At 62.4% G+C, this 52,668-nt stretch carries 68 protein-coding genes and 2 tRNA genes (1 of these 70 cut by a window edge); 45 read left to right on the top strand and 25 right to left on the bottom strand.

The genetic code is table 11. The features are described from left to right. Window positions 1-59: 59 nt before the first annotated feature. Window positions 60-521, bottom strand: coding sequence for a GDP-mannose mannosyl hydrolase (locus Har1131_RS15330; protein ID WP_014039475.1), 462 nt, complete (start codon window positions 519-521; stop codon window positions 60-62). A 96-nt stretch (window positions 522-617) separates the two neighbouring features. Between Har1131_RS15330 and Har1131_RS15325 the strand changes: the two genes are divergently transcribed. From Har1131_RS15325 to Har1131_RS15225, 24 genes are all read left to right on the top strand, one after another. After that, window positions 618-690 (top strand) — tRNA-Pro (locus Har1131_RS15325). A gap of 171 nt (window positions 691-861) precedes the next feature. Next, window positions 862-1,416: an SWIM zinc finger family protein gene (locus Har1131_RS15320; protein ID WP_004964360.1), complete on the top strand. Its 555-nt coding sequence runs from the start codon at window positions 862-864 to the stop codon at window positions 1,414-1,416. A gap of 139 nt (window positions 1,417-1,555) precedes the next feature. Continuing rightward, window positions 1,556-2,008, top strand: coding sequence for a hypothetical protein (locus tag Har1131_RS15315; protein ID WP_064287520.1), 453 nt, complete (start codon window positions 1,556-1,558; stop codon window positions 2,006-2,008). A gap of 70 nt (window positions 2,009-2,078) precedes the next feature. Continuing rightward, the gene (locus Har1131_RS22720) at window positions 2,079-2,231 is read left to right on the top strand and encodes a ribbon-helix-helix domain-containing protein (RefSeq protein WP_080510029.1); all 153 of its coding nucleotides are present in this window, start codon (window positions 2,079-2,081) and stop codon (window positions 2,229-2,231) included. 71 nt (window positions 2,232-2,302) lie between these two features. Further along, window positions 2,303-3,460, top strand: a complete 1,158-nt coding sequence (locus Har1131_RS15305) for a hypothetical protein (RefSeq protein WP_151147160.1) — start codon at window positions 2,303-2,305, stop codon at window positions 3,458-3,460. A gap of 2 nt (window positions 3,461-3,462) precedes the next feature. Beyond that, complete coding sequence (locus tag Har1131_RS15300) at window positions 3,463-3,894, top strand: hypothetical protein (RefSeq protein ID WP_151147157.1); 432 nt, start codon at window positions 3,463-3,465, stop codon at window positions 3,892-3,894. Window positions 3,895-3,900: 6 nt separating this feature from the next. Continuing rightward, window positions 3,901-4,521: a hypothetical protein gene (locus Har1131_RS15295; RefSeq protein ID WP_058992728.1), complete on the top strand. Its 621-nt coding sequence runs from the start codon at window positions 3,901-3,903 to the stop codon at window positions 4,519-4,521. A gap of 95 nt (window positions 4,522-4,616) precedes the next feature. Next, window positions 4,617-4,772: a hypothetical protein gene (locus tag Har1131_RS21860; RefSeq protein WP_155120719.1), complete on the top strand. Its 156-nt coding sequence runs from the start codon at window positions 4,617-4,619 to the stop codon at window positions 4,770-4,772. A gap of 3 nt (window positions 4,773-4,775) precedes the next feature. Continuing rightward, a complete protein-coding gene (locus Har1131_RS15290) occupies window positions 4,776-5,090 on the top strand; it encodes a hypothetical protein (protein WP_058992725.1) in 315 nt (104 codons plus the stop codon). Beyond that, window positions 5,090-5,551 (top strand): hypothetical protein, encoded by a 462-nt coding sequence (locus Har1131_RS15285; RefSeq protein WP_058992723.1) that lies wholly within the window; start codon window positions 5,090-5,092, stop codon window positions 5,549-5,551. The genes Har1131_RS15290 and Har1131_RS15285 overlap by 1 nt, the downstream gene beginning before the upstream one ends. 3 nt (window positions 5,552-5,554) lie before the next feature. After that, a complete protein-coding gene (locus Har1131_RS15280) occupies window positions 5,555-6,358 on the top strand; it encodes a hypothetical protein (RefSeq protein ID WP_058992721.1) in 804 nt (267 codons plus the stop codon). A gap of 218 nt (window positions 6,359-6,576) precedes the next feature. Next, window positions 6,577-7,044 carry a hypothetical protein gene (locus Har1131_RS15275; protein ID WP_121511241.1) on the top strand — a complete coding sequence of 156 codons (468 nt, stop codon included), beginning with the start codon at window positions 6,577-6,579 and terminating at the stop codon, window positions 7,042-7,044. A 1-nt stretch (window position 7,045) separates the two neighbouring features. After that, the gene (locus Har1131_RS15270; RefSeq protein ID WP_151147155.1) at window positions 7,046-7,933 is read left to right on the top strand and encodes a hypothetical protein; all 888 of its coding nucleotides are present in this window, start codon (window positions 7,046-7,048) and stop codon (window positions 7,931-7,933) included. 364 nt (window positions 7,934-8,297) lie between these two features. Further along, on the top strand, window positions 8,298-8,585 hold the full coding sequence (locus Har1131_RS15265) for a hypothetical protein (RefSeq protein WP_121511239.1): 288 nt from the start codon (window positions 8,298-8,300) through the stop codon (window positions 8,583-8,585). Next, complete coding sequence (locus Har1131_RS15260) at window positions 8,585-9,100, top strand: hypothetical protein (protein ID WP_121511238.1); 516 nt, start codon at window positions 8,585-8,587, stop codon at window positions 9,098-9,100. The genes Har1131_RS15265 and Har1131_RS15260 overlap by 1 nt, the downstream gene beginning before the upstream one ends. Next, window positions 9,101-9,721: a hypothetical protein gene (locus Har1131_RS15255; RefSeq protein ID WP_151147152.1), complete on the top strand. Its 621-nt coding sequence runs from the start codon at window positions 9,101-9,103 to the stop codon at window positions 9,719-9,721. It begins immediately after the preceding gene. Then, on the top strand, window positions 9,718-9,846 hold the full coding sequence (locus tag Har1131_RS22565; protein ID WP_255359460.1) for a hypothetical protein: 129 nt from the start codon (window positions 9,718-9,720) through the stop codon (window positions 9,844-9,846). Before Har1131_RS15255 ends, Har1131_RS22565 begins: the two co-directional genes overlap by 4 nt. Further along, entirely contained in the window at window positions 9,839-10,126 is a 288-nt protein-coding gene (locus Har1131_RS15250; protein ID WP_064287529.1) for a hypothetical protein, read from the top strand. Before Har1131_RS22565 ends, Har1131_RS15250 begins: the two co-directional genes overlap by 8 nt. After that, on the top strand, window positions 10,119-10,295 hold the full coding sequence (locus Har1131_RS21855) for a hypothetical protein (RefSeq protein ID WP_191907484.1): 177 nt from the start codon (window positions 10,119-10,121) through the stop codon (window positions 10,293-10,295). The genes Har1131_RS15250 and Har1131_RS21855 overlap by 8 nt, the downstream gene beginning before the upstream one ends. Continuing rightward, a complete protein-coding gene (locus Har1131_RS15245; protein WP_151147149.1) occupies window positions 10,292-10,744 on the top strand; it encodes a hypothetical protein in 453 nt (150 codons plus the stop codon). The genes Har1131_RS21855 and Har1131_RS15245 overlap by 4 nt, the downstream gene beginning before the upstream one ends. A 679-nt stretch (window positions 10,745-11,423) precedes the next feature. After that, window positions 11,424-12,209, top strand: coding sequence for a hypothetical protein (locus tag Har1131_RS15240; RefSeq protein ID WP_151147146.1), 786 nt, complete (start codon window positions 11,424-11,426; stop codon window positions 12,207-12,209). Window positions 12,210-12,355: 146 nt separating this feature from the next. Further along, entirely contained in the window at window positions 12,356-13,012 is a 657-nt protein-coding gene (locus Har1131_RS15235) for a site-specific integrase (protein WP_121303816.1), read from the top strand. A gap of 51 nt (window positions 13,013-13,063) precedes the next feature. Continuing rightward, window positions 13,064-13,279 carry an antitoxin VapB family protein gene (locus Har1131_RS15230; protein WP_151147143.1) on the top strand — a complete coding sequence of 72 codons (216 nt, stop codon included), beginning with the start codon at window positions 13,064-13,066 and terminating at the stop codon, window positions 13,277-13,279. Next, window positions 13,280-13,681 (top strand): type II toxin-antitoxin system VapC family toxin, encoded by a 402-nt coding sequence (locus tag Har1131_RS15225; RefSeq protein WP_151147140.1) that lies wholly within the window; start codon window positions 13,280-13,282, stop codon window positions 13,679-13,681. 1,185 nt (window positions 13,682-14,866) lie between these two features. Here the strand turns inward: Har1131_RS15225 and Har1131_RS15205 are convergent. Next, a complete protein-coding gene (locus tag Har1131_RS15205) occupies window positions 14,867-15,184 on the bottom strand; it encodes a MarR family transcriptional regulator (RefSeq protein ID WP_151147134.1) in 318 nt (105 codons plus the stop codon). A gap of 112 nt (window positions 15,185-15,296) precedes the next feature. Here Har1131_RS15205 and Har1131_RS15200 point away from each other — a divergent pair, with 112 nt between their 5' ends. The 4 genes from Har1131_RS15200 to Har1131_RS15185 all read left to right on the top strand — a co-directional run bounded on the left by Har1131_RS15200 (window position 15,297) and on the right by Har1131_RS15185 (window position 17,203). Beyond that, window positions 15,297-15,503, top strand: a complete 207-nt coding sequence (locus tag Har1131_RS15200) for a ribbon-helix-helix domain-containing protein (protein WP_225308127.1) — start codon at window positions 15,297-15,299, stop codon at window positions 15,501-15,503. Between the two features lie 83 nt (window positions 15,504-15,586). After that, window positions 15,587-15,913 carry a hypothetical protein gene (locus Har1131_RS15195; RefSeq protein ID WP_151147131.1) on the top strand — a complete coding sequence of 109 codons (327 nt, stop codon included), beginning with the start codon at window positions 15,587-15,589 and terminating at the stop codon, window positions 15,911-15,913. Further along, window positions 15,906-16,136, top strand: a complete 231-nt coding sequence (locus tag Har1131_RS15190) for a hypothetical protein (RefSeq protein WP_129756010.1) — start codon at window positions 15,906-15,908, stop codon at window positions 16,134-16,136. The genes Har1131_RS15195 and Har1131_RS15190 overlap by 8 nt, the downstream gene beginning before the upstream one ends. Further along, window positions 16,133-17,203 (top strand): tyrosine-type recombinase/integrase, encoded by a 1,071-nt coding sequence (locus Har1131_RS15185; RefSeq protein ID WP_151147128.1) that lies wholly within the window; start codon window positions 16,133-16,135, stop codon window positions 17,201-17,203. The genes Har1131_RS15190 and Har1131_RS15185 overlap by 4 nt, the downstream gene beginning before the upstream one ends. Before the next feature lie 280 nt (window positions 17,204-17,483). On the opposite strand, the gene Har1131_RS15180 is transcribed toward Har1131_RS15185, so the two are convergent. Beyond that, entirely contained in the window at window positions 17,484-19,004 is a 1,521-nt protein-coding gene (locus Har1131_RS15180; RefSeq protein ID WP_014039476.1) for a hypothetical protein, read from the bottom strand. A 122-nt stretch (window positions 19,005-19,126) separates the two neighbouring features. Here Har1131_RS15180 and trmY point away from each other — a divergent pair, with 122 nt between their 5' ends. Together trmY and Har1131_RS15170 are read left to right on the top strand one after the other, a co-directional pair. Further along, complete coding sequence (gene trmY, locus Har1131_RS15175) at window positions 19,127-19,723, top strand: tRNA (pseudouridine(54)-N(1))-methyltransferase TrmY (protein WP_014039477.1); 597 nt, start codon at window positions 19,127-19,129, stop codon at window positions 19,721-19,723. Between the two features lie 127 nt (window positions 19,724-19,850). Beyond that, a complete protein-coding gene (locus tag Har1131_RS15170; RefSeq protein WP_191907483.1) occupies window positions 19,851-21,962 on the top strand; it encodes a hypothetical protein in 2,112 nt (703 codons plus the stop codon). A gap of 15 nt (window positions 21,963-21,977) precedes the next feature. Here the strand turns inward: Har1131_RS15170 and Har1131_RS22560 are convergent, their stop codons facing one another. Continuing rightward, window positions 21,978-22,103 carry a hypothetical protein gene (locus Har1131_RS22560; RefSeq protein WP_023843119.1) on the bottom strand — a complete coding sequence of 42 codons (126 nt, stop codon included), beginning with the start codon at window positions 22,101-22,103 and terminating at the stop codon, window positions 21,978-21,980. A 94-nt stretch (window positions 22,104-22,197) separates the two neighbouring features. On the opposite strand from Har1131_RS22560, the gene Har1131_RS15165 reads away from it, so the two are divergent. The 3 genes from Har1131_RS15165 (at window position 22,198) to tgtA (ending at window position 24,629) form a co-directional block, all read left to right on the top strand. After that, window positions 22,198-22,743, top strand: coding sequence for an NUDIX hydrolase (locus tag Har1131_RS15165; protein WP_064287544.1), 546 nt, complete (start codon window positions 22,198-22,200; stop codon window positions 22,741-22,743). A gap of 44 nt (window positions 22,744-22,787) precedes the next feature. Then, a complete protein-coding gene (locus Har1131_RS15160) occupies window positions 22,788-23,045 on the top strand; it encodes a hypothetical protein (protein ID WP_014039480.1) in 258 nt (85 codons plus the stop codon). A gap of 111 nt (window positions 23,046-23,156) precedes the next feature. Beyond that, complete coding sequence (tgtA, locus tag Har1131_RS15155) at window positions 23,157-24,629, top strand: tRNA guanosine(15) transglycosylase TgtA (protein WP_151147125.1); 1,473 nt, start codon at window positions 23,157-23,159, stop codon at window positions 24,627-24,629. Window positions 24,630-24,656: 27 nt separating this feature from the next. On the opposite strand, the gene Har1131_RS15150 is transcribed toward tgtA, so the two are convergent. Together Har1131_RS15150 and Har1131_RS15145 are read right to left on the bottom strand one after the other, a co-directional pair. After that, window positions 24,657-25,532 carry an NAD(P)-dependent oxidoreductase gene (locus Har1131_RS15150; RefSeq protein WP_014039482.1) on the bottom strand — a complete coding sequence of 292 codons (876 nt, stop codon included), beginning with the start codon at window positions 25,530-25,532 and terminating at the stop codon, window positions 24,657-24,659. A gap of 75 nt (window positions 25,533-25,607) precedes the next feature. Continuing rightward, window positions 25,608-26,753: an alginate lyase family protein gene (locus Har1131_RS15145; protein WP_174878662.1), complete on the bottom strand. Its 1,146-nt coding sequence runs from the start codon at window positions 26,751-26,753 to the stop codon at window positions 25,608-25,610. A 372-nt stretch (window positions 26,754-27,125) separates the two neighbouring features. On the opposite strand from Har1131_RS15145, the gene arcS reads away from it, so the two are divergent. The 3 genes from arcS (at window position 27,126) to Har1131_RS15130 (ending at window position 30,498) form a co-directional block, all read left to right on the top strand. Further along, complete coding sequence (gene arcS, locus Har1131_RS15140) at window positions 27,126-28,913, top strand: archaeosine synthase subunit alpha (protein WP_014039484.1); 1,788 nt, start codon at window positions 27,126-27,128, stop codon at window positions 28,911-28,913. 62 nt (window positions 28,914-28,975) lie between these two features. Then, complete coding sequence (locus tag Har1131_RS15135; RefSeq protein WP_014039485.1) at window positions 28,976-29,383, top strand: VanZ family protein; 408 nt, start codon at window positions 28,976-28,978, stop codon at window positions 29,381-29,383. A 38-nt stretch (window positions 29,384-29,421) separates the two neighbouring features. Further along, window positions 29,422-30,498: an archaeosine biosynthesis radical SAM protein RaSEA gene (locus tag Har1131_RS15130; RefSeq protein ID WP_064287548.1), complete on the top strand. Its 1,077-nt coding sequence runs from the start codon at window positions 29,422-29,424 to the stop codon at window positions 30,496-30,498. A gap of 271 nt (window positions 30,499-30,769) precedes the next feature. Here the strand turns inward: Har1131_RS15130 and Har1131_RS15125 are convergent, their stop codons facing one another. Continuing rightward, a complete protein-coding gene (locus Har1131_RS15125) occupies window positions 30,770-31,498 on the bottom strand; it encodes a TOBE domain-containing protein (protein WP_064287549.1) in 729 nt (242 codons plus the stop codon). Between the two features lie 119 nt (window positions 31,499-31,617). On the opposite strand from Har1131_RS15125, the gene Har1131_RS15120 reads away from it, so the two are divergent. From Har1131_RS15120 to Har1131_RS15110, 3 genes are read left to right on the top strand one after another with little or no spacing between them, the layout of a single operon-like run. Continuing rightward, window positions 31,618-32,661, top strand: a complete 1,044-nt coding sequence (locus Har1131_RS15120; protein ID WP_014039488.1) for a substrate-binding domain-containing protein — start codon at window positions 31,618-31,620, stop codon at window positions 32,659-32,661. 5 nt (window positions 32,662-32,666) lie between these two features. Continuing rightward, window positions 32,667-33,371 (top strand): ABC transporter permease, encoded by a 705-nt coding sequence (locus Har1131_RS15115; protein ID WP_014039489.1) that lies wholly within the window; start codon window positions 32,667-32,669, stop codon window positions 33,369-33,371. Next, window positions 33,368-34,183, top strand: a complete 816-nt coding sequence (locus Har1131_RS15110) for a phosphate ABC transporter ATP-binding protein (RefSeq protein WP_014039490.1) — start codon at window positions 33,368-33,370, stop codon at window positions 34,181-34,183. Before Har1131_RS15115 ends, Har1131_RS15110 begins: the two co-directional genes overlap by 4 nt. 195 nt (window positions 34,184-34,378) lie before the next feature. Here the strand turns inward: Har1131_RS15110 and purQ are convergent, their stop codons facing one another. From purQ to Har1131_RS15095, 3 genes are read right to left on the bottom strand one after another with little or no spacing between them, the layout of a single operon-like run. Next, window positions 34,379-35,056 (bottom strand): phosphoribosylformylglycinamidine synthase I, encoded by a 678-nt coding sequence (purQ, locus tag Har1131_RS15105; protein ID WP_151147120.1) that lies wholly within the window; start codon window positions 35,054-35,056, stop codon window positions 34,379-34,381. Window positions 35,057-35,111: 55 nt separating this feature from the next. Then, the gene (purS, locus tag Har1131_RS15100; RefSeq protein ID WP_014039492.1) at window positions 35,112-35,366 is read right to left on the bottom strand and encodes a phosphoribosylformylglycinamidine synthase subunit PurS; all 255 of its coding nucleotides are present in this window, start codon (window positions 35,364-35,366) and stop codon (window positions 35,112-35,114) included. Window positions 35,367-35,417: 51 nt separating this feature from the next. Then, the gene (locus Har1131_RS15095; RefSeq protein ID WP_023843121.1) at window positions 35,418-35,810 is read right to left on the bottom strand and encodes a GAF domain-containing protein; all 393 of its coding nucleotides are present in this window, start codon (window positions 35,808-35,810) and stop codon (window positions 35,418-35,420) included. 145 nt (window positions 35,811-35,955) lie between these two features. Between Har1131_RS15095 and Har1131_RS15090 the strand changes: the two genes are divergently transcribed. Continuing rightward, window positions 35,956-36,939, top strand: a complete 984-nt coding sequence (locus Har1131_RS15090) for a formyltetrahydrofolate deformylase (protein ID WP_014039494.1) — start codon at window positions 35,956-35,958, stop codon at window positions 36,937-36,939. A 24-nt stretch (window positions 36,940-36,963) separates the two neighbouring features. Here Har1131_RS15090 and Har1131_RS15085 read toward each other — a convergent pair whose 3' ends face one another. Beyond that, the gene (locus Har1131_RS15085; protein ID WP_151147117.1) at window positions 36,964-37,998 is read right to left on the bottom strand and encodes a phosphoribosylaminoimidazolesuccinocarboxamide synthase; all 1,035 of its coding nucleotides are present in this window, start codon (window positions 37,996-37,998) and stop codon (window positions 36,964-36,966) included. A gap of 151 nt (window positions 37,999-38,149) precedes the next feature. On the opposite strand from Har1131_RS15085, the gene Har1131_RS15080 reads away from it, so the two are divergent. Together Har1131_RS15080 and cofH are read left to right on the top strand one after the other, a co-directional pair. Continuing rightward, on the top strand, window positions 38,150-39,166 hold the full coding sequence (locus Har1131_RS15080; protein WP_151147114.1) for a sodium:calcium antiporter: 1,017 nt from the start codon (window positions 38,150-38,152) through the stop codon (window positions 39,164-39,166). A gap of 112 nt (window positions 39,167-39,278) precedes the next feature. Beyond that, a complete protein-coding gene (gene cofH, locus Har1131_RS15075; RefSeq protein ID WP_014039497.1) occupies window positions 39,279-40,631 on the top strand; it encodes a 7,8-didemethyl-8-hydroxy-5-deazariboflavin synthase subunit CofH in 1,353 nt (450 codons plus the stop codon). A 197-nt stretch (window positions 40,632-40,828) separates the two neighbouring features. Here the strand turns inward: cofH and cofG are convergent, their stop codons facing one another. The 5 genes from cofG to Har1131_RS15050 all read right to left on the bottom strand — a co-directional run bounded on the left by cofG (window position 40,829) and on the right by Har1131_RS15050 (window position 45,564). After that, window positions 40,829-41,935: a 7,8-didemethyl-8-hydroxy-5-deazariboflavin synthase subunit CofG gene (gene cofG / locus Har1131_RS15070; protein ID WP_014039498.1), complete on the bottom strand. Its 1,107-nt coding sequence runs from the start codon at window positions 41,933-41,935 to the stop codon at window positions 40,829-40,831. A 33-nt stretch (window positions 41,936-41,968) separates the two neighbouring features. Then, on the bottom strand, window positions 41,969-42,592 hold the full coding sequence (cofC, locus tag Har1131_RS15065; protein ID WP_014039499.1) for a 2-phospho-L-lactate guanylyltransferase: 624 nt from the start codon (window positions 42,590-42,592) through the stop codon (window positions 41,969-41,971). After that, window positions 42,592-43,368: a hypothetical protein gene (locus Har1131_RS15060; RefSeq protein WP_050007444.1), complete on the bottom strand. Its 777-nt coding sequence runs from the start codon at window positions 43,366-43,368 to the stop codon at window positions 42,592-42,594. Before Har1131_RS15060 ends, cofC begins: the two co-directional genes overlap by 1 nt. Then, complete coding sequence (locus Har1131_RS15055; protein WP_005536054.1) at window positions 43,346-44,527, bottom strand: tubulin/FtsZ family protein; 1,182 nt, start codon at window positions 44,525-44,527, stop codon at window positions 43,346-43,348. The genes Har1131_RS15060 and Har1131_RS15055 overlap by 23 nt, the downstream gene beginning before the upstream one ends. Window positions 44,528-44,664: 137 nt before the next feature. Further along, a complete protein-coding gene (locus tag Har1131_RS15050; protein ID WP_151147111.1) occupies window positions 44,665-45,564 on the bottom strand; it encodes a complex I NDUFA9 subunit family protein in 900 nt (299 codons plus the stop codon). 139 nt (window positions 45,565-45,703) lie between these two features. Between Har1131_RS15050 and tmk the strand changes: the two genes are divergently transcribed. Continuing rightward, a complete protein-coding gene (gene tmk / locus Har1131_RS15045; RefSeq protein ID WP_151102899.1) occupies window positions 45,704-46,291 on the top strand; it encodes a dTMP kinase in 588 nt (195 codons plus the stop codon). Here the strand turns inward: tmk and Har1131_RS15040 are convergent. Next, window positions 46,288-46,608, bottom strand: coding sequence for a hypothetical protein (locus tag Har1131_RS15040; protein WP_014039503.1), 321 nt, complete (start codon window positions 46,606-46,608; stop codon window positions 46,288-46,290). The two genes, tmk and Har1131_RS15040, sit on opposite strands and share 4 nt — an antisense overlap. Window positions 46,609-46,660: 52 nt before the next feature. Next, window positions 46,661-46,891 (bottom strand): Lrp/AsnC family transcriptional regulator, encoded by a 231-nt coding sequence (locus Har1131_RS15035; protein ID WP_008310913.1) that lies wholly within the window; start codon window positions 46,889-46,891, stop codon window positions 46,661-46,663. 140 nt (window positions 46,892-47,031) lie between these two features. On the opposite strand from Har1131_RS15035, the gene Har1131_RS15030 reads away from it, so the two are divergent. Together Har1131_RS15030 and Har1131_RS15025 are read left to right on the top strand one after the other, a co-directional pair. Continuing rightward, window positions 47,032-47,718 (top strand): TrkA family potassium uptake protein, encoded by a 687-nt coding sequence (locus tag Har1131_RS15030; RefSeq protein ID WP_146417959.1) that lies wholly within the window; start codon window positions 47,032-47,034, stop codon window positions 47,716-47,718. 2 nt (window positions 47,719-47,720) lie between these two features. Beyond that, window positions 47,721-47,951 carry an Lrp/AsnC family transcriptional regulator gene (locus Har1131_RS15025; RefSeq protein ID WP_014039505.1) on the top strand — a complete coding sequence of 77 codons (231 nt, stop codon included), beginning with the start codon at window positions 47,721-47,723 and terminating at the stop codon, window positions 47,949-47,951. A 39-nt stretch (window positions 47,952-47,990) separates the two neighbouring features. Here the strand turns inward: Har1131_RS15025 and Har1131_RS15020 are convergent, their stop codons facing one another. The 7 genes from Har1131_RS15020 to Har1131_RS14990 form a co-directional block, all read right to left on the bottom strand. Further along, on the bottom strand, window positions 47,991-48,503 hold the full coding sequence (locus Har1131_RS15020; protein ID WP_151147108.1) for a DUF5813 family protein: 513 nt from the start codon (window positions 48,501-48,503) through the stop codon (window positions 47,991-47,993). A gap of 215 nt (window positions 48,504-48,718) precedes the next feature. Beyond that, window positions 48,719-48,803 (bottom strand) — tRNA-Leu (locus tag Har1131_RS15015). A gap of 148 nt (window positions 48,804-48,951) precedes the next feature. Then, the gene (locus Har1131_RS15010) at window positions 48,952-49,476 is read right to left on the bottom strand and encodes a hypothetical protein (protein ID WP_050037542.1); all 525 of its coding nucleotides are present in this window, start codon (window positions 49,474-49,476) and stop codon (window positions 48,952-48,954) included. 37 nt (window positions 49,477-49,513) lie between these two features. Continuing rightward, window positions 49,514-49,921: a hypothetical protein gene (locus tag Har1131_RS15005; RefSeq protein WP_014039508.1), complete on the bottom strand. Its 408-nt coding sequence runs from the start codon at window positions 49,919-49,921 to the stop codon at window positions 49,514-49,516. Continuing rightward, entirely contained in the window at window positions 49,914-51,251 is a 1,338-nt protein-coding gene (locus Har1131_RS15000; protein WP_044951665.1) for an ABC transporter ATP-binding protein, read from the bottom strand. Before Har1131_RS15000 ends, Har1131_RS15005 begins: the two co-directional genes overlap by 8 nt. After that, window positions 51,244-52,464 (bottom strand): ABC transporter ATP-binding protein, encoded by a 1,221-nt coding sequence (locus Har1131_RS14995; protein WP_050037544.1) that lies wholly within the window; start codon window positions 52,462-52,464, stop codon window positions 51,244-51,246. Before Har1131_RS14995 ends, Har1131_RS15000 begins: the two co-directional genes overlap by 8 nt. Then, window positions 52,461-52,668, bottom strand: partial view of an ABC transporter permease gene (locus tag Har1131_RS14990; protein ID WP_151147104.1) — the 3' portion only. It continues 1,250 nt past the right edge of the window; only the last 208 of its 1,458 coding nucleotides appear in the window; the start codon falls outside the window, past its right edge — the gene reads right to left on this strand; its stop codon occupies window positions 52,461-52,463. The genes Har1131_RS14995 and Har1131_RS14990 overlap by 4 nt, the downstream gene beginning before the upstream one ends.

The following is a 52,668-nucleotide window of genomic DNA, read 5'->3' as shown; positions in this document are numbered from 1 at the left end:
CGTACAGCCTGACTACTCATGAAACACGTATTCGTCCTCAAAACAGCACTGTTCACCCGCTACTGGGTGATATCGAACTGCTCGAAGTATTCCGTGACGTACTGGTTCGCGTCTGCCGGAACCTCTGTGACGATGCGATACGAGTCGTGCTGGTCGTCGAGTGCTATTTCGGCCCCGTTGTCGGGGACGGCTCGATACACAATTGGTACCGTGTGCCGGGAGTCGACGCCATCAACTGAAGAAACGTCCCAGAAGTGTTCGCTGACACCGAGCTGTTCCGTCGCAACCGATGTGAGGCCAAGCTCCTCTCGGGCGATGCGCGCCGCCGCGTCGTCCAGTCGCTCCCCCTTGCAGAGGCGACTCCCCGGCCAGAACCACTCGCCTTTGGCTGGCTCGTTCTGACGTCGTGTGAGTACGATTCCGTCCTCGTACTCGACGACGAGGTCGACACAGGGCTGGGGCATGTTGTCGAGACAGGTGGCGAACGTCTCCGTCGGAATGCGTTCGTCGTGGCGGTCCATACCTCCCGCTTGCGGGCCGCCGGTGAAACCGCTCCGCTTCTCGCTGTTTCGCAACCGTTAAAACTGCCCCTGTCTTCTATCCGATTGCTATCGCACGGGCCGGTGGGGTAGCCTGGTATCCTTCGGCCTTCGGGTGGCCGTAACCGCGATTCGAATTCGCGCCGGCCCATACCATACAAACCCTTTTTCCCGGGTTTCCTAACAGTTAGCGGCCGCTCTACGGGGTGGTCGCTGTGAGTATTCAGCGGGCCCACGAGCTTTCCATCTGCGACTACTGCGGCGGCTACATCGAATCACCGCGACAGCCGTGCCCGGCGCTAGACGAGGGGGTGTGTCGTCCATGAGCCGTGCTAGCCGGAGCTGGCAGGCGAGCGACGACCTGCCTCAGTCTGTTGGTGGCCCGTCGACGTTGTCGATGCCCGACGACTGGACGCTTTCGACGGCGTGGAAGCGCGCACAGTCCGAGAACGACCGTGGTGGGGCCATCAACGACGCCGAGCGTGTGGTCTACCTGAGCGACGGCGACAGCACTCATCGCGTGCTGTGGGCGCTACAGGGCCGCACACTCGTCGCAGACTGCGACTGCGCCGGCTACCAGTACCACGGCGGCTGGTGTGCCCACGTCGCTTCGCTGTGGTGGCAGTGGGTCCGCGGGCAGATCGTTGTCGCACATCTCGATACCGGCCGCGAGTACCCATCACCACCAGCATGGCTCCGCCTCGACGACGAACCGACCGCTTTCAACCAACTCACTCCTGCCGAACTCGACGCTTACCTGACCTGTGACCTCGGAAGCCTCGGGGTTCGGGAGTACGCCCGACTCTCCGGTCGCTCGCCCGGAACCATCGGGAACCTACTCCGCTCTGCCCGTGACGAGATGGAGGGCCGCCGATGACACAGGCGCGCACGCCCGCCCTAGCGCGTGACCTTCTGGCGACCCCATGGGGGGCTGTCCTACACGTACCAACATCGGCGTCCGTCACCGCGCCGTATGGGGATTCGTCCCCGTCTTACGAGGAGGTGGCTAGTCAGACATGACTGGTGGAAGCCAACTTCACGAAGAAGATGGGAGTGACAAAATCACCTTCCGTCTGTCGACCACGCTGAAAGAACAGTACAAAGAACAGGTCGACAACATGAGCGCCGATCTAGAGGAATACGTTCGTCAGCGCGTTTCGGAGCCGGAGACTGATGGCGGGCTTGAACCATATACTGACCCGGACAATCGAGAACTTGCCATTGCCTACCGGACGCTCTGCGAGAAGCGCACTGATAACGGCATTGTCCGAGGGGAAAGCGCGAAGCGTGCACTTGCTCAGGCCGTCGATAGTATCGACCAACAAGACGCACAGCGCCTTCTTGCCCGACTTGAGAAACGCGGGTATGTCCACCTTCAGAACGGGATACCACCAAGCGACTACACCGCTGTCCACGTCCGACCGTTCTCACGTAAGGGTGGAACTCAGAACCAAACTGCCGATGCGTGATTTCCGTCTTGCTTAGTTAATTATTAACTAAGCAACAGGTTTTATTTTGTATATCGCCCCATCAAAGACTATGACTCGAAATACAACCGGTGTGTCGATGCCCGAGTCAATGGTCGAAAACATAGACGAGAGATACGTAGCGGCTGGATATCACAGCCGATCCGATTTAATCCGAGATGCGGTTCGTGACAAGTTGTCTCAGATTGAACACCAGTCAAAGTAACCTGTTTCTCTATTCTCTGCTGTTGACAACAAGCGAGCACCCTTGGTAGTAGTGCCACTATCGCCGGCCGCATGGCCGCCAGCGAGGAAACAGACAGCTCCCAACCCGCGGACCCTTCTACAGTAGCGGAATTAGAGGCGCTACCGTACAGCGAGAAACAGCGTCTCGCTGGGGAACACGGGTACGGGCGAATTGTCGGTGTAGAGGAGGCAGAATTAGAGAATTTTCTCACAGATACACTCGCACTCAGTGAGAGCGAGAACGTCGACAGTGGCAACGATAGCGAACCGGAGGGAGGAACCCAGACAGTGACAAACTCAGAGAGTACGAGCGCCAGCACAGAAACACAGACAGACGCCATCTCCGTCGGTCACGAGGGGAAAGAGAAGCTATCCCCTGAAGGAGCGCCAGACGACGAAGGAACAGCAGTAGAACCACCCAGCGGTGTCGACTTAGACGGGCTGTCACCAGACGACCTCGAACCGAGTGAGTCGGCGTCACCAGCGAACCAGAGCGAGAATAGCGAACACGCTGAAAAACCAAAACAGCAGGAGCAGAACGACAGTAGCGAGAACAGCGAGGATAGCGGTGGCTTGTTGGACCGGATACGCGGCAATAGCGACCGTTCAACAGACGAAATCGTAGCGGAAGCAGATAGCGAGGGAGAACGACAGCGCCGCGAGGAAGTCCGTGAGACGTTTGCTGATGCCTTCGGGGAAGAGTCAGGAGAGAGCGGCGATAGTGCCGAGGAACAACCCGACTCCGGCGGTGCCCACTCACCAGCGGGAACCCAGCAGGCCAGCGGCATGGTAGTTGATGAGACGGTCGTGAAGCACCTCATTGGAATGCCCTTCTCGATGACCGCGACGATGACTGACTGGGAGGGCTGGGAACTCTCTGAACAGGAGAAAGCGGCCAATGCAGAGCTGTTCATCGCCATGTGTGACGAGCACGATGTCGATGTCGGCCCGACAGCGATGTTCGCTCTATCGATGCTGGGGACCGCTGGGGGCCGAGCGATGCGCTATCGTCGCCATCGAGATACTGACCCGGTTGAGACTGACCGGAAACAGAGCGAAGACCCTCCTGACTTCAACGACGACGTGACAGCGGTACGCGGTCAGGACGGCCGTCGAGATCGCCGCGACACTCGCGCCGAACACAGAGCAGAACAGAGCGAGAACAGCGCAGAAAGCGAATTCGATTTTGAAGACAGCAGTACCTGGTAATCATGCAGGAACTCATTCAGCAGCTCGCGTTATTAGCGAGTCAGGCAGACGAATCGCCCGAAGAACGAACGCAGCGACTCAAACAAGTTGCCGACGACAGTGGTGCAACGGCCCGGACACTCTACGAGGTGGAGGAAGATCTTCGCGGACTGGGATGGTCCGCTCTTGTCGACAATGAGGAAACAGTCGACCAGATCGAGGCGAAGCTACAGGGGTTCGCTCCGATGTTCGGCCTCGACCCACAACGCGCGGAGGACCAGTTTGGTCCTGAGACATTCATCCATCTCTTCTCGCAGTACGCGCTTGCGAGGCCGGAGGCGACAGCCTACGCTATCGCTACGCTTGACGACGTACTCACTCGGCGTGGGCTGTACGATGAGCTTGACGTCGACGTACCGGAACCCGGCGAGTACAGCGGCAGCGAGGGGCAGTAGCAAGCGATGGATATTGACCTGAGCGAAATCTCGGTCATCCTCGGCCAGAAGAACTCGGGGAAGTCAGTGCTCTTCGAGCACCTGTTGACCCAGACAGAGCGCTACATCTGTATCGATCCGAACGCCGAGCATGGGCCACCGGGTGCGGTGTTTCCCGATAATCCCGGTGACGTGCTCGACCACTGGATGCGCGGCAACACTCAGCAGGTGATTCGAGAGAACCCGTTCACCGAAGATGTCCTCGACGAGTACCTTCGAGCGTTCGGCCAGCTCAAGCGGTGTTACCTCTATCTCGATGAGGCACACAACTGGATGTCCGCACATCATATTCCCGAAGTCCTTCAGCACCTCGTGAAGTGGCACGTCACCCACGCTAACTGTGGATTAGTACTCGCCGCTCACAAGGCGAAAGAAGTCCACGATCAGATCTGGACACAGACGGACAACTACCTGATTTTCGCCTACGGAGACCACGAAGACAGCAAGTTCAGCAAGGTGAGTATCCCCGACAAGCACCGGGTGACCGAAATGGACCCGAACGCGTACCAGTTCCTCACGTACAAAGATGTGGCTGGAGCATCATCGACTATCCGAGGGCCGGTTGAGATTCCGGCGCACTTACGATAGCGTAAAATAGCGCGTACAGACTTCTCGCGGCCATTCGCTATCGGTGTTGTCAACAAACAAATACTGAATCATCCCTCGCGGCAACTACTGGTCGCATGGTTTCGACCAGCACAAGCGGAAACTCGGAGTCGGGTGGGTCACCCAGTAGCTCCGGGTCCAATGGTATCGTCGAGTTCCTGAAAACGCCCATCGGAATCGCTGCTGTGGGCGGGTTCGGGGCTGCAATCATCGCGGGCTACTTCATCATCTGAATCATGGCACTACAAGTCTCTGAACGGAACGCTGCTATCGGTGCCAGCGCGGCGGCAGGGCTTCCCGTTCTGATGTCGGCAGGAGGTATCAACATCGAGGATCGACTGGTGGATGTATCGAATGCAGTGTTTGAGGGTGACCTTGGCTCTGCGTCGATGGTGACCGGCGGGGCCTTCTCGCTCATCGGGCTCGGGCTCATCGCGGCAGCATGGGTCGGCCCGCTTCGGGGCTCGCTCGGGATGCTCGCTATCGGTATCGGAATCGGCTTCGCTATGCTCGGTGTCCAGAGCTTCGACGCTGCACGGAGGGCCAACTGATGACCGACGAAACACTCAGCACGGAACTCCAGTACGCGACAGTCTCGGAGAACGTCGCGGGTACGCCGACGCCGATCACGACCTGGGACGTGCCGGAGGGAATCGCTATCTCTATCGCACAGGGATCGCCGGCGATTCTCGACGTTGAAGCCAAGGACGGCGGCAACGTCTCGCGCTCGACGAAGATCGGCTTCGGCTATCGGGAACCAAACGACCCGCTGGATTCGTGGACAGTCATCAGCGAGTTCGCCGTCTCTCCATTCAACACGCTGTCGCTGAAGGACCAGCAGTCCGGCGAGAACGCACAGCGCCGCCGGGTTCGGTTCCTCCGTGATCGAGTTCCAAATGGGCGGCTGACGCTGGAAGACGCTGACGAGCTGGCACTTCTGGTGAACGGCCCCGACGTGGTCGACCCGGCAACGCTGTTCTTCAACTACCCCATGCAGGTGGACAACCGGTAGACCATGAGCGGAGCCAACGCACGGCCGGGGAAGACGGTCTACCTCGGTTCCGAGATGTTCGATTTCAAGAGCTACCAGCCCGGTTCAGAGGGAATCGTCGCGACGACGAAGGTCCCGAGCACGCAGGTCTGGAAGGTTCCAGTCGGGATGCCGCTAGTGGTAGCACTCGTCGGCAAACAGACAGCGACGGCAGCAGGGGGCGACACTACCACGGTCGACCTCACTCCCGAGGCCCCGATCGTCGACTACATGGACGACGTGACTGCCGGCGAGTACACGACTGACGCCTCGCTCGTCGGCTACTTCGACAGCGACGGTGACGGTGACCCGGATACGCTCATTACTGACAGCACAGACACGCAGTACACGGGCACGTTCGGGACTGACGGCGATTTCGTTGCGTCGGCAGAGCTGAAAGAGACGACTGGGAACGGTGATGTCTCAGTCGCCTTCTACGCGGTGATGCGCCACGGGCTGACGAAGATACAGAAGCGCAACAGCGGGAAGGGCAATGTCTCGCAGGAACTTCAGAGCGAAGACAGTATCACATGGGCGTTCTCGAACCCGGATTCGCCGGAGACGGACCGCCAGATCACATGGGACGGACGCAACAGCGGGATGCGCGGTGTGCTCCCGCCGAAGTTCAACATGGACCTGCTGTTCTTCGACACAGAGTTCGCCACGGCTGTCGAGGCAGCCGACGCGGAGAACGTCGAGGTGAGTATCCCGGTGAATCAGCGGCCTCTTCGACCGGATGAAGAGGCTGCTGAACTCCGGCGAAAGGTGACCCAGACCATGGTGGCCTAACGGGCCACCGTTCCAACACATGGTGATTCTACACGACACTGACGACCCAGATAGCAGCAGTACCGATACTGGCTGCCCGTGTGACAGCGGCGGGAACGTGCTTGCAGGGCTTGCGGAGAAGGCCCGGGTAGTAGCCGACCTGATAGCGCCGTTCTCGTCGCTGTTGACCTCGCTAGTGCAGGCTGCGACCGTGCTGGCACTGATTCGGGGCAGTCGATATGAGCGGGTACGGACTCATCGGGACAGATACGCCGATAGACGATCTGCTTGAACAGTACTTCCCCGGCGCACCGAGGAACGTGCTGTACGAGGCTTTCGAAGACGAAACGAACGCGCTGCTGGCGGCCCTGCTGATGGAGATGCGGGGCGACGACATCGACCAGAACGTTTCAGGCGACTCGGAAGCGGTGTACTACAGCGAACCCGGCGTTCCGGTTGACGATACCGACGAACAGACGGTTTCGTGGGACTTCGCCGCGGATACCGTCGTCGTCTACGGATTTGACTCCCCGATAGTTGTCGCGTTCAAGGCGACAAATAAGGCTGACCGGTTCATCCCCCTGACCCCGTCGGACGCGCCGTTCTCTCTGTCCCCGCCGGGCGGACTGGGTGCCTCAAAGCTGTGGTATCGGAAGATGACCGAGGGAGACGCCAGTACCTCCCTGAACGTGCTGGCACTCAAGTAAAATGACGTTTACAGGACCAAACGCAGTTACCTGGGGCGAAGCGCTCGCGGCACTCCGCGACAACATCGACAGTATCAGTGGCTGGAGTATCATCGACACATCAGCCAACGGCGGTGCGACTCCGCTCACTACGGGTGAGTGGTTCGTGCTGGAGACGCCGAACGGCGAGAACCACCGTCTCAAAATCCGAGATAACAGATACAGCGGTGGCATCACCATGGAATCCGGTCCCTCGTGGGATACCGCGAACACGACATGGGAAGACCGCTACGCCAACGATGTCGCACAAAAGACTGGAAACGACGGATATGACGATCCGATGGCGTACGCTCCCGACGACCGTGGGGGTGAGCGTATGTCTATGTCCCACTCTGTGAGCTACTACATGGACTACACAGACTCGGGATGGGCGTTCTACGCGGAACGGAACGAGGGTGACGGTAACGACGAAGATATCGCCATCGGAATGGCTGAACTCTCGAAGACATGGGACTTCGACTCTGCGGCCAACCGCGAAAGTAACTACGTGACCCTATGGCACGCACAGGCGTTCAACGCCGACTACGATAATAGAGAAAAGAGGCAGTGGACAAACTTCCTCCCGGCGATGAGCGGCACGCAGTCGGGAAGCACACACCATGGCCGTGGAATGGTGAATCCCGACAACAACTACGCGAATTATACTACCACCGACAACGTCGTTGCCAGTTCGCAGTATCGGAACAACCGCAACAACGATGCAATCATCGGGACCCACGACCTGTGGATTCGGGAGGAAAGCGGTCAGGACGCAAGCCACGAGGACACGATACAGGATAGCGGGGCGAACAACCTGTACAAGCTCCTGAAGGCCCACAACGTCGCGCAGGTCGGTATCGGGATGAGGTAATCCGATGGCGACGTACACTGAAGCATCGGCCGGGACAACCGCAGGGAGCCAGACGCGCCCAATCCCGGCGAGGACGGGAACCGCTGCTGACGGGGAAACACTGAGTACGGAGCGTCCAGCTCCGCAACGGGCGGCGGCTGTCGCGGCTGGTGCGACGACCGACACGATACGGCCACGCCCACGTCGGCCCGGTGACCGAGCGGATACGATCACCGTCTCCCTCGACCGGCCACGGGTCACCCGTTCTCGGGACCACGCCACTAGCACCAACCGGAGTGGGGTACTTATTCCCGCAGCATTCCGGCCGGTGAGAGTTTCGGTGGTGGATCCAGACGGGAATCGACTACCCGAAGTTGAATGGGTGATGTCGGCTGGTGTGTTCCCGACAGCGGCCGCTATCGACGGTAGCGCACAGGGTGACCTCCCGTGTCTTGCTACGACGTACAGCCAGTTTATGGGCGTAGCGCGCCGGGACGGTGGTCCTAACGGAGTTCAGTACACATGGTTCTCACCGGCTATCGATGCTGATGGGAACCCACTACAGGAGCCTATCGGCCCGCTTGATGACCGCGCTGAGATCGTTCTCGACCCGGTCGAGATCAAGGGTTTGTACGCTGGGACCGGGGCAGACTTCGGAGGGATGTTAGGATAATGGTGAACCTGAATATCGACCAATCAGAGCCGTATATCGACAGTATAGACGTACCGAGCGAGGCCCGCCCAGACGAATCGTTCACCGTGACGGTCACAGTCGGAAACGAGAGTTCGATTATTGCCCCGCAGGATGGGACGTGTCAGAGCGGGATACTCCAGTTCAACACTGGATGGCGGACGCCGGTCGTCATCTACGTCGACGGGCAAGAAGTCCATCGAGAAACGAAGTGCCTTGACGGCAATAGCGCCCCGAAGACGGTGACCAAGCGAGTAACGCTGGGTAGTGGAGAACACAGCGTCACCGCGGAAGTGCTGAAAGTTCCGAATGACACGGTTGCAGAAGAGCGGGCGGCGGAGGTAACCGTTCACTCTGATGCACAGGACCCGGCCCTGCCGACGACAGGTGACCGACTGACAGAGATGATTAGCGATATCGCAGATGCGCTTGGCGGAACGACCCAGCAGGTGATGCTGGGGTTCGCTCTAGCCGTCGTGCTGCTGGTGGTGATCTGAATGGTGACGTTCGCTGGCGGTATTCCAGACGGCGGGCTCGTACTGGAATCAGTCGGAACGACCTCGTTCGCTGTGTATAGTCCCGACGATCCGCGTGTCGACCGACGGCAGGAATACGAGCCACAGCTACAGGCCGAAGTGACGAACACCTCTTCCGAGGAACGAGAGGCAGCGGTCATCTGGACATTCGATGATACCCATGTCCAGAGTCAGACTGAGACGATTGAAGCCGGACAGACGGCTACAATCTCGAATCGGGTTCCGTGGGAGAGGCTACAGGAGAACTTCGACCTGATTCCGGGCGACTACGAACTCGGTGTGCAGCTGCTTGGCGGCCCGTCGTGGGACAAGCAGACGACGACGTATGGAACGATGCACGTCTACGAGAAGCGTGTACCCGACTCCGGTGATGAGCCGAACGACGAACCCACGTACCCACCCATCAGTGACGGCGATCCGCCTGACGGAAGCAGTGACCCGCCGCCTGAGAACACCGGGCCAGAGTCTCCGCCTGCCCTGCTACCTGATGGGTTCCCGACGCTGCCGGCGGTCGGGCCGTTGACTGCCCCACAGACAACGCTCGCAGCCCTCGCGGTCGTTGCGGTGGTGGTGCTTCGATGACGGTAGCACGGCTACTGGGGCAGGTATTCGGTGCGTTGACCGGTACACTTGGTGTGCCCGGAACGCTGCTACTCATCGCCGTCGTCGTTGGCGCCGTGGCAATCTGGAGGGACGCTGATGGTTGAACCGTACACCGCAGCGGCATGGGCGGTCAGCGTCTCATCGATGCTCGTGGTCGGTATCACGGGCTGGGTCGGCCGCCGCGTGGTCGGCTACGTCGAGGAGACGCGCAACGAGGCGCAAGCGGCCCACGAAACCGCAGAGAAAGCCGTCCGTGTTCTCCGAGGTGAGGAAGGGATCGACGACGCCGGGCTCGTCGAGGATGTCCGGTCACACCGCCGGGCGCTCGTCGACGAAGGTATCTACCCACCGAAGGCAACGGACGGAGGTGAGAGCGATGCCTGACCTGACGTGGGTACAGCTGGGCGCTCTCATCTGGTTCTGTGTCACGCTGGCGGTCACCGACGGTGCGGCGCTCTCCCGGCTGGGAATCGCTTGGCTGGCGAAGCGGTTAGGGCTACGGCCAGCAGAGATAGTACGCTTCGAGGCGGCGGCTGGCGGTGGTGAGGAGTGACGGAAGTTCTCGATATCCGGTCGCTCCCTCGGACTCGACAGGAGCGGTTACAGCGGTCGAAGTCGTTTGGCGATGTTGCCGAGGAGATCGTGGCTGAGGTGTACGGCTTGGAGGGCCTATCGCTTGACCCGGACTGGTGGGACCTCAGACACCCCAGCAGGGCGACAAAATACCAGGTCAAATCGACATCAACGACAGTCGGCAACAGGTATCCCGGCGATGGTCGCTTTCGCGTCTGGGAAGGACAGACGCGCTCTCTCATCGCGTCGGACGCACAAGCGACAGCGTGGTACGCGTTTGTGTTCCTCGATGAGGCGGACGGCGTACTCCGAACCACGCGCATGAAGCCGTCGACGGTGAATAACCTCGTCCAAGATCGGGGCGGATGGAACCGCTCGGGTCACTCGATGGGGAAGCAGCACAAAATCCCGTGGGACGAGGTTTTCTGAGTGTCCGGTTTTTCGGGTGAAAGTCGGCCGTTTTGTGCCTGACAGATTCTCACTCAGTGGAGGACTGTAGTTCATTACTCAGCCGATCAGATAATCGTGAGCGTAGGTCGTACGATTGATTAAAAGAACCATTCGAAGGGTCGGTGTTAGATGCCACTCAGGAGCTAACGGACCGAGGATAGGGGGGTAATGCTCTCACCGAGACGGTCCCGATGTATGCCACGGCCGCTATGATTATTAGCCCCGTGAGCGACGACACGGGCTCGTTTGCAATCGATTCAGTCAGGCCAGATGCGATAATTCCTATTGTCATATTTTCTACGGCTTCGAATAGGCAGCGAACTGTTTTGAGGACACGATTCTCGTGTCCGCTGTGATTCCCCCCTGAGGATTCGAACCTCAATACCAGGGTTCGTGCTTTTGTCAGCTCGCTCTCTGGCCGACTGTCACTATGCGACAATTAATCTTCAGTGGTTTAAATCCTTGCTAGAAAATGTGTCCGGTTCTGTGGGGAGAGTCGGAAATCCGAATATTAACTTGCCGTACTTATTGCTTGAATATTTCAAATTAAGGCGAGCAAATTTTGTGTTCTCGCTCAGTTGTTGGGTGTGTGCGATTCAATACGAAACGTATTGTCAAGCGACATTAAGCTTTTAAAAATAACTGTTCTCAATAGCACATGGACCTCTCTCTAAGATCTGCTTCTCATAAATTCACGGAATTCACAAAAAGGAATCTTAGTATCGACTTTATTTTACTAGGAGGGATTTCGATTTGCATTACAGCTATTGTAACACTTCTTTCGAAAGAGTATGGTTCTACTGAGTTGGGTCCAGCACTAAGCAGAGGGATCTTAGCCTCAACAGCTACACTCTTAACACTGCTTTCGTATCGATATACGGTTAAGAACAATATCAGAAGTTCCTTAGATGAATTGGAACCGCAAGAGTTAGGAGAATATGTAGTCGTTCCCACACTATATGGTGTTAAGTGGCGCCCTAGACTGGTCTCCAAATTCGTTGCCCGAAATAGAATTTTTGTTCAAGAAGAAGGAAACCAGCATCCTTTAGATGAATTCTTCCAACAGCGTACAGCTATAAAATTCGACGTTTACAGCACGGTGAATGGATTTCATTCTGTAGATGCACGCGAATTTTATTCGAAATATGAATTTGAAAAGGAAGACTTCTCTGATATAGATTCTATACTTCCTGACGAACAAAATCCTAACAAATCCACAGGACAGTCCAAATATGAATATGAGAGCAATATCCCAGAACTTGCTTTTGAACTCGCTGCTGAACCAAACTTTCGCCCGGATGGGTTGCATCTGACTGTAACAACAACACAGGGAAGACATATTCGAGATATTTCGGATAGGGTTCTGCGAAGAATAGTGTATGGTGTTGGAGCATCGCAGTCCAAAAGGGTGGAAACAGACGCTTATCAGAAAAAGACTGAGTGAATGGTATTTATAGAATTTAGTTTCGGCATGAAAGATATGCCCGAGAACCCGGCATTCTGGTGCAATCTCGCTCTATTTGTTCCCTGCTGACCCCCGAGTTGACCGAAAAAACTAGATGTTTTGCAATAGAACTGGGGAACGAGTGCATGAGGCTGAAGGACTACGACAACGACGATGGGAAGCGGGTGTGGCTGTCGGACGACGAACTAACGCGATTTATCGAGCAGGCCGAAACGCCACATCAACGACTCGCGTTCCTACTGGCCGGTCGGGTCGGACTCCGGCGCTCGGAAATCATCGAGGTATGTCCGCAAGACCTCGTCGACGGACCGACTGGCGATCACATCCGAGTCTGGGAGAGCTACGCGAAGCGGGACAAGTACCGAGAGCCGCCAGTCCCGCAGGAAGTCGTTACCATCGCGGAGACGCTGGCGTACCAGCAGGACGACGACGAGCCGCTGCTGGACGTGGCTGGGTCAACTGTGTACCGCTGGGTCCGGCGTGCAGCTGACGCACTGGAAGAGGAAACCGGCGACAGGGGTTGGCAGTACCTCGACGTTCACGATCTCCGGCGGACGTGGGGCACGTACCTACTGGAACAGGGTGTGATCCCGTCGGTCGTGATGTCCTTCGGGGGTTGGGAGGACTGGGACACGTTCAGGAAGCACTACCTCGGAGAGTTCAGCCCGGAGGCGATTCGACGAGAGCGCGGGAAGGTCGACTTCCTCGAGGGCGGCGACGAGAGCGCGGAGGTGGTACATCCAGGTACGATGCTGCCGGCCTCTCACCATACAGCGGACTAATTCTCTCAGTCACCGAAACAGATACCAACCTCTTGTACACAACGTATACATATGAGCACTATCCGAGTCACCGACGAAGTGAAAGAACGACTGCGTGACCTGAAGCGGGACGACGAAAGCTTCAACGACCTTCTGGACCGACTCAGTCGAAGCGAGAAAGACGTAGAAGCAATAGCCGAGTCACTTCCCTCTGTCGACGAGAAAGAGATCGAGCAAATGGACAAAGCCCGCGAACGGCTGAATGAATCGCTGGAGGACCGCCGGTAGATGATTGTTCTCGACAGAGATATTCTGGTTAAGCTTCGAAATTCCGAGGAAGCGGTGGTTGAGCATTTGAAGCAGTACCGTACCGACGAATGGACAATCCCCTCTCACGTCGCGTGGGAGTCGTTTCAGCGCTACGACAGTCGGAGCGATATGCTTCAAGAGCAACAGCATCTCCGGTCAAGTCTTGACCGGATACTCCCGTTCACGTCGGACACCGCGCTCGAAGCCGCCTATCTCGATGAGAAACTACAGTCTCAGGGCGTGACTCTTGACTCCGCGGACCTCCTGAACCTGGCTACCGCACACACCGAGGGTGGCACCTTCATTACCCACAACAAGAATGATTTCGACAAGGAGCCCCTTCTGGAACTTACCGACGTGGATGTTGTGCATACCGACTAGTCTTGCTGAGGCTTCATTTACTGGACGTTATGATAGTCTGTGACTGGAGCTGCTGGGACGGTCTACAGACGTTCCCTGACCACTATCGCGGGACGCACACGCCCGAGGCGAAACTGCGAGAGAGCGAAAAAGTGGGGTGGCTGTGATCCATTTTGTAGTATGCCATGTGGCGTACCCAAAAGAATATACCTTTGAATTGCTAACTAATTAACCAAGATGAGTATGAACTGGGAGTCCGAACGCGACATGGCGCGTGACGTTCGGGAGAACAAGGAACTGTACGAAGCCTGTGCTGCATCGCCTGAAGACGACGAATAGCTGTCTTATCGTTCTTCGGTTGGACTTCTGAGAACCGTTTTGAAGAACAGTATCCAGACGAGAAACATCCGGTCCCGTCTGTAGAGCGTATCCAGTCTGATATCCTCAATTTCTTTCCGGACTTTGTGTGAGCGAATGACTGTTTCGCGTAGGACCTGTGGCGGCCACTGACCTGGGACGATACCGTTGTCTTTCAGTAGTTTTCTGAGAAGCGCCAGGGCAGTCCGGTGGTTGGCATCAGGGAAAAAGTGACGACCGGCTACGGCGTGCATCCAGCCAGCACACTGCTCACAGAGACTATGATTGATAGGAAATCGTCGCATCAGCTTTCTTAAATCACCATTCCGTACGTTCCAGATTCGATGCCGTAGTCTTTCACGGGACTGGTACTTTAACATATCATACGGCAGGTCTTTATCATAGAGAAAGCTTGTATTCCTGAATTTGAAGTTCTCTGCTTGTATCGACGAAAGGTCGGTAATGCGCGGCTGCTCGCCTGGTGGAACTTGTCTCATATTTCTATAGATGGACACGAAATCTTCCACGGGCTTCCACCCAGTCTGGTGGTGTTGCATACCGATCCTCGAAGACCTTGCTTGGAGTCGGCCGCGGGCAGTGCCTCGCATCGAGCTCGCCTTTCAGATACAGAATGCCCTCACTCGTCAGATCGTACAAATCGCCACTGACGGGTGCAAGCAGTCCAGCGTACTGAAGCCACTTGCACCTGTCCCGAATATAGCCGGAAGAGACATCGAACCCACGTTCTCGTGAGAGGATGCCTGGTGATGCAAACCCATTCTCACGAATCCACTCCATGATACGCTCATCCACCTGATTCATCCAAGAAGCCGATTTTCTCAGTGTCATTCACGCCTGCTCGTGGTTCTCACTTGCGCTGGGGCCGTCGTCGGTGTGTGACTCAACTTCATCTGGTACATCTTCGGAGGTGTCTATCTCACCATCCAGATACCGCTCACCACGTTCGGTGATTCCATACACTCCATTCCCGTAATGCTCTAGTAGACCATGTTCCACGAGTTTTCTACACCTCTTCGAGATATAGGACTGTGAATACCGAACGTATCCACTGTCGGCCATTTGTGTAGATCCGGCGGTCTGGTTCTCCCTGACGTATTCCAAGATTCGGTCATCAGCGAGCACCATCCAGTCTCCCGAGTATCGCATTATTGGTTAGTAAATAACTAAGGCAGTATCATACTGGTGTATGATTCCTATACGAATAAACTAGAGCTAGTAGAAAGATATAAGACTATAGTGGTTAGTAAGTCACTAATGCATGGCACGATTTCTGACAATGTCTGTTTCCATGTCGCCAGAAATGGCGGATGAGATAGACAGAGAAGCGGATAAGTACGATATGAACGCATCGCAGTACGTGCGTCAAGTGCTGCGCGAGCACGACACGACGCCGTTCAGCTGCGAAGACACGGTATTGTGCGTGGATGAGAACAGCGAGGAGCGTCGAAACGAGGGGGCCGCGTAAACTATGTCCAGTAGCCTTCGAGCCCCCGACTCAGACGACGACGCCGGCCAGCAAAAGACTGACGACGACGCGGAGGACGGCCCATGAACGGCGAGAAGATTGACCCCGAAGACCTGCCACTACACCCAGAGTACACGCCGGCAATGGTCCAGATTCGGGGCCAGGGCGTCGTCTACGTCGCGGACTACCAGACGCTCGAAAGCGGCTGGGTACGTCTCACCGAGTGGCGTGACCGCCGCGTCAAACTCCCGCCGCACAAGATTGAGGCGATTCGAGAGGTGCGGACGGAGTACTACGACGCTGGCACGGACGGCGAGTACGCGAAGGCGAAGCGCGTGGCTCACGACGAGCAGCGAGAGGAGGCCAGCGCCGACGATTCTGGCGGCAAGGTGGTGGTTGCCGGTGACTGACGCCTATAGCCTCACAGTCGAACTCACGCGGGGCGGTGATAGCAACAACCGCGACAAGATGAAGGCGAAGGTCTCAGCTGACAGTATCGACGAACTACGTGAGAAGGTCGAAGCGGTTCGTGGCGAGATGCAGGAGTGGGCCGACGACTTCCGTAACATCCAGCCGCAGGTTCGCCGCCAGCTCCCCGACGACCAGAGCGAACTGAGTGAGTTAGAGGCATGACGCGCGGCGGTAGACGGCGGGGCGACCCTACAGAGCTATCTCCCCGCGAGGCTTGCCAGCGCTACCTTCGACGTCGCCGGTCCGACTCCACGGAAAAAAGCGTTCACGGCTGGGAGTACCGGCTGAAGCTCTTCGTTGAGTGGTGTGACTCCGTCGGCATAGAGACGGTCGGGGAACTGCGCGGCTACGACTTGGACGAATACTACGAGATGCGGAGCGCGGAGATCGCGCCGGCCACGCTCGAAGGAGAGATGTGGACGTTAAAGATGCTCTTCGAGTTCCTCGAAGACCTCGAAGCGGTCGACCAAGGTCTATCAGAGAAAATCCGCATTCCTGACCTCGACCCAGAGGACCGGTCAAACGATACGAAACTTGCTGCCGACAAAGCAGCCGCACTGCTGTCCTATTACCGTGGGAGCGACAGAGACTACGGAACTCGGCAACACGCGTTCCTTGAACTCGCGTGGAACACTGGCGCTCGACAGGGCGGCCTGCGGGCCCTGGACCTGCGGGACACGGAGCTGGGAAGTAGCCCCTACGTCGAGTTTCGCCACCGACCGGAGACGGACACCCCGCTGAAGAACAAGCGCCGCGGTGAGCGTCCGGTGGCGCTTCCGAGAGAGACGGCCGACGCGCTGGAGGCGTACATCAACGGCCGTCGGTACGATGTGCGGGACGAGCATGGCCGTCAGCCGCTGCTGGCGAGCGCGAGTGGACGGCCGACGACCAACACCATTCGAGTGTGGAGCTACCTCGCCACGCTCCCGTGCAGCTACGGGATGTGCCCTCACGAGAAGGACATCGAGAAGTGCGACTGGAATGAGTACGCCCACGCCAGCAAGTGCCCGTCGAGCCGGTCCCCGCATCAGATTCGGACGGGTTCGATTACGTGGCACCTAAACCGAGGATGGCCGCCGGAGGACGTAGCGGAGCGCGTCAATTCCTCGGTGAGTACTATCGAAGACCACTACGACAAGGCAGACCCCGAACAGCGGCGGCGACGGCTTCGCAACCGGATGGAGGACCGCCGCCGACCACTCATCAATGAACTGGAGTTCACCCAATGACACCAACTGACCCATCAGCGACGAATCGACAGCGAACCGAGTATGAGCATCCTACGAAACCGGTTAGTTCCGCGTCGCGCCGGCCCATTTCTATCGCAACGCAATCACGAGGAGCGACAGCGACGAGTGTCCGTTGTGAGGAAATGGCTCCGAGAATTCGAGCAGGGAAGTCGCAGCGCGAACGAAATGAGCGACCGTCTTCCCGTGTTCGACATTCGCGCCGGCCCCATTTTTCGACTTCCTACTGAGGAGCAACAGAACCGTCTCTCCGCATCGACTGTCACCCACCGCTCTGGCCCCGGGTGACTTCGTACGCCTGCCCGCGGAACCGGAACCGCCGACGACTTGTATCGTACCCGAGTACGCCGTCCACAGCATGCTCGTCGGTTTCGACGACGACGCGGCTCACATCGTCGGTCAGGAACGGGATGGCGTTGCGAAGCCCGCCGTCGGACATAGCGAACCGACCGTGTGCCATCACCTGTTCGGCAATGACCCGCTCGCTCGCGTTGTCAGTGCGAGTCAGCGTGAACGTCGCGTCGGCCGGCCGTTCGCCGTCGCCGTGGCGGTCGGTCGTCACCCTAACGGTATCGCCGTCGCGCGCCGTCGGCACGCCGTCAGTCGGGGTCACTGCAGCACGGTCACCGACTAGCGCAACCAGAGCAGCACTCTCGTTCGTCGCGTGGCCGTAGCCAGCAACGATGGCGTACTCGCCGCCGCCGAGATAGCCCTGTGTGAGACCATCACAATGGCAGTCGCCGGTACCACAACCGACAGCTGGTCCGTTAAACGCCCGGAGGCCCCACTGCTCCTGACTGCCCGGTTTTAGGAGCCGACAGTCGGCGGTGTGGGCTGCTGGTGCGACGTGAAACCACTCGCCGTCGACGAGCTTGTAGAGGTCCCAGTGGCCGCATTGCAGTCGCTCGTGGCTGTTGTTGACCATCTCGAAGCCGACTTGCGTATCTAGTTCCGCGCGTTCGGTACTGGGCCGAACAAAGGCTGGGGTCGTCCTGTCGGCGTCGTGGAACCACTGGACGTCGCCGTCGCCGGGAAGCGCCGGAAGCGAGCGGCCGGCGAACCGGGAATCGGTTTCCGGACCGGGACTTCGCGTGTCCCAGACGGAGACCGAGAGGGACCCGGCCTGACCGCGGAACTCGTAGGTGCCGGTCGGCCGCCCGGACTGGCCCGGTTCGCCGACGAGGGCGTACTCCAGCTTGACCCGTTCACCGGGATTTAGCCGGTACGTCTCTGGCATCCACGGGCCGACGTCGTCGACGCGCCAGTATCCCTCGTCTGTTCGGCCGAGTGAGGGCACTTCGTCGGCGAGGTCGTTGTTGTCCGTGGGTGCGAGATGGAGGCGCGCTTCGTGGTCGTAGCCGCTGGGTTGGCGGCTGTGTGTCTGTCCGACTCCTGGAATCCACTTGACCCTGAACGTGTTCTCGAACTCGTTGCTGTTCTGGAGCCAGCCCCGAAGCGTGGCCGGATGGTCGTCGGTCGCCGTCTGGTCGAACCAGAGCCCGACTCGCGCCCTGTCGGCGGTGTGGAGCCCTGGCGAACTGAGGGCATAGGTTCGCGGCCCGGTTTCCAGTTCGATGACGGTCGTCGGATTCTCGGGTCGGGGCGGGTCTCCGCTATCTGTCGGCGTCTCTGTCCCGCTGTCGTTCGCGTCGGTTGGTGACTGTGTCGGGCGTGGTGCGGGCGTTACGTCTGCGGTCTCGTCTGAGCCGAGGGTGCCGAACGAACAGCCGGCGAGTCCGGCCAGCACACCCGGGACCGACGCGAGGAGGGCACGTCTGCGCATAGTCCGCGATTCGTCGCACCCGGTAAACCCTTTCTGGACGCTCAGACGGCGTTTGTAGCGACTTTCGTATCGGTACTGACAGCAGTCGACGGACGTAAATCGCCGTGGAGTGACGACTCAGTATGCGCCAGTTCGTCATCATCGGCCACGACGCCCCGACGACGCCGGAGTTCTCTCTCGACGACCTGGCCGGCGCGGCCGGCCGGCTCGACGTGCTCTGTCGGTGTGTCACCAGCGCGTTCTTCCTGAGCCACGCCATCCGCGAGGACGTTCGGGTCCATCTGATCCTGGCGGACGAGTACACCGTCACGTTCGAGGGGAGCGACCTCCGCCGACTGAACCCGGACGAACGGTCCACGGCGGCGCTGATCCGCAAGGCGCTGGAAGAGCGTGAGGAAGCTATCGGCCACATCCCAGTCGAGACCTCGCCGGGCGTGTCGCTCACGCGACGGGGGTTCGAGGGGACGCTCGACGACGCGGCGAGCCGCGGAACCGTCGTCCAGTTGCACGAGGACGGCGACCCCATCGTCGACGTTGCACCGCCGTCGGACCCGGTGTTCGTCCTCTCGGACCATCACGACTTCCGGGACGAGGAAGCGACGCTGCTGGCCGACCGCGCGGACGAGCGCGTCTCGCTCGGGCCGAAGGCCCTCCACGCTGACCACTCGATCACGGTCGCGCACAACTACCTCGATACGGACGGGTTCGAGCAGTACTGACGGGGCACACTGGGTGACTGCCAGAAGGGTTTTCCTCCGCGATTCGCTGAATAGTGTATGGATTATTGGGCTCGGAGACAGCGGCCGGTTGCGCTGTCGGACGACGCATCGACGCGACGAGGTATCGATGACTGACCGGGGCGCGCTGTCCCGCCGTGCGGTTCTGCAGACGGTCGCCGGAGCCGGCCTCGCGTCCGTCGCCGGCTGTTCGGCGTTCGAAGGCGGGAGCGACGACGCGGCCTCGACAGTCGAGGGCGAACGGGCCGAAGAACTCGCGCGCCGGTTCGCGCCGACGCTGTACTTCGATCAGGCGGAGCCGTGGTTCCCGACGGACCCGCGTCCGTACACCAGCGAACAGGACGGGGAAACCGTCGTCGACGGGTTCGACGCCTTCGACGGGTATCACGAGCGGATGACCGAAGGGGAGCCGCCGGACCCGACGGCGTTCTACAACGTTGTCGAGTACGAGAACTCGTCGCTCGCCGTCGTCCAGTTCTGGTTCTACTCGGCGTTCGACCAGTTCACGACGAACTTCCACTGGCACGACTGGGAGGTCCTGCATGTGTTCGTCGACACGGGGACGGGCGACCCGCAACTGTACGTCGCCAGCTCGCACTCCCGGAAGGTACCCAACAACGAGTTCCTCGACCCCGACCCGGAGATGGTCCCACGCATCCTCTCGGAACTGGGGTCACACTCTAGCGCGCTGTCGGTCAACGACGCTCGCGACCGGTTCACCCGGCTGCCGGAGGGCGACCGGTTCGCGGACATCACGAACAGCGCCGTCGAAACCATCGAAGACCTCGCGGAGATCCCCGTCGCTTACGGGCTCCCGCGCGACGAGGGGTCCCGGCTCCCCTACCTCGTTCCGGAGTACGAGGGCGCGCCGCTGTACGAACACGAGCGGCTCCCGTCGGTCAGCCGCGAGGACCTCATTTCGGAGTCGCTCACGATCCGTTCGTTCGACAGTCTCACCCAACCACCGACGGACCTGCCGACGCGGGAGACGGGGCTCGTCTTCCAGCACACTGACCGCGGCGAGGCCGACCCGGACATCGAGTACGATCTCGTGCCGAGCAGCGAACTGGAGCACATCGCCGATTTCACCGGCCCGCAGTTGAGCTTCGAGTTCGCCGTCCCCCAGTTCGCCGAGGACGTCGTCTCGGGCCACATCACGACGACGGGCGCACCCTGGAACCAGCCGCGATACGAGAACCCCGCCGCGGACATCTCCGAGCCCAACCACCGGGCGGCGCTGGCTGAACGATACGACGCCATCGGGGCACCGGCGGAGATACGGACCGTCGTTGCCAGCCTCTCGGAAGCCGTCTCGAACGACGACGCACCGGAAGACGAGGGACTGACGACCGAGGACACTGCCGTCGAGTCCGTCGCCCTGCTAGAGAGCGACCCCGAGGCCGTCCCGACCTTTTCTGGACTGGCCGTGGTCCAGGACGTGCCCGAAGGCGACCACCGGTTCACCGTCAACGGGGCCGGCGTCGCGCCACACAGCGAGACGGTGTCGGTCCACGACTCGGAGTCGGCTGACGGGCCGACGCGAGCCGGAGTCGATGGAGAACTCCCCCTGGTCGCCCGGGAGAACGCGACCCGCCTCGAAGTCGATCCGTCGGGAGCCGACAGCGACCTCACCGACCTCGCCGTTGAGGACGACTTCGCGGGCCGGCTGTACGACGCCCCGCTCTCGGAGCCCGATGCCGTCTACGTCCACGGCGGCGGCGCGTACACGACGGAAGTCCGGGATCGCGACGACGAGATCGGTGCGTTCCGCGTGAACCCGAACCCCGAGGCCGACACTGCGGCACAAATCGAACAGCCCCGCACCGGCAAAGCGTCGCTGGCGTCGTTCCTCGTCGATATCGCCGAGGAAACCCGGGAGTCGGTCGCAGACCAGATGGACGGCGACAGCGACGACGATGATGACGGGACAGAGAACGGAAACAGCGGCAGCGGTGGCTCCGAGAACGCTATCCAGGGCCTCGAACGGTCACTCGCCGCTGTCGTCGAGGCCGCCAAGCGGGCGACGGAACGCGCCGAGGCCGGTGACCGCGGGAACGCTGACAAACAACTCCAGGCCGTCGCCGACCGACTCCAGCGCGTCGCGACCAGAATCGAGGACGCCAACGACGACCTTTCGGACCCGCTGTCGAATGCAGCCCGGCGGCGGCTCGACCAGGCCGAGCGGCGGACCGAGCAGGCGCAGGCCGCCGACAAACTGTAAGTTCTTCCCCTGCGCTCAGAGCCCGCCCCAGCGGGCTAGCGCGCCGGCGACGAGCACCAGTCCCCCGGCGATGAACGTTCCGGGGGCCGGGAGGACGAACAACACGACACCGACCAGGAGGCCGAACGTCGATATTCTCATTCCAACTACACATAGCACACCACGTCGTATCCGTCTGGTGCCTGTATATTCGTGGACCCGTGCCGGTTTTGCCAGTGGGGGCCACACTGCCGATATGGACGAGGAACTCACCTGGGAAACGCTCGGTGCCGAAACCGCCTACGCCTGTCCGGGATTCGATGTCGTCCGCGAGGACGTGCGCCTGCCCGACGGAACCGAGGAGGAGTTCGACTACGTGCAACACGGCGAGAGCGTCATCGTGCTCCCGTTTACCGCCGACGGCGACGTGGTCGTCATTGAGGAGTGGCGACAGCCGGTTCGACGGGTCAACCGCGGCCTGCCGGCCGGGACGATGGAGGACGGAGACGACGACCCGACCGTCGCCGCCGCCCGCGAACTCCGCGAGGAGACGGGCTACGAGGCCGACACGCTCGACCATCTCTACACGGGCGAACCGGCCAACGGCAACACCGATTACGTATTCCACTACTACGTCGCACGCGGGTGTGCGGCCACGGCCGACCAGGACCTCGACCACAACGAATCGATCCGGGTCGACACTGCTGATTTCGACTCGCTAGTCCAGTCGGTGCGCGACGGGACGCTCCGTGACAGTCGGTCTGCCGTCGGTATCATGTACTATGCCCTGTTCGAGCGCTGAACTGACGACAGTTTGAAAACCTGAGGGGTGGTACCATCTAACATATGGCATCGATCGAACTCGACAAACAGACGGAACGCCGGCTGGACAAACTGCGCGCGGCTGTCCGCCGTCAGACCGGCCACCCGATTTCGCGGGCGGAGTTGCTCGAACGGCTTGTCGAGGACGCCTACGGGTCCCGTGACGAGGTGGTCGATATGTTCCGGACGTCACAGGCGTACGTCGCCGACGAGGACTCCGGGACCGTCCACCGACCCGAACGGAAACTGGTTCCCGGCGGGGCGGACCGACCCGACGAATAGCGGCGCTGTGCCGGCCGGCGCGTCGCTCTGTCCACTGCTGCCCCCGATTTCGAACGGTTGCGCTCACGGGGGAACACAACCCTTAGGCGCGCTGACCGACGACGACGTGTAATGACGAATTTCGAGGTCCGCCAGTACGACGCCGCGGGCCGGCTGGGCGAGCTAACGGTGCCACGGGCCGGCGTCACCGTCGAGACACCGACCATCCTGCCGGTGGTCAATCCGCACGTCCAGACGGTTGCACCGGCAACGTTGGCGTCGGAGTTCGGGGCGGAGATACTCATCACGAACAGCTACATCCTGCACGGCTCCGATGACCTCCGTGAGCCTGTGTTAGAGCAAGGCCTCCACGACCTGCTTGGGTTCGACGGGGCTATCATGACCGACTCCGGGTCCTTCCAGCTCGCCGAGTACGGCGACATCGACGTGACCACTGAGGAGATTTTGGAGTTCCAACACGAGATCGGCTCCGATATCGGCACGCCGGTGGACATCCCGACGCCGCCGGACGTGGACCGCGAGCGGGCGACCGAGGAACTCAAAACGACACAGGAACGGCTCGAACACGCTGCTACCGTCGACACCGGCGAGATGCTCGTCAGTGCGCCGGTTCAGGGCGCGACGTATCCGGACCTGCGGGAGCGCGCCGCTGCAGATGCCGTCTCGACCGGACTTGACGTGTTCCCGCTGGGAGCCGTCGTCCCGCTAATGAACGAGTACCGCTACGCTGACCTCGCGGATGTGGTCGCGGCCTGCAAGCGCGGGCTGGGGGAGGTCGGCCCGGTCCACCTGTTCGGCGCGGGCCACCCGATGATGTTCGCGATGGCGGCGGCGCTTGGCTGTGACCTGTTCGATTCGGCGGCGTACGCGCTGTATGCCCGCGACGACCGCTATCTCACGGTGCAGGGGACGGAACTGCTCGACGAACTGAGCTACTTCCCGTGTCACTGCCCGGTCTGTACCGACCACACGCCGGCGGAACTCGATGCGATGGACGCCGACCAGCGCGAGGAGCTGCTCGCCAGACACAACCTGCATGTCACCTACGGCGAAATCCGGACGGTCAAGCAGGCGATCCGCTCGGGCAATCTCATGGAACTGGTCGACAGTCGCGCCCGCGGCCACCCGGCCATGCTCGACGGCTACCGCGCGCTGCTGGACCACGCTGAGCAACTCGAACGGACTGACCCCGTTTCGAAGGACGCTTTCTTCTACACCTCGAACGAAAGCGCTCGCCGGCCCGAGGTCCGCCGCCATCAGAACCGACTGGAGCGCCTCCCAGTCGAGGGCGACGAGGTGCTGCTGACCGAAGGCAGTTCCAGCGCACAGTACGACGAGACCTGGGGCGTCCGTCCCCCGTTTGGCCCGTATCCGCGCGAACTCGCCGACACATACCCCCTGACCGCGGAGGTCCCTGACCGGACCGACCGGGCGGCCTACGAGGCCGCAGCAGACGGTGTTCGGCGGCTGGTCGAACTCCATCCCGACGTGTCCTTCACGCTGGTCCACGACGACTGGCCGGCGACGGCGCTCGACCGTGTTCCCGACGGCGTCCGCCTGCGCGACTTGCACGCCCGCGACTGACGGCGCAGTTGTCTCGGCCGCTGCCGGTCAGACTGTCGGCACGGCCACGTTCTCGTCGGCCGCCTCGCGCCAGGAACGGGTCGGCTCCCAGCCCAGCAGTTCCGTGGCCTTGGCCGTCGAATACGCCGCAGCGTCTCCTTCGACCGTGCAATCGTCCGGGACAGTACCGTACTGCTCGCGCATGAGTTCGACCAGCGGCCGGCCCAGCGCGTTGTCGGGGCCGACGCAGTTGAACGCCTCGTGGCCCGAAACCTCGCCCGCGAGCGCGGCCTCAACGAGGTCGACCACGTCTCGCACGTCCACGTAGGACCAGTAGTTGCCTGCGCCGGCCGCGAGGTCGTTGACGTACCCCTCGTCCCGACAGGGGTACTCTCCGGGAATCTGTATCCAGGAGGGGCGAATCGACGCCACAGCGATGCCGTCCCGGCGGGCGATTGTCTTCCCGATTTCCTCGGTGACGACCTTCGAGAGCCCGTAGTCGTCCTCCGGCCTAAGCGCGTGCTGTTCCGTAATCGGGAGTTCGTCAGGAACCGGTGTCTCTTCGGCGAAAAAGAAGCCGTACGCGCCATCCGAGGAGCCCTGCACCACGTCAGCGCCGACGCGGCCGGCCGCCGAGAGCACGTTGTGTGCCGCCAGCGTGTTGTTCCGGAACAGGTCTACCCCCGGGTGGTTCCCGGCGACCGGAATCGCCGCCCAGTGGACCACTGCATCCGGGTCGATGGCGGTGAGCGCGTCGAACACGCCCCCGGCGTCCGTCAGGTCAAGCGCTCGGTACCCGACGGCCGGATGCCCCCCATCGTCGGGGAGGCGGCGGTCGAGCACTGTCACGTCATGCGGTCCGGCGAGGCGGTCGACGATCCAGCGCCCGGAACTCCCACGGCCGCCGGTTACGACAACATCCATACCTGCACTGTGGCTGCTGGCATCCAAAGCGTGGTGGTGTGGTTGCGTTTCCGTGACTGGTGTCCGATTGACTCGCTACAGGTCAAGCCGGAACCGCTCACCGTGCGTGAACGTCGTCCAGCCGAGGATGCGCTCGTCGCGATGCGGTCGGTCGGGGTTATCGATTGCCGCCTGCTGGGCCGAGACGTACGTCGGGACGTTCTTCACCGGCTGGCCGCTCTGTTTGAGCGTTTCCAGATAGGTGTCTTTCTCGTAGTACGAGTAGGCCACCTCGTACAGCGAGGACGCAGCCTCCTGCTTTCTGGCGGGGAAGCCGTCGTTGTTGACGAACCGATCAGGGGCTCCCTCGCCCATCGCTTCCCAGGCCTCCGGGTCAGCCACGTACGGTGCGTGGGCGTCAAGAATACGTTCGATGGCACCCCTGTCACCGTCGAACTTCTGGTACTCGTACAGTGTGGGGCCGCTGAGTTTGTCGGCGTAGAGTCGGCTGAGTTCCGCGGCGGTGACCAGTGCCTTCGCCGCGTACAGCGAGTACGCCAGACTCGACGCACGAATAATCTCGTTTTCCAGCAGGCCGTCCTCGCGGAGTTGGTTGAAGCCGGTCTCGCGGTTCCGTTGGATGGCATCACGGAAGCGATCCCAATCCCGGAGATACACTGACCCGGCGGCGTGGGTCATCTCCTGCCAGTTGAAGATGTTCTGTTGCCCCATCTCGGTCGGAATGTTATGACCGACATCGTCTAGGAACGTTCGGACCCACTCCTGCAGGTCGGCCTCCGTGCCGACGCCGTCGTCGGTCCACGCCTCGTGGCCGCGAACGAGTTCCGCGCCCCACCACATTTTCGGGAGCGTAATGAACTGCTCGATGCTGTTCGTTTTCACAGGGGCCATATAGGTCTCCGAGCTCAGGAACCAGTGGTCCAGCAGTTCGACGGCTTTCTCGGCGTATTGATCCGCACCGGTGTACTGGTAGGCGAGGCCAAGATCCCGTATTCTGTCCCCTGTCCTGATGGCGGCAACGTAGTCCTTGCGCGCTCCGGGGTCCTCGGGGCCTTTCGTTTTGAACTCGTGGCCGTCGCCGTTGTCCGTGACGCTCTCGGGATCCGCTGCCATCGCGTCGCGGACATCGTCCATGAAGGCTTCGTGGGCCCCTGTCCACGGGCTGTCTCCGTTCTCGACACGGGACTGTATTGCATCCAGTGTATCGAGATGGACGAACATTGCGGGCCCGCTTTCCACTGTTGACTCGGCGACCTGTTCCGTCGGTGTCGGCTCCGTCTCGTGTGACGCGGCCCTCGCGTCCGAGTCCCCTGAGGAGAGGCCGGTCGAACAGCCCGCCAGCGCTACGGCTGTCCCCGAGAGGGCGAGCAACACGTCTCGTCGTGTCTGTCGCTGCACGAACGGTCAGTCGTCCCCTATAGATTTAGTTAGGGCCCAGCTAATCAGCGGATAGCGACCTGTCCGCGATAATCATGGCCACATAACTGTCGACTGGGACGAAGTATGGAGCGTTTGAACGTACCTTCGGTCGCCACCGAGGCCGGTGCTGGTACAAAGGCAAGATAGTTGGTCGCGCGTGGCTGACGCCATTGCATGACCGACTACTTCGAGATCCACGAGCGCGACAGCGCCGCGCGAGTGGGTGAGTTACGCCTCGCCGACTCCGTGACGACGCCGGCGCTGGTCGACGACGTGGACACAGAAACGCCGGGCGACTGCCGGCACGTCCTCGACGACGCCGGAAGCCGCTGGCCCACCGAGCAAGACGCCCCCGATGGCGACGACTCGCTGCTCACTGTCCTGCCCCACCGCGGACTCCCCGCTGGCACGCCGGACGAAGTCGCCGAGGCCTTCGCCGTCGACTATCCCGACGTGTCGTTCCCGAGCGCGGCCGTCGTCTCGCCCGATACCGCGACCGACCACGGCAGTGACGCCTACGTACTCGCCGGCGCGCCCGGCTACGTCGGGCACGCGTCGGCGTTCGTCGACGCCGTCACGACCGTCCGGGAGGCTATCCCCGCCGACACCGCGCTCTACCTGCCTGGCGTCGCCACGCCGCGAAACGTCGCGACGCTCGTCTACGCCGGCGTGGACCTCGTGGACCCCGACCGCGCCGTCGTCCGCGGGACTGAGGGTCGGTATCTCACGACCGACGAGGCGTATTTCCTCGAAGACCTCGACGAACTCCCGTGTGCCTGTCCAGCCTGCCAGAAACCGCGTGAGCAGTTCGACCGCGAGGACTGCGTCGAACACAACGTCAATGCCCTCGCTGCGGAACTCCGCCGCGTCCGCCGCCGCATCCGTGACGGTAGGCTTCGGGACTACGTCGAGGGACAGGCCAGACAGGACAACTGGCTCACCGCGACGTTCCGGCAACTGGACCAGCGGTACAGCTACCTGGAGGAGCGCACGCCGCTCATCCGGCGGGCCGACCTCTCGGCAGCCAGTGACGACTCGCTGCGCCGCGTCGAAATCCAGCGCTTCGCCGAGCGCGTCACCGACCGCTACGTGCCGCGCTTCGACGACCGCCCGCTTGTGCTGGTCCCCTGCTCCGCGCGCAAACCCTACAGCGACTCCCAGAGCCACAAGCAGTACCACGACGCGATCAAGTGGCGCGCCCACGTCGTCTCGATGACCTCGCCCATCGGCGTCGTGCCCCAGGAACTCGAACTCACCTACCCCGCCCAGCACTACGACTCCGTGGTGACGGGCAACTGGACCGCCACCGAAATCGAGTTCGTCAGCCGCGTGCTTGAACGGTATTTAGAAGGCACCGACTACCCGAAAATTATTGCCCACGTACCCGGCGAAGGCTACCGCGACATCTGCGAGCGCGTGGCCGACTCGCTGGGCCGGGAGTTCACCTACACAGTCACCGACCACCCGACCACGGCGGATTCGCTGGGGAACCTCGCTGCCGAACTGGAAGGCTGGGACCGCTATCCGAAGCGGGAGCGCGAACACAACACCATCCGCGCCGTCGCGGACTACCAGTTCGGCGAGGGCGCGGGCGACGAACTGTTCGACGATCTGTCGACGCAGGGCCGGTATCCGCAACTGCGCGCCGACGACGCCGACGGCGAACAGCTGGCGGCGCTGGCCCAGCAGTACGGGGTCCTCTCGCTGACCACCGCCGGGGCGCGCCGCTGGGTCGAGAGTGACGTTCACACCAAAACGGTCGAAATCGAGCCGTTCGTCCCCCACGGTTCGGTGCTTGCACCGGGAATCACGGACGCAAGCGACGATATCCGCGTCGGTGACGACGTGGTGATTCAGGGCGACGCGGCCTTCGGTGTTGGCCGCGCCCAGATGAGCGGCCCGGAAATGCAGTCCTCGACGCGGGGCATCGCCGTCCAGATGCGCCATACCGAAGAGCAGTAGCACCACTGACCGACGCTGCATCTGACCGTCCGACTTATCTGCCGAACGGGAGAACCGCCAGTATGGACTGGTCGGGATCCCGCCGCTACCTGCCCGCTGTCGGGTTTTCGCTGTTATTACTCGTCACCTCGCTTCTCCCGGTTCCTGAAGGGGCGGGCGAGCAGGTCCCAGCACTCCTCGGTTTTAGGCTGGACAAGTGGGTTCACGCGGCGAGTTACGGGCTACTGGCGGCACTGCTCGCGTGGGGTCGACAGGCCCGCGATGTGACCACAGTTGTGGCACTCGTGACCGTCTCCGTCTGCTACGGGGCGGGAGTCGAACTGCTACAGGGGCTCGTCCCGTCACGCGGTGTGAGCGGTACTGACTTCGTGGCCAACGCTGTCGGGGCCGTTTTGGCCGGACTGGCGTGGCTCGTGGCCCACCGCTCCGGCGCACTTTCGGACCGAACCGACCCACGATCCCGGCAGTAACGAAGCGGCTTTACGCGCTCATCGGCTACCTCGCCGCAATGAGCAAGCCCAGTCCCGAAGTCTACGAGGAGGGCAAGGGCATGGACGCCCACAACTCCGTGATGCGTGACATCAGGTCGCGCAACGACTCGACCTACGACCCTCGTGAGCCGACCCGCGTGTGGCTCGACGAGGACAACACGCCGGACGGCGTCTACCAGAGCCTGACCATCATCCTGAACACCGGCGGCTGCCGGTGGGCGCGTGCCGGCGGCTGTACGATGTGTGGCTACGTCGCCGAAAGCGTCGAGGGCGGCAGCGTCGCCCACGAGGACCTCATGGCCCAGATCCAGCACTGTCTGGACCACGAGAGCGAGAACAGCGACGACAAAAGCGGCCTCATCAAGATCTACACCTCCGGGAGCTTCCTCGACGAGCGCGAGGTGCCGGCGGAGACGCGCCGGGCCATCGCCGAAACCTTCGCGGACCGCGAGCGTATCGTCGTCGAGTCGCTGCCGGACTTCGTCGACGAGGAGACAGTCGGCGACTTCGTCGATGTGGGCCTGGAGACGGACGTAGCCGTCGGCCTCGAGACCGCAACCGACCGCGTGCGCCACGACTGCGTCAACAAGTACTTCGACTTCGCCGACTTCGAGGAAGCCTCCGAGGCGGCGCAGGCGGCCGGCGCTGGCGTCAAGGCGTATCTGCTGATGAAACCGCCGTTCCTCTCGGAAGCCGAGGCCGTCGAGGACATGAAGCGGTCCGTACGGCGCTGTGCGGCCGTCGAGGGCTGTCACACTGTGTCGATGAACCCCTGTAACGTCCAGCGCTACACGATGGTCGAGGAACTGTACCACGACGGCGGCTACCGACCGCCGTGGCTCTGGTCGGTCGCCGACGTGCTGGAGTCGACCGCAGACGAGGATGTCATCGTCGTCTCCGACCCGGTCGGCCACGGCAGCGACCGCGGCCCGCACAACTGCGGCGAGTGTGACGACAAGGTCCAGCGCGCTATCAAGGACTTCGACCTCCGACAGGACCCGTCGGTGTTCGAGCAGGTGAGTTGCGAGTGCGAGGCGACGTGGGACGCCGTCATCGAACGTGAGAAGAGTTACTCGCTTCCGCTCGCTCGATAGCCCTTCGACCCGGAGAACCCGTGTGACGGCCTGCCGACCAACGTTTATCCGTCTTTCGCGCCTAAGACTGTTCGATATGACCCCGAACGGTGACCAGGACAGGCGCAGTTTCAATACACGCGGGACGGTCGCGGAATGTGACCTGTGTGGCGAACGGCGACAGTGTATCGACGACGATGGGATGGTTGCCTGTAGTGCCTGCCAGTCCGAGCTGCTGCCGTCTAACTGGGGTCTCTGAGGCGCCCCTTCGAAGTCACCGTGTTTCACTCGCTTACGACGACTCATCCGGCCCCGACTGTTCGATAGCGGGAATGACGCCGACGGTCGCGGTTGCCTTGAACGAGGCGACGAGTTCCGCGCCCGTGGTGATGTCGAGTTTGTCGAGGCTCGTATCGGTCACCACCGCCGACAGCGTCGTGTCCGGGTCGACTGCCAATGCGACCAGCGCGATAGAGGCACCTTCGTCGATACGCTCGACGGTGCCCGCAAACTGGTTCCGCGCGCTCGTTCCCGCCGGTTCGGGCGCAGCGGGCGGTGCGTTCAGCGTCACCGTGTCGGCGCGGATGCCGACTTCTACGGTGTCGCCGGCTTCGGCGTCGGTGTCGACGATGGCCCGGACCGTTCCCGGCGGCGTCTCGACGGTCGCCAGTTCGCCGTCGCGGTCCACGACGGTCCCTCGGAGGACCGTCTCCGCTGTCGTCGCCACGCCGTCGAACTCGGCTTGCAGGCGCTGAAAGCGGGCCAGCAGTTGCTCGGCGGTGTCCGTGAGCTCGCTGCCGCCGCCACCGCTGCCGCCGCGACTGCGGTCGACTAGCGGGCCGAAGGCGTCCTCCAGTTCGACGATTCGGCGCTGGGCGTGGGCGTAGGACCGGCCGAGCGCGTCAGCAGCGGCGTTCAGCGACCCGTGGGCGGCGACCGCCTGCAAGAGCGTCCGGTCGCGGGCAGTCAGCGCCACGTCGCCCTGCCCCAGTTGCACTTCGACGTCCGCGGTCGCGTCCATACCGCCACATGACCGTGCCGTCACAAAGGCGTTGCCGCGCGGAACCTATGAGCCCGCTGAGGCCAGTGTGACAGACATCACCATCAACAATTAAGAACCCTGCCGCCGTCGTTGTGTCCATGTCGATGCAACGCCGACGCTTCCTCGCATCACTTGGTGCCGCCTCCGTCGTCGGACTCGCTGGTTGCGCCGGCGAGAGCAACACCAGCGAATCAACGGCGGCACAGACAGACGGTGGAGGGAACGGACAGTCCGGTGGGTCGCAGACTGGCTCGGGCCAGATCGGTGACGGCGAACTGGTCCTTGCCACAACGACGAGTACCTACGACACGGGGCTTCTCGACGCACTCCATCCCGTGTTTGAGGAGAACTACGGCGTGACGATGAAGACCATCCCGAAGGGGACCGGCGCGAGTCTCCGGACGGCACGGGATGGCGACGCCGACGTGATCCTCGTCCACGCCCGCAACGCCGAGGACAAGTTCATGCAGGACGGCTTCGGCGTCAACCGCCGGGACGTGATGTTCAACGACTTCGTCATCGTCGGCCCGGAGGACGATCCGGCGGGCATCAACGGGATGGGTAGCGCCACCGAGGCGTTCACCACCATCGCCGAGAGCGAGTCGACGTTCGTCTCGCGGGGCGACGATTCCGGGACGAACAAGAAGGAACTCATCATCTGGGATGAGGCCGGCACGGACCCAAGCGGCGAGTGGTATCGCGCTGTCGGCAAGGGGATGGGCGATACGCTTGTGCAGGCGAGCCAGACCGGTGCGTACACGCTCGCCGACCGCGGGACCTACCTCTCGATGCAAACAGAAATCGACCTCGTGATTCACGTTCAGGGACCATTGAAGGACGGCCCGGTCATCCTCAAGAACCCCTACGGCGTGATGGCGGTCAATCCCGCGAAATACGACGACGTGAACTACGAGGCGGCGATGGCCTACATCGGCTTCCTGACGAGCCCGACCGGCCAGTCGATGATCGCCGACTACACCGCCAACGGCTCGCAGTTGTTCTTCCCCAACGCCATCGCCGAGGAGCCGAACTTCGGCCAGTACGTCCCGCAGGGGTACACGGCACAGCAGGCCAGCAGCCTCTCACCGCGCGACAAGGAGTATCTCTACTGGGTCGACGAGCAGGTGCCGGCGGACTACTGACCCCGATGATTCCACTGCAAGCACAGCTCCCGGACGGCGGCTGGACGTACGTCGTGAGCATCGTCACCGTCTCGCTGTACGTCAGCTTGACTGCTGTCGGCCTGAGCACGCTGTTTAGCCTGCCCGTCGCGCTGGGTATCGGCTTCACCGATTTCCGCGGGAAGCGGTTGGTCACAGCCGTCGTCAACACCGGCATGGGGTTCCCGAGCGTCGTCGTCGGGCTAGTCGTCCTCATCCTTCTGTCAAACAGCGGCCCGCTGGGGAGCCTCGACCTCGCGTTCACCCCGCGGGCGATGATACTCTCCCAGTTCATCCTCGCGACGCCGGTCCTGCTGAGCGTCAGCCTCTCGGCGGTCGAGGGCGTCGACCAGTCGGTCCGCGACGCGGCCTACGCGATGGGCGGAACCAGAGTCGACGTTGGGCTGGCGGTCATCAAGGAGGCCCGTTTCGGCATCGTTACCGCCATTCTTGCCGGGTTCGGCCGGGCCATCAGCGAGGTCGGATCGATACTCATCGTCGGCGGCAACATCGTCTACAGCGACGGACAGTCCTACACTCGGACACTGACGACGGCGATAACAGTCGAGGCACGGCAGGGGCGCTACGAGGTCGGTCTGGTTCTCGGCGTAATACTCCTCGCGCTCGTGCTGGCCGTCAACGGACTGGGATCGTGGCTCAGGAATCAGGGCCGGGGTGAGCGCTCGGTATGACGCTCTCCGTGACCGAGGTAAATGCTGGGTTCGGCGGCTCGACCGTCTTCCAGAACGTCTCGCTGGCGGTCGAACCGGGGGAAGTCGTCACCGTCGTCGGTCCCTCCGGCACCGGCAAGACGACGCTGCTGCGCCTGCTTGCGACCTTTCGCCGACCCGACGATGGAACGGTCGCATGGGACGGCGACGATATCTGGGCGATGGCCGACGACGAACGATTGAGTATCCGCCGGCAGGTGAGTATGGTGTTTCAGGAGCCGAGCCTCTTCAACGCGCCCGTCCATCGGAACGTCTCCTACGGCCTGCGCGTCAGAGAACCCTGGCGAGCCCGAGTTCGCCGGAGTCTCGGCGAACTCGTCGGCTCGTCACGGCCCGCCGATACCGTTATGGCCGCGCTCGAAACGGTCGGACTTGCGGAATCGGTCGACCAGAACGCGCTCTCGCTGTCCGGCGGCGAGGCCCAGCGTGTCGCGTTCGCGCGGGCACTCGCCGTTGACCCGGCGGTCATGCTGCTGGACGAACCCACATCGAACCTTGACCCGTACAACACGGCGCTGCTGGAAAACGCCATCGAGCGGGCGCGGGACCGCGGCGTCGGCGTCGTCGTCGCCACCCACGACATGCACCAGGCGAAACGCATCTCGGACCACATGGCCTTCCTTCACGACGGCGAACTGGTCGAGACCGGCCCGCCCGAGCAGTTGTTCGAGGACCCCACCGACGCCCGGACGGCACGGTTCCTCGACGGCGAACTGCTCGTCGGTGACCGGGAAGGGTCGCGTGTACCGCAGCCGCCGACAGCGGACCCATAACTGGCGATTTCACTTACACTCCGGTAAGCGTGCGCTTATACGGCTTGACCCACAAAGCTGGACTAGGGACCGCCGGACTATGTCACACGCTCCGCTGGTCCCTTCCCCTTTGAAACGATCTCCGTAGCGGTGCGACTACGCGTCCGGTTCAGATCTTCTGTGAAACCACCGCAATGAAAGCCGAAGCTGCCGGTGTTACTCGGCGAAGCCCGTGAGCACGCCCTGGCCATCGGTCCGGCCCAGGTCCGAAAGCGTCGCCCGCTCGGGATGGGGCATCATGACGGCGACGTGGTCGTCCTCACCGGTGACGCCGGCCACACTGTGTTTCGAGCCGTTCGGGTTCGCCTCGGGGGACACATTGCCGTCCTCGTCGCAGTACTTGAACAGGATACGGTCTTCGGCTTCGAGTTCGTCCAAGCGGTCGTCGGAGATTTCATAGCGACCCTCGCCGTGGGCGATGGGGAGTTCGACGACCTCGCCGTCCTCGTACTGGCTGGTCCAGGGCGTGTCGGCGTTCTCGACGCGCAGGTGGACGTGTTCACACTGGAACCGGGCGCTCTCGTTGGTCGTGAACGCGCCGGGGGTCAGCGACGACTCACAGCCGATCTGTGCGCCGTTACAGATGCCAAGCACTGGCGTGCCTTCGCTCGCTGCCTCACGAACTTCGGCCATGATGGGCGAGCGGGCGGCCATCGCACCGGCACGGAGGTAATCGCCGTAGGAGAAACCGCCGGGGAGGACGACGCCGTCGACATCCTCGGGGAGGCCGTCCTCGTGCCAGACGAGTTCAGCGCCGAAGCCGAGTGACTCCAGAGCCTGCACGGAGTCGCGGTCGCAGTTCGAGCCGCCGAACTGGATGACGGCGATGGTCACGCGGGCCCCCTCCGTGAGACAGTACTGACCATTGCCGTCAGTTTCGAGGCGATGGTCATTCTGCCTGTGCCACCTCGATGTCGTAGTCGTGGATGGTGGGGTTCGCCAGGAGCCGCTCGGCCATCTCCTCGGCGCGTTCGGCCGCGTCCTCGGCGCTGTCGGCGTCGAGGTCCAGTTCGAACACGTCCGCCGAGCGGAGGTCGTTCAGGTCGAAACCGAGGCGTTCTAGGGAGCGCTGTGTCGTCTCGGCTTCGGGGTCGAGGACGCCCCGCTTGAGCCGGACGGTGACGGTCGCGGTAAAGGCAGTCATTACTGGCAAGCGAGCGGGCAGCGGAGAAAACGCTTGTGTTCTCCCGGCAGGTCACGTCCCGGCGCTGACCGGCGTCCAGTCGGACGGCTGGTCGGTCAGCCCTTTGACCCGGATGTCGAGGTCGCCCGCGTCAGCGTGCAGATACCGGTGGGGACTCGCGTGTAGCCGCTGGCGTACGTCGAGATCGGTCCGAGTGTAGCGCCGCGGCTCGCCGTCGGTACAGTACACTGCGCCGATAGCCCGCCCCTCCTTGTCCGTGATTCGCACGCCGGCGTAAGACCTGCTGTCGAGCCGTTTCAGTGCGTCAACTTCGGCGAAGCGAGGGTCCTCGTGGGTGGCCTCGGCGACCATCGCCTCGCCCGAGAGAATCGTGTGGGTGCAGATGGAGTCCTCGCGGGAGCGCGTCGACCGTCTCCACACGCTCGTCGGAATCCGGCTGGGCACAGAGTACGGTCGGCGAATCACTCATCACGGCCATATATACACGGAGCGACACACAAAGCGTTGGTCTCCACGCTAGGTGGAAAACGAAGGCTTTTGCCGAGGGACTGCCGACTCTGGGGCAAATGAATCACGACGCTGTCCGGAGGTGGGAATCGTGACGCGCGGTCTGACCGAGATTACGGTCGTCGGCGAGGACGATACGGGCCTCATCGCCGAAGTGACCTCGCTCCTGTTCGAGCGCAGCATCAACATCGAGGACCTCGACCAGGCCGTTCGGGAGGGCGTCTTCCGGATGACCATGCGCGTCGACACGTCCGAGATGGTGACGACGGAGGAGAAGCTCCGCGAGGACCTCACCGAACTCGGCGACGAACTCGGCGTCGACGTGCAGGTCCGGTTCCCGTCCGACCGCGAGACCCAGACCATCGCCGTCCTCGTGACGAAGGAGTCCCACTGTCTAGAGGCGCTATTCGAGGCCTGGGCCAACGGCGACCTCGGGGCCGACATCGAGGTGGTCATCGGGAACCACGACGACCTCGAACCGCTGGCGGCCAAGTACGACGTCCCGTTCCACGACATCGGCGACGAGAAGGGGACGCCGGACGAGGACCAACTGCTCGACCTGCTCGCGCAGTACGACGCCGACCTCATCGCGCTGGCCCGGTATATGCGCATCCTCTCGCCGGACGTCGTCTTCCGCTACGAGAGCCGCATCATCAACGTCCACCCGAGCCTGCTGCCCGCCTTCCCCGGCGCGTCGGCGTACATGCAGGCCATCGAGGAGGGCGTCCGCATCGCCGGCGTCACTGCCCATTACGTGACGACGGACCTGGACCAAGGGCCGATCATCACCCAGCGCGCGTTCAACGTCCCCGACGACGCCACCGAAGAGGAACTCCAGCAGATCGGCCAGCCGCTGGAAGCCGAAGCGCTCATCGAGGCCATCAAACTCCACCTCAACGACGAGGTGAACGTCCACCGTGGCCGGACGAAGCTTCGGGACCCCGAGGAGACCTCGGCCCAACTCGGCGCACCGGAGAAACTCGACCAGCTGAACCCCGACCGTCCCATCGACGGCCTCGGCGAGTTCGTCGCCGAGGACGACGGTGAGATCGAGGCTGACGACTGAAAACGCGCTGTACTTTCAAACAGCTTAGAGTTCGCCAGCGGCGCTAACGGCTTCGTCGAGCGACGGCGCGTCGAACACGTCGCCACCAATGTAGGCGTTCGTGCCGGCACAGTAGAGGTCGCGAGCGACCTGGATTACGTCCTCATCGAGCGGTTCTGGCGACTCCGCACAGAGCGATTTCCAGTCGGCGATGCTCTCCGCGTCGGCCTGCTCTTTGGCCTCGCTCACGGCTTCGACCCACTCGGGCTGGGTGCGCTTGTGGTACTGTCGGATGACCTCCTTCGAGACCTGCTGGCCCCCGTAGGAGAAGCGGTTCTCGTCGAACGTGCCGACCACGTCGGCCACGCGGATTTCCCCGTCGTAGTACAGGCACTCGATCTTCCCGTCCTCGTGGACCAGATCGGCCTCGGCGGCCTGCTGGGTGACGATGTGGTTGACCGCCCGAGCCAGTTCTTCGAGGCGGTCGATGCTGGCCGTGCCGGCGATCCGGTCGGCTGCCTCCCGGTCGAGATACCGGTCCTGCTCTTCGTATTTCGTCGAGAACTCCACGATGGGCTCGTCGAGGTCGACGACCTCCTCGGGCCAGGTGTCGTAGTCGAGCCCGTGGTCGGCAGGCTCGGTCCGGGACCGCAGTGACGACCCGACGCCGACCCGGTTCCGAAAGACGATCTCCAGGGGAATGAGGTAGTTCTCGTTGGCTCCCGCGTGGTAGGCGTCGTAGTCGTAGCTCCCGTCCTCGAAGGGGAGGTCCGGGACCTGCGTGAGTTCGATGACCATCTCCTCGGGGGCGGCGTCGGCCGACAGCGCCTCGCCGAGGTCACGCACCTCGTCGCTGTCGGGGAGCCTGACGCCCTCGTAGTGTGTCGGGACGTGGTTCTCCTCCAGCAGTTGGAAGTTGTACGCGCCCATCGTACACAGCGACGCGCCCTTGTCGGGGATCCGGTCCGGCATCTTGCCCCAGTCGAACACGGAGTAGTCGTCCGTGAACACGAACGCGCCGCGGCCGAGGTCTTCGGCCGTCGCCGGTTCGTCCACGCGGAATTCCTTGACGCTCGTCATTGTGCCCGCCTTTCGGGCCGGGGACAAAGACGTTTCTCATACTGTCGGCTGTAACTATTATGAGATGTTCGCGGTGGCGAAATTCGTCACAGACAGTATCACTCGCGCTCGGAAGGCAACGTTTTCCGTCGGGCTGTCGACTGACCTCCTGATGGCTACCAGTCTGTTGGTCGAGGCTGCGATCATCGTCGCCGCGACGGCAGCGATCTGGAAAGGGAGCGACTGGCTCGAATCCGCGAGCGAACGGCTCGCGACGTACTACGGCCTCCCGGAAGTCGTTCAGGGCGCAATCATCGTCGCCGTCGGGTCGAGCTTCCCGGAGGTCGCAGCGGTCGTGCTCTCGGCGCTGGACGGGTCGATGTCTCTCGGTGTGGGCGCAATCGTCGGCTCGGCGATTTTCAATATTCTCATCATCCCCGCCGCCGCGGGCATCGCCACGGACGACGAACTCGAGTCGAGTCGGACGCTCGTCTACAAGGAGGCGCAGTTCTACATGCTCGCCGTCTCAGTCCTGCTCATCACGATGGCGCTCGCGGTCATCTACTATCCCGGCGAGGCGACGCTCACGGGCGTCATCACGCGGCCGCTGGCGGCGATTCCGCTCGCGCTCTACGGCCTGTACGTCTTCATCCAGTACCAGGACACGGCCGACCACGACCCGGGGGAAGACTGGACCGCCGGTATCTCTGTCGGGCGGCAGTGGCTCTTTCTCTTGCTCGGCCTCGCGGTCATTCTCGTGGCGGTGGAGAGCTTGGTCCACTCCGTCAAAGTCATCGGCCGGGCCGCCGGCGTGCAGGAGTTTCTGCTCGGCGTGACGATTCTGGCGGCGGCGACGAGTCTCCCCGACACGCTCGTCAGTGTCAGAGCGGCCCGCGACGACCGCGGAGTCACGTCGCTCGCGAACGTCCTCGGCTCGAACACGTTCGACCTGCTCGTCGCCATCCCGCTCGGCGTCTTCATCGCCGGCGCGTGGACCGTCGATTTCGCGATGGCCGTGCCGATGTTCGGTGTCCTGACCGGGGCGACGATTCTCCTGTTCACCGCCCTCCGGACCGACCTCGTGTTGAGCGAACTCGAATCCTATGCGCTGCTCGGCGCCTACGCGGTATTCGTCGCCTGGATCGTCATCGAGACTGCGGGCTGGGTCGGCGGCGTATTGCCGACCTGATCTCTCTTCCGGAACTGCAGCCGCTTGCGTCCCGAAACACGGGGACCTGTCGACCTTGTGGACCATGTGCGTACCCATACGTTTTTGACCGTTCTTTCCCTCCTGTCCAGCAATGCCGGACGTCCCAGAGACCGTCGGTACGCCGGACGGCTCCGTCGAGTTCGAGCACCGTCCGACGACTGCCCAGTCGTTCGAGAACGCGCTCGCCAAGGCGAGAAACGGGACGCGACTGACAGTCGACGACGCAGTCGAACTCCTCACGACGGGCACCGACCGGGACGGCATCGACCACTACCGGAAAGAGCAGGTACTCGAAGCGGCTGACCGACGCCGGGCGGAGGTCGTCGGCGACGAGGTCACCTTCGTCGCGAACCTCAACAACAACGTCACGACGGCCTGTAACACCGGCTGTCTGTTCTGTAACTTCAAGGACCGCTCCGAGCAGTTCCGCAGCGACTACCAGGAGGACCACGGCGGCTTCACGAAGACGCCGAGTGAATCCCGCGAAATCGTACGGGACGCCCTCGACCGCGGCATCTACGAGGTCTGTTCGGTATCGGGGCTCCATCCCGCGCTCGCGCTGGACGACGAGCACCGGGAGATACTGGAGACGAGCGACCGCGGCGACCTGAACTACCGATCGCCCGACGAGTACGAGAAAGACCCGGCCACCTACTGTGAACAGATTCGGGCGATGAACGTCGGCGACGTCCACCTCCACTCGATGACGCCGGAGGAAGCCTATCACGCCCGCCGCGGCACCGACTGGTCCTACGAGGAGGTGTACGGTCGCCTCCAAGACGCTGGCCTCGACAGCGTGCCCGGTACCGCCGCCGAGATTCTCGTTGACGAGGTCCGGGACGTCATCTGTCCGGGCAAGATCGGGACCGACGAGTGGCTCGAAGCGATGGAGGCGGCCGCGTCGGTCGGCCTCGACATGACCTCGACGATGATGTACGGCCACGTCGAGAACGAGCGCCACCGCGCGCTGCACCTGCAGCGCATCCGCGACCTGCAGGACCGGACCGGCGCGATCACGGAGTTCGTCCCGCTGTCCTTTGTCCACGAGGAGACGCCGCTGTACGAGCGCGGGATGGTCGACGGCGGCGCGTCCATCGACGAGGACGAACTGCTGATCGCCGTCTCACGGCTCTTCCTCGACAACGTCGACCACATCCAGTCCTCGTGGGTCAAATACGGCGACACGCAAGGGCTGAAGATGCTCACCTGCGGCGCGGACGATTTCATGGGAACCATCCTCTCCGAGGAGATCACCAAGCGCGCCGGCGGCGACTACGGCGAGTTCCGGTCGTTCCAGGAGTACGCCGACATGATCACCGCCATCGGCCGGACACCGGTCGAGCGGTCGACGGACTACGAACAGCGCCGCGTCATCGACCCCGACGCCGACGTGCTCGGCCCGCAACTCGGGCCACAGGCTGACGGAACGCCGTTGCTCGACTGAAGTAGTGGACCACGGCTGGGCACTGGCCGTGGTCGACGTGGTAGAGTATTCTGCCTGGCACTGCTGTCAGAGGCACGTCCAGGCATGATATGTATTGGTGTGCCAGTACATGTGTAGCTACGGCCTAGTCGACTAGGTGAGTAGTGTCCAGGATCCGTTCTGACCGTGACGGCTGTTCATGCGCAGAGGCCACGGGATCACACGCTCGCCGGATTCACGCCGCGGTCCAGTATCGACCGGAACCGTTCGCCGTCGTCGTCCTCAGCCTCGATAGCCGCCTCGATGGGCTCCGAGAGCCAGCCGTCGTCGACGAAGCGGTCGTAGACCGGCAACCGCTCTGTCAGGGGCACCTCGGCGGCGTCGGCGACGGCCGTCAGTTCCTGCAGCGCGGGCCACTCGTACTCGGGGTTGATGTGGTCCACAGTCACTGGGGAGACGCCGCCCAGGTCGTCGATACCGCAGTCGGTCAGGTCCCGGGCGGGCGCGAGGTTCGGCGGAACCTGTACCGACACCTCCTCGGGAAGCGCTGCGCGAGCCATCGCCGTTACCCGGCGCATCGTCGCCAGGTCGGGAGAGCCGCCCTGCCAGCGCTCGTTCTCGACGACGGGCTGGACGATGACCTCCTGGATGTGGTCGTAGCGCTCGTGCAGTTCACGGATGGCGAGCAGGCTCTCGGCGCGGTGGTGCCAGTCCTCGCCGATGCCGACGAGGATGCCCGTCGTGAACGGCACACCGAGTTCGCCGGCCACGCGGAGGGTGTTCAGCCGCTGGCCGGGGTTTTTCGCCCGCGGACCGCCGTGAGCCTGCACCTCAGTGGTCGTCTCCAGCATGACGCCCATCGAGGCGTTCAGGTCGGCGACGTGGGCCATCTGTTCGCGCGTCTGGTCGCCCGGATTCGCGTGCGGGAGCAACCCCTCTTCCAGGGCGATTTCGCAGGCCTCCCGGAGGTACTCGTGGATGGAGTCGTGGCCCCACTCGGCGAGCTGGTCGTGGACGGCGGTGTAGCGGTCGTCCGGGTCGTCGCCGAAGGTGAACAGGGCCTCGGTACAGCCGGCGTCGGCCCCGCGGCGACAGGTCTCGCGGATCTCCTCGCGGTCCATCAGCTCCGCCTGCCCCGGCGGGTCGTAGTACGTGCAGTAGGTGCAGGTGTATCGGCAGGCGGTCGTCAGCGGCAGGAACACGTTCCGGCAGTAGGACAGCGCCGACGCGGCCTCGACGTCCCCGGGCATCACCGACAGCAGTCGCTCGATGTCGGCGTCCGGGATCTCGATGTCGATATCGTGCGCGTCCGTGCCGGGTATCACGTCCCGGGGTGTGCACCCCACGAACAAAAACCTTCACTCGCGGCTCACGGTGACACGGCCGTCTGTGAGCGACAGACTGAAACCGGCGTCAATGAGCCAGTCCGCGGCCGCGCCGTCGCTGTGTAGCAGCACTTCAGCGAGGTCGCCCGGTTCGTCGATGTCGGTCGCGAGCCGCCGAGAGTCAACTTCGGTAACGCTGGCTCCCACGTCCCGGGCAATCTGCCGGTGGTCACGTATCGACGCGCCGTGGTAGTCGACCCTGAACTCGGGGTGGCGACAGACGAAGGCGTTCGTCCCGCCGCCCAGACCCGGGGCCAGCACGACGTCGGCGTCGGGGGCGAGCAGTCGCTCGATACTTTTCGGCGTTACGAGCGGCAAATCCGCCATCACGACGGCAAGTGCGCCATCGCCGTCAGTCACTATCGACGCGAGCAGGTCGTTGACGAGCGGGTCGAGCCCGCGGTCGTCGACAGTGAGCGGTGCGGCACAGTCGAGCGGTGCCGTCGAGATAACGTCGGGTTCGTGGCCCGCCGCTGTCACTGCGTCGACGACATCTGCAAGCATCGCTTCGGTAAAATCACGGCGCTCGTCGGGAGAAAGAACGGACGCAAGTCGCGTTTTGGGGTCAGACCCCGAGACGGGGACGACGAGACGCATTACAGCTTGGAGTACTCGTCCTCACTCATCTGGGTGTACGCGTAGTAGCCGCCACCGACCAGCAACAGGAGGACGATGAGTCCGCCGCCGACCAGCAGGAGCGTTCGCTGGGTCTGAGCGCTCTGCTGGGCCTGCTGTGCCTGACTTTCGGCCTCCTCGGCGAGGTCCTGGGCGTTCTGGAAGTTCCCGTTCTCGTAGGAGGAGATAGCGCTACTGACTAGATCCTCGGCGTCTTCGTTCCCACCGGCTTCGTCGATTGCGGCCTGCGCGTCGTCGATTGCCTGTCTCGCTGACTGGCTCTCTTCAGTGTAGTGGCGGGCGGTGTCGTTGCGGAACTCGTCCTCGTTGCTCCCGCTGATACGACTGAGAGAGGCGACCTGATAGTTCTGTGCCGGGTCGTACGTGTAGTTCGAGATGGCCGGCGTCGTGCCGACGAGCTCGACGCGAACCTGGTCCCCGTTATTGTCGATCTCCAGGTCCTGCTCGAAGGACTGGTCGCCGTAGGTTTCCTGGCTCACCTGGCTACCCGCACGCAACACAGTGACCGTCCAGCTAACGTCCTGGAGTTCGGTCGAGCCGGCGAGCGTCCACTCGTTCGGTGCGTCGGTGAACGGGTCGTCAATCGTGTACGTCACCGACACCTCTTCCTCGACGGCTGTCTCGCTCGGGACTCCCTCGGCAGAGACAGAGAACGCACTCGCTGTGCCGGCGGTCGCGAGCAGCGCGACAACACAGAGGAGTGCGGCGGTCTTGTTAGAACAGCGGATCAAGTTCATCTTCGTCGTCTTCGACTAAGTCCTCTAAGTTATCTTCGCTTTGGTTACGGATATCGTCGATATTGTCTTGGGCCTCGATGGCGACCTGCTGGAGTTCCTTGATGCGGGGAACGTTGTGGACGCCGGCCAGCAGGATGGACGCGGCCACTTTCGGGGCGTTGGTCGGATAGTCGCCACCGCGGACCTCCATCGAACCGGTCTGCTCCTCGAGCCACTTCCGGCCGCGCTCTATTCCCTTCCGATTCAGGTGCTCTGGCGGCCCTGCCATCACGAGCAGAGCACGCTCCGCACCTTCGATCTCACAGGGGAGCGTCAGCCTGCCGAGCGCGGCTTTCCTGACGAGCGACGTGATACGGTTCGTCGTGTTCGCCGTGTCCATCCCGTCGTCAGACGAGTCGTCGCCCTTGAACCGCGAGAGCAGGCCGCCGCCGCCGGAGGATACCTCGACGTCCTCGGAGGCGTAGCCGACGGTGGACACGCCGCCGCCGTCGAGCGTGTTGATGATCTCGGAGGAGTCGACGACGCTTTCGGCGACGTTGTCGCCGGCCTCGATCTCGCCGGCCCCGAACAGCACGCCGAAGCGTCGGACGATCTCCTCGTTGATGTGATCGTAGCCGCCCTCGACGGACTCGCCGGTCTGTCGCCAGGCGTCGTTGTCGAACACCATCAGATTGTCCACCTCGCGCACGAACGTCTGGAACGAGCGAGCGGCGTTGAGGGTGTAGATGCCACCCTCGTCGCTGCCCGGCAGGACGCCCAGGCCGTACACCGGTTCGGTGTAGATGCGTTTGAGGTGTTTCGCGACGACCGGCGACCCGCCCGACCCCGTCCCGCCGCCGAGCCCGGCGACGATGAGGAAGGCGTCGACTTCGTGGACAGGGATGTTGTCGATCGCGCCCTGAACCTCGTCGATATCCTCTTCGGCGATTTCCGCGCCGAGTTCGTTGTCTGCGCCCACGCCGTGGCCCTTAACGCGGGCCTGGCCGATGAGCACTCGATTCTCTTCCGGAATGTGTTCTAGCCCAAGCAGGTCTGCTTTCGCTGTATTGACCGCAACAGCCGAGCGGACGATTCCCGAGCCGGTCTCCTTGTCGTACTCGAGGAATTTGTCCACAATTTTGCCACCGGCCTGCCCGAAGCCGATCATCGCCAGTTTCATTATATAGTTCTCCGCTTAAAGGGTCAAAGAGCGATAGCGAGTATAAGTGTTTTGCCCGGATCTCAGCCCTGAAAGCCAGGATTGAAAATCAATACTAGCTAACACAACTCTCTTTAGGAGGTGGCTACTGTCGACGCTTATCCGTGGAGGTATCCGCTGAGTGTCGTTAAAGAGCCACTACTGGCTCCGAACGCGTCGATTTCGTTCGTTGTCGGAGTGTTATCGAATTTGAGTGAGCGGTACTGGTCGGCACCCATCGGGAACCCGACGCTCCCAAGGACAGAGAGACCGACCTTCGCCAGCGGCATCGGGAGCGGGACGATGCTTATCGACGCCCCCTCAGCATCGTACACCTGATTGGTCACGTCTCTGAGCGTCAGTACTTCCGGCCCACCGATCTCGTAGGTCTCACCGACGTGTTCTTCGGATTCGATACTGTTGACGAGCATCGGCACGAGGTCACCAACCCAGATGGGCTGGAACTTGGTTTGCTTTCCGCCGCCGGGGAGCGGGTACAGCGGGACGCCCGGCGCGAACATCCCCTTGAGGCGCTTCGTGAAGGAGACGAACTCTCCGCCCTCGCCGAAGACGACCGACGGCCGGAAGATGGTCCAGTCCAGCGAAGACTCCGTAACGACCTGCTCGGCCCGACCCTTCGACCGGATGTAATGCGTATCGCCATTGGGGTCCGCACCCAGCGCACTCAACTGGACGAACCGGTCGACGTCGTGTTCTTCGGCGGCTTGCACGCTGTTTTCGGTCCCGCCGAGGTGGATGCGTTCGTGCATCTCGTCGCCGCCGTCCGGCTTGAACAGGGGCGACAGTGCGACCAGGAAATACACCGCGTCCTGGCCCTCGAACGCGCTCTCGATGCTGTCGTACTCCGTGACATCCCCGGCAACAGTTTCGACACCGCTGGGAAGCGTCGCATCCTCCGGTGACCGGGACAACGCAGTGACGGTGTGTCCCTGGTCGTCGAGTTCGCGGCACAGGTGTTGCCCGATGAATCCAGTCCCGCCGACGACAAGTACATTCATAGACTCCAGTACGGTCGGTAGAACCGTAAAGGTGGGCGTGTTTGTTCGGCTGACCGGTCCGCAGTCCGGCCACTTGTGTCAGCCTACGGATGCACTGTCCGGTCGGGGCGCTTACGTCCCCCCACACGGATTGTGAGGTATGCTCGTCACGCTCGAAGGATTGGACGGGAGCGGCAAGACGACTGTGTGGGAACGGCTCCAGAGCGACGACACTGTCCCCAGCGAGGCTGTGTTCACGCGCGAACCGACCGACACCTGGTACGGGGACGCCGTCCAGCGCTCTATCGACGACGACGACGCGGACTCGCTGGCCGAACTGTTCCTCTACACGGCCGACCACGCCGCACATCTCTCGAACACGGTCCGACCGGCGCTCAACGAGGACCGACTTGTCGTCTCCGACCGCTACAGCGACTCGCGGTACGCGTATCAGGGTGCGACACTCGAAGCTAGTGAGACGTTCGACGACCCGCTGTCGTACGTCCGGGAGGTCCACGCCCCCTGGACCCGTCCGCCGGACCGGACCGTGTATCTCGACCTCGATCCCGAAACCGCCGCACAGCGCAGCGGCGCGACGAACAAGTTCGAAACTGCTGACTATCTTTCGACGGTTCGTGACAACTACGAGCGACTCATCGACGCCGACCCGGAGCGGTTCGTACGCGTCGACGCGACCGCTGACCCGGACACCGTGTACGAACGCGTCCGAGCGGCGATTTTCGATTAGTCCATCGACGCCGGCAGTTCGACCTCGTCGGGGGCAGGCATCCAAAAGTAATCGAACGTGATCCCGATAGCGAGCGGAATAACGACCGTCATGAGGATGACAGCCGTCTGACTCCCGAGATCCGCACCGAGTTTGAATACACCGCTCAATACGATGAGGATGACGACCATGACTACCGGACAGAGGAGCAGCGAGTAGACGATACTTCCCCACCGCGTGTGCAAACGGACGCGGAAAAAGCGCGTCATGAGCGCCGTCACAGCACTGTTGACCAGCACGATGACGAGCAGGCCGATAATACCGGCGACACTGACCATGTTCGACGTAGGGCGGCAAGTCCCTTTGCCGTGTCGGAACAACGTGACTCGCTCACTCTAAGCAGATGTACGTGCGCGTGTCAGCGACGCCGTTGAGATCACGGACGTGACCTGCGACCGACTGCATGATATCGTACACCTCCGTCCCGGTCGCTTCGGCGATGATATCGTACTGCCCGGCGACGATGTGTGCTTCGGTGATGCCCTCGGCGTCGCGAACTGCCGCAAGGAGTTCTTCGGATTTCCCGGCAGCGGTCTTGATCATAATGAACGCGCTAACCATATTGTGGTGTGTCGTGTCATAGCACGAAAAAGCTTCCGTCAGGGGACAACAACGGCTTTGTTGTTTGATAGCGTGGTCAAGGCGTCCGGTGGTTCCACCGGGTGGGTACTTTTATTCACCCCCGTCCCATAGGAGCGTGTATGCGATTCGTTATCGTGGGTGCAGGTCGTGTCGGACTGCGGACGGCTCGCGTCCTGCAAGAGAGTGGCCACGAAGTTGTCCTCATCGAGCGCGATGAGAACGCGGTCGAGCGCGCGCGGACGGCTGGCTTCGAGGTGATCGCGGGTGACGGCGCTATCGAGGAGACACTCGGTGGCGCCGACCTCGAAGCCGCCGACGCGCTCGGCGCGCTCACCGGCGACTTGAACGACAACTTCGTCGCCTGTATGATCGCCAAGGAACACGGCTGTCGAACCGTTATGCGCATCGACGAGGACTACCGCGAGGAGATCTACCGACGCTACGCCTCCGACGTCGACGAGGTCATCTACCCCGAACGGCTGGGCGCTATCGCCGCGAAGAACGCGCTGCTGGGCGGGAACATCCGCGCAGTCGCCGACATCGCACAGAACCTCCAGCTCGTGGAGTTCACCATCCAGAAGCAATCGCCGATGGAGGGGTACTCACTGTCGGAGTTGGAGCTTCCGTCGAATTCCCGACTGATGGCGCACGGGAAAGGCGAAGCCCCGCTCGCCATTCCCGGCCCGGACGAAACACTGGAGGCCGGTGACCGGGTCGTGATACTGGCCGACTTCGAGACGCTCTCCGACGTCCGTAGTATCGTTGTCGGTGAATCAGAGCCTGCGACCGCGCTTGGAGGTGCCTGAACATGGTCATTGCGTACGTGATGGTCAAAGCCCACACCGGTGATGCGGATCGTCTGAAAAGTGATATCGAAGCCGTCGACGGCGTTGTCGAAGCCCACATCGTCGCCGGTGACGTCGACTTCATCGCAAAAGTGAACGTGGAGACACCCGCCGAAGTCAAGGACGTCGCAGCGACACATATCCAGGAAATCCAGGGCGTCGAAACGACACAGACCTACATCGCGATGGACTGAGGCTGGCTGTTACCCTGTTTCCATGCTCGACACGTACAGCTACAGCGGTGTCCCGCCGCGAGACCCCTCGCTCCCGCCGGTACTCGCCGAATTGAGCAGGTCAGCCACGACGCCGACATAGTCGTAGCCGGGAATGACGCCCTCGACGTACGTCCCCTCGACGTACTCGACGAAGGTTTTGGCGACGTCCGCGGCCTGCCGTTCGCCACCCATTGTGTACTCGAACGTGACCACGACCTGCTCGCCGGCCTCAACGACGCTGTAATCGTCCAGCTCGACAGCGGTTCGGGTCGCTTTCGGCGCATCCTCCAGCCGCCGCTCCAGTGTCTCGAACCAGCCGTCGATGACGGCGTCACCGACCTCGTCGCTTGTCGCGGCCTGTAGCGACGGCGCTCTGACCGTCACCTCGTAGGTCGTCCGCCACTTTTCGCCCTCAGTTGCAGTCACGCGGCCGTCGAAGTTCGTCGTCTCGACAGCGTAGCTATCCCCAGCCGAGACGAGCGCATCGTGTCGGTCGAACGCTTCGGCAACGTCATCTGGCACATCAGTCATTACGCCGGTATAGGCCACAGACGTGCAAAAACGCGTCGTGTCCGGTTCGTCTCCGTTCGAATTGCCATCAAAACGGTTCACACGCTCTCACATTGTTCGAGCGGATTCATGTGAGGGATGGGATTCGAACCCGATGCACATCCTCACTTCGTTCGAATTTCCGTGATTCGAATCCCACGATGACATTCGTTGCTCACGGATTGTTCGCAACAGAATGCGAGGGATGGGATTCGAACCCACGGACCCCTACGGGAGCGGGTCTTAAGCCCACCGCCTTTGGCCAAGCTCGGCTACCCTCGCGCAGATTGAACTCTGCGGGGGCTAGTGAATGGTCCTTTCGGTCTCGGACTGCGAGGTGTCCTATCGCGTCCCACCACAGTCAGGTCGGCGGAACTCGATAGCGACCGTGACACACTGGTTCAGCTGTCACTTCTCCTCTGACGTCCGTCTACTCCTCGACCGGGAGCCTGTCGGTCGGAAGGAACTTCGTCCGGTCGGCGTGGTCGAACGTTGCGACCGGCGTCCCGTCCAGTTTCCTGAGCAACGTCTGGAACGTCGCACCGTCGTTCGCGGCGGTAACCGTGTTCCCGGCATCCTGGAGTTTGTACGCGCCAGCGATGAACAGCGAGGCGGCGTCCGGATCGAAGTACTCGACGGCCAGAAACACCTGCTCCCCGACCGTCCGCCGGTACACGTCGTACGCTTCGAGTGGGTTCGATTCGACCAGCCGCGTCACTTCCTCGGCCTTGTTACCCGGAATAACGAACACGAGTTCGAGTCCGTCACCGTCGTCGACTGTCTGCAGGCCCGCGTCCCCGGCCGGGACGACGACGGCCTCGCGGCCGTTAGCGCGCCGCTGGTCAGCCAGCGCCTGTGTCTCTTCCAGCGTCTGTTTCCACGATGCTTTGCGGTCGTCCGAACCGGCGGCAAGCCGTTCGAGGTCGTCTGTCCCTTCGCCACCTGTCTTAACCATATCCTGTCGTTACGCCCGCGGGAGGTAAATGGTGGTGTCACTGGACGCCGAAGACGACCTCCATGCTCAGTGAAAGCCCGAGGACGAACAGACTCGCTACGAATAGCTTCACCGGCGGTGAGAGCCGGTCTTCGGGCGGGGCGAGCGAGTCGAGTGGCGGCACGACGCGGGCCAACACCGACTCGAACGGCGTCCGCTCCCGCGCTGACACGCCGAACGACACGCCGGACTCATCAGACTCGTCGGAATCGAGGGACGGCGCGCGCCACAGGGTGATCGATGCGTAGCCGAACAGCGCGAAGCCGATAAAAAACAGCACGAACTTCACCGTCAGCCAGCCACCGCCACGGAGCGGCGAGAGCACGCCACCGATAAGCGTTGCTGTGAGTGTGACGCCGAGGGCGTACCACAGCAGATCGAGTACCTTCCCCGCCAGGTTATCCATCGTGCGTGTCGTAGCCACGGCGACGCAGTTCTTCGCCGGGAGCGTCGTGGTCCGTCGCGTGCCGGTGACAGAAGCTCGTCCGTCTGTCGTCGACATCGTAGTACTGCGGCGTTTCGGTGTCACACCGACTGCCGAACGCTTCCTTGAGGTAGGCCCGTGCAGCGTCGGGGTCTCCATCACTGAGATACGTCACAGCCTGTTCGACGTGCTCCCGCACGTCCGGCGGGAGGTCCACGTCGCTGAACTCCTCCTCGACGATCTCATCCCCGTCGGCCAACGCGGTATCGAACCCGAGCCGTTCCTTGAGCCGCTCACCGATCGACTGTTCCGCGCGGGACCGCTCGCGAATGACATCACGGAACTCTCGAATCCGGTCCCACACTTCGTCGCTAGCGTCTATGTCTTCGGGCCGAATCCGGACGGGGCACCGCGTTGCGAAGGGACACCCCTCCGGCGGGTCCCGTGGACTCGGCGGTGAGCCAGGCAGGGTAATCCGGTCCGCTTGAGCCGTCGGATCCGGTTCCGGAATTGCGGACAGCAGTGCGCGCGTGTAGGGGTTTTCCGGGTTCTGGAACAGCTGTTCCGTCGGCCCGACTTCCATGAGGTTCCCGAGATACATCACCCCGACGCGGTCACAGATGTGCCGGACCACGCTCAGGTCGTGCGCGATGAAGAGGTACGTGAGACCGAACTCCTCCTGAAGTTCCTCCAGCAGATTGAGTATCTGGGCCTGGACGGACACGTCGAGTGCCGACACGGGTTCGTCGAGGACGACGAACTCCGGTTCGAGCGCGAGTGCCCGAGCGATGCCGATACGCTGTCGCTGCCCGCCGGAGAACTGGTGGGGATACCGGTAGTAGTGCTCCGGCATGAGCCCGACCTCGTCGAGCAGTGTCCGTACCTTCTCCCGACGCTCGCGGGCCGTCCCCTGTTCGTGGACGTCCAGCGGCTCGCGGATGATCTCGCCGACAGTCATCCGGTCGTTGAGGCTCGATTCGGGGTCCTGAAACACCATCTGGGCGTTGCGGCGCCACTGCTTGAGGTCGCCGCCGCTGAGTTCGGTTATATCGGTTCCATCGAAGGAGACCGTCCCGGACGTGGCCGTCTCCAGTTGGATGAGCGTCCGACCGAGAGTCGTCTTGCCACAACCGGATTCACCGACCAGCCCGAACGTCTCGCCGCGCGCGATCTCGAAGTTCACGCCGTCGACGGCTTTCACCGGGTCCCCACCGAACAGCCCACCGCCTTCGTAGTACGTCTTCAGGTCCTGCACATCGAGTAACGTCTCGCCGGTCTGGTGTGACACAGTATCGACGATTGACTCACTCATCTGTGTCACCTCCCTCCAGCTGTCCGCCGGTGTCTCCGGCACTGTGGCCGTGGCCACCGTCAGCCCGGGCATCGCTGTCTTCGGACCCGGCCGGGCCGGTATCCTCACCGGCTTTTCGGCGCTCAGCCGGCCAGTCGTCCGCCGACAGCGCTTCGCTTGCCTCGGCGCCCGTCTGGTCTGCGTTCTCTTCGTGGTGTGTCACAGTGTCGTCGGTAGGCATATCTTCGGGATACAGGAGACAGGCGGCGGTGTGGTCTGCTGATTCGCCGACCTCCACATGGGCGGGATGGACCCGCTCACACTCGTCGAAGCCCTTCGGACATCGGCTGACGAACCGGCAGTACGACGCCGATTCGTGTGGCGTCGGCACGTCCCCTTCGATAGTGGGCAGCCGATCCGTACTGGGGTTCCGACCGGGAATACTCTGCAGTAGTCCCTGCGTGTATGGGTGGTGTGGGTTCGCGAACAGTTCCTCTACGGGTGCTTTCTCGACGACTTCGCCGGCGTACATCACGGCGACGCGGTCGGCAACCTCCGCGATGACGCCCATGTCGTGCGTAATGAACATGATACCGATGTCACGCTCCGTCTGAATTTCCTGTAGCAGGTCCAGAATCTGGGCCTGAATGGTGACATCGAGTGCTGTCGTCGGCTCATCACAGATGAGCAGGTCGGGGTCACAGGCTAGTGCCATCGCGATGACGGCTCGCTGGCGCATCCCGCCGGAGAACTCGTGGGGGAACTCGTCGACACGCCGTGCCGCGTCGGGGATACCGACTGCACGCAGCAGTTCGATGGCTTCCGACTTGGCTTCGGTGCCTTCCATACCGCGGTGGAGCTCCAGCGCCTCGATGATCTGGTTCCCGACAGTGTACACCGGGTTGAGCGAGCTCAGCGGGTCCTGAAACACCATCGCGATGTCCCCGCCACGAACTGACCGATACTGCTTTTCGGAAAGCGTCGTCAGCTCTCTCCCGTCTAATCGGATAGACGACTCCTCGCGGATTTCGCCCGGACTGTCGACCAGTCCCATTATCGAGCGTGCGGTGACGCTCTTGCCAGAGCCGGATTCGCCGACGATACCGAGCGTCTCGCCGCGCTCGATGTCGAACGAAACGCCGTCGACAGCGCGGATCTCCTCTCGGTCGCTGTGGAACACGGTTCGGAGGTTGTCAACGGCCAGCAGCGGCTCGCCGTCGTCGGTGTGGCTCATCCGCCACCACCTCCGGCGGCCGCGCCAGTCGCACCGCCTTCGGCACCCTCGCTCTGTGGGTCGATAGCGTCACGAATCCCGTCGCTGAATGCGTTGAAGCCGGTGACAACCAGCGTAATCAGGATACCCGGGATGAGCGAGATGTGCCAGGACTGACTGGCGATGTACTGTTGTCCGATGTTGATCGCCCGCCCCCACTCAGGA

The sequence above is a fragment of the Haloarcula sp. CBA1131 genome (assembly GCF_008728975.1).
GTDB lineage: Archaea > Halobacteriota > Halobacteria > Halobacteriales > Haloarculaceae > Haloarcula > Haloarcula hispanica.
The sequence above is the reverse complement of the archived record's forward strand: the minus strand, read 5'-3'. Positions and strand labels throughout refer to the sequence as shown.

What these genes read in the sequence shown, in the direction of transcription:
- Har1131_RS15330 (WP_014039475.1), bottom strand. Translation starts at nt 521, where the DNA reads ATGGACCGCCACGACGAACGCATTCCGACGGAGACGTTCGCCACCTGT.
- Har1131_RS15320 (WP_004964360.1), top strand. Translation starts at nt 862, where the DNA reads ATGAGCCGTGCTAGCCGGAGCTGGCAGGCGAGCGACGACCTGCCTCAG.
- Har1131_RS15315 (WP_064287520.1), top strand. Translation starts at nt 1,556, where the DNA reads ATGACTGGTGGAAGCCAACTTCACGAAGAAGATGGGAGTGACAAAATC.
- Har1131_RS22720 (WP_080510029.1), top strand. Translation starts at nt 2,079, where the DNA reads ATGACTCGAAATACAACCGGTGTGTCGATGCCCGAGTCAATGGTCGAA.
- Har1131_RS15305 (WP_151147160.1), top strand. Translation starts at nt 2,303, where the DNA reads ATGGCCGCCAGCGAGGAAACAGACAGCTCCCAACCCGCGGACCCTTCT.
- Har1131_RS15300 (WP_151147157.1), top strand. Translation starts at nt 3,463, where the DNA reads ATGCAGGAACTCATTCAGCAGCTCGCGTTATTAGCGAGTCAGGCAGAC.
- Har1131_RS15295 (WP_058992728.1), top strand. Translation starts at nt 3,901, where the DNA reads ATGGATATTGACCTGAGCGAAATCTCGGTCATCCTCGGCCAGAAGAAC.
- Har1131_RS21860 (WP_155120719.1), top strand. Translation starts at nt 4,617, where the DNA reads ATGGTTTCGACCAGCACAAGCGGAAACTCGGAGTCGGGTGGGTCACCC.
- Har1131_RS15290 (WP_058992725.1), top strand. Translation starts at nt 4,776, where the DNA reads ATGGCACTACAAGTCTCTGAACGGAACGCTGCTATCGGTGCCAGCGCG.
- Har1131_RS15285 (WP_058992723.1), top strand. Translation starts at nt 5,090, where the DNA reads ATGACCGACGAAACACTCAGCACGGAACTCCAGTACGCGACAGTCTCG.
- Har1131_RS15280 (WP_058992721.1), top strand. Translation starts at nt 5,555, where the DNA reads ATGAGCGGAGCCAACGCACGGCCGGGGAAGACGGTCTACCTCGGTTCC.
- Har1131_RS15275 (WP_121511241.1), top strand. Translation starts at nt 6,577, where the DNA reads ATGAGCGGGTACGGACTCATCGGGACAGATACGCCGATAGACGATCTG.
- Har1131_RS15270 (WP_151147155.1), top strand. Translation starts at nt 7,046, where the DNA reads ATGACGTTTACAGGACCAAACGCAGTTACCTGGGGCGAAGCGCTCGCG.
- Har1131_RS15265 (WP_121511239.1), top strand. Translation starts at nt 8,298, where the DNA reads ATGTCGGCTGGTGTGTTCCCGACAGCGGCCGCTATCGACGGTAGCGCA.
- Har1131_RS15260 (WP_121511238.1), top strand. Translation starts at nt 8,585, where the DNA reads ATGGTGAACCTGAATATCGACCAATCAGAGCCGTATATCGACAGTATA.
- Har1131_RS15255 (WP_151147152.1), top strand. Translation starts at nt 9,101, where the DNA reads ATGGTGACGTTCGCTGGCGGTATTCCAGACGGCGGGCTCGTACTGGAA.
- Har1131_RS22565 (WP_255359460.1), top strand. Translation starts at nt 9,718, where the DNA reads ATGACGGTAGCACGGCTACTGGGGCAGGTATTCGGTGCGTTGACCGGT.
- Har1131_RS15250 (WP_064287529.1), top strand. Translation starts at nt 9,839, where the DNA reads ATGGTTGAACCGTACACCGCAGCGGCATGGGCGGTCAGCGTCTCATCG.
- Har1131_RS21855 (WP_191907484.1), top strand. Translation starts at nt 10,119, where the DNA reads ATGCCTGACCTGACGTGGGTACAGCTGGGCGCTCTCATCTGGTTCTGT.
- Har1131_RS15240 (WP_151147146.1), top strand. Translation starts at nt 11,424, where the DNA reads ATGGACCTCTCTCTAAGATCTGCTTCTCATAAATTCACGGAATTCACA.
- Har1131_RS15235 (WP_121303816.1), top strand. Translation starts at nt 12,356, where the DNA reads ATGAGGCTGAAGGACTACGACAACGACGATGGGAAGCGGGTGTGGCTG.
- Har1131_RS15230 (WP_151147143.1), top strand. Translation starts at nt 13,064, where the DNA reads ATGAGCACTATCCGAGTCACCGACGAAGTGAAAGAACGACTGCGTGAC.
- Har1131_RS15225 (WP_151147140.1), top strand. Translation starts at nt 13,280, where the DNA reads ATGATTGTTCTCGACAGAGATATTCTGGTTAAGCTTCGAAATTCCGAG.
- Har1131_RS15205 (WP_151147134.1), bottom strand. Translation starts at nt 15,184, where the DNA reads ATGCGATACTCGGGAGACTGGATGGTGCTCGCTGATGACCGAATCTTG.
- Har1131_RS15200 (WP_225308127.1), top strand. Translation starts at nt 15,297, where the DNA reads ATGGCACGATTTCTGACAATGTCTGTTTCCATGTCGCCAGAAATGGCG.
- Har1131_RS15195 (WP_151147131.1), top strand. Translation starts at nt 15,587, where the DNA reads ATGAACGGCGAGAAGATTGACCCCGAAGACCTGCCACTACACCCAGAG.
- Har1131_RS15185 (WP_151147128.1), top strand. Translation starts at nt 16,133, where the DNA reads ATGACGCGCGGCGGTAGACGGCGGGGCGACCCTACAGAGCTATCTCCC.
- Har1131_RS15180 (WP_014039476.1), bottom strand. Translation starts at nt 19,004, where the DNA reads ATGCGCAGACGTGCCCTCCTCGCGTCGGTCCCGGGTGTGCTGGCCGGA.
- trmY (WP_014039477.1), top strand. Translation starts at nt 19,127, where the DNA reads ATGCGCCAGTTCGTCATCATCGGCCACGACGCCCCGACGACGCCGGAG.
- Har1131_RS15170 (WP_191907483.1), top strand. Translation starts at nt 19,851, where the DNA reads ATGACTGACCGGGGCGCGCTGTCCCGCCGTGCGGTTCTGCAGACGGTC.
- Har1131_RS22560 (WP_023843119.1), bottom strand. Translation starts at nt 22,103, where the DNA reads ATGAGAATATCGACGTTCGGCCTCCTGGTCGGTGTCGTGTTGTTCGTC.
- Har1131_RS15165 (WP_064287544.1), top strand. Translation starts at nt 22,198, where the DNA reads ATGGACGAGGAACTCACCTGGGAAACGCTCGGTGCCGAAACCGCCTAC.
- Har1131_RS15160 (WP_014039480.1), top strand. Translation starts at nt 22,788, where the DNA reads ATGGCATCGATCGAACTCGACAAACAGACGGAACGCCGGCTGGACAAA.
- tgtA (WP_151147125.1), top strand. Translation starts at nt 23,157, where the DNA reads ATGACGAATTTCGAGGTCCGCCAGTACGACGCCGCGGGCCGGCTGGGC.
- Har1131_RS15150 (WP_014039482.1), bottom strand. Translation starts at nt 25,532, where the DNA reads ATGGATGTTGTCGTAACCGGCGGCCGTGGGAGTTCCGGGCGCTGGATC.
- Har1131_RS15145 (WP_174878662.1), bottom strand. Translation starts at nt 26,753, where the DNA reads ATGTTCGTCCATCTCGATACACTGGATGCAATACAGTCCCGTGTCGAG.
- arcS (WP_014039484.1), top strand. Translation starts at nt 27,126, where the DNA reads ATGACCGACTACTTCGAGATCCACGAGCGCGACAGCGCCGCGCGAGTG.
- Har1131_RS15135 (WP_014039485.1), top strand. Translation starts at nt 28,976, where the DNA reads ATGGACTGGTCGGGATCCCGCCGCTACCTGCCCGCTGTCGGGTTTTCG.
- Har1131_RS15130 (WP_064287548.1), top strand. Translation starts at nt 29,422, where the DNA reads ATGAGCAAGCCCAGTCCCGAAGTCTACGAGGAGGGCAAGGGCATGGAC.
- Har1131_RS15125 (WP_064287549.1), bottom strand. Translation starts at nt 31,498, where the DNA reads ATGGACGCGACCGCGGACGTCGAAGTGCAACTGGGGCAGGGCGACGTG.
- Har1131_RS15120 (WP_014039488.1), top strand. Translation starts at nt 31,618, where the DNA reads ATGTCGATGCAACGCCGACGCTTCCTCGCATCACTTGGTGCCGCCTCC.
- Har1131_RS15115 (WP_014039489.1), top strand. Translation starts at nt 32,667, where the DNA reads ATGATTCCACTGCAAGCACAGCTCCCGGACGGCGGCTGGACGTACGTC.
- Har1131_RS15110 (WP_014039490.1), top strand. Translation starts at nt 33,368, where the DNA reads ATGACGCTCTCCGTGACCGAGGTAAATGCTGGGTTCGGCGGCTCGACC.
- purS (WP_014039492.1), bottom strand. Translation starts at nt 35,366, where the DNA reads ATGACTGCCTTTACCGCGACCGTCACCGTCCGGCTCAAGCGGGGCGTC.
- Har1131_RS15085 (WP_151147117.1), bottom strand. Translation starts at nt 37,998, where the DNA reads ATGACGAGCGTCAAGGAATTCCGCGTGGACGAACCGGCGACGGCCGAA.
- Har1131_RS15080 (WP_151147114.1), top strand. Translation starts at nt 38,150, where the DNA reads ATGGCTACCAGTCTGTTGGTCGAGGCTGCGATCATCGTCGCCGCGACG.
- cofH (WP_014039497.1), top strand. Translation starts at nt 39,279, where the DNA reads ATGCCGGACGTCCCAGAGACCGTCGGTACGCCGGACGGCTCCGTCGAG.
- cofC (WP_014039499.1), bottom strand. Translation starts at nt 42,592, where the DNA reads ATGCGTCTCGTCGTCCCCGTCTCGGGGTCTGACCCCAAAACGCGACTT.
- Har1131_RS15060 (WP_050007444.1), bottom strand. Translation starts at nt 43,368, where the DNA reads ATGAACTTGATCCGCTGTTCTAACAAGACCGCCGCACTCCTCTGTGTT.
- Har1131_RS15055 (WP_005536054.1), bottom strand. Translation starts at nt 44,527, where the DNA reads ATGAAACTGGCGATGATCGGCTTCGGGCAGGCCGGTGGCAAAATTGTG.
- Har1131_RS15050 (WP_151147111.1), bottom strand. Translation starts at nt 45,564, where the DNA reads ATGAATGTACTTGTCGTCGGCGGGACTGGATTCATCGGGCAACACCTG.
- tmk (WP_151102899.1), top strand. Translation starts at nt 45,704, where the DNA reads ATGCTCGTCACGCTCGAAGGATTGGACGGGAGCGGCAAGACGACTGTG.
- Har1131_RS15040 (WP_014039503.1), bottom strand. Translation starts at nt 46,608, where the DNA reads ATGGTCAGTGTCGCCGGTATTATCGGCCTGCTCGTCATCGTGCTGGTC.
- Har1131_RS15035 (WP_008310913.1), bottom strand. Translation starts at nt 46,891, where the DNA reads ATGGTTAGCGCGTTCATTATGATCAAGACCGCTGCCGGGAAATCCGAA.
- Har1131_RS15030 (WP_146417959.1), top strand. Translation starts at nt 47,032, where the DNA reads ATGCGATTCGTTATCGTGGGTGCAGGTCGTGTCGGACTGCGGACGGCT.
- Har1131_RS15025 (WP_014039505.1), top strand. Translation starts at nt 47,721, where the DNA reads ATGGTCATTGCGTACGTGATGGTCAAAGCCCACACCGGTGATGCGGAT.
- Har1131_RS15020 (WP_151147108.1), bottom strand. Translation starts at nt 48,503, where the DNA reads ATGACTGATGTGCCAGATGACGTTGCCGAAGCGTTCGACCGACACGAT.
- Har1131_RS15010 (WP_050037542.1), bottom strand. Translation starts at nt 49,476, where the DNA reads ATGGTTAAGACAGGTGGCGAAGGGACAGACGACCTCGAACGGCTTGCC.
- Har1131_RS15005 (WP_014039508.1), bottom strand. Translation starts at nt 49,921, where the DNA reads ATGGATAACCTGGCGGGGAAGGTACTCGATCTGCTGTGGTACGCCCTC.
- Har1131_RS15000 (WP_044951665.1), bottom strand. Translation starts at nt 51,251, where the DNA reads ATGAGTGAGTCAATCGTCGATACTGTGTCACACCAGACCGGCGAGACG.
- Har1131_RS14995 (WP_050037544.1), bottom strand. Translation starts at nt 52,464, where the DNA reads ATGAGCCACACCGACGACGGCGAGCCGCTGCTGGCCGTTGACAACCTC.